A 43,650-nucleotide genomic window follows, 5' to 3' on the forward strand; every position below is an offset into this window, starting at 1 on the left:
TCGAGGGGGGCGCTGAGTCCGGCCTTGAGCTGGACTGACGTGTCATCGGCGAGGACTTCGTGCTCCCCTGCCTCGGTGGCGTCGAACACGGTGCGCACCAGCACGGCCGGGTCAAGCTTCGGGTCGGTGGCGTGCGCGGCCATCGCGGTGTCGACGTATGCGACGTGGACGCCGACGACGTGCACGCCGGCGGGGGCGAGTTCGAGGCGGAGGGAGTTGGTCGCGGACCAGAGGGCGGCTTTGGTGGCGCTGTAGATGCCGGCGACGGCGTACCAGCTCAGGGCCGAGTGGATGTCGATGATCGTCGCTTCGTCCTTCGTCGACAGGACCGGAGCGAACGCGCGGGCCACGAAGAGCGGACCGAGGAAGTTCGTCTCGACGTTCCGGCGGATCTCCTCGTCCGTGTGGGTGAGGATCCCGGCACTGGGAACCGACGCGCCGGCGTTGTTGATCAACACGGTCACGTCCGGTGCCGCCTCGACCGCTGCCTGGATGGAGGCCGAGTCGGTGACGTCCAGGGCGAGCGGAACGATGCGTTCGTCGTTCCAAGTGCGGGGGGTGCGGGCGGAGGCATAAACCTTTGCAGCTCCCCGGGCGAGGGCTTCGTGCACGAACTGGGTGCCGATTCCGCCGTTGGCTCCGGTGATGAGGACTACTGCTCCGTTGAGTGATGGCATGGCTGTTTTCTTCTTTCTGAGGGGTGTGGGTTGGGTGAGGTCGGTGGCGGACGGCTCGCGGCAGACGATTAGGCGTCTGCCAGGGCGGGGTAGTCGGTGTACCCGGCCGCGCCGCCGCCGTACAGGGTGCCCGGGTCCAGCTCGTTCAGCGGTGCGCCGGTACGCAGGCGCTCAACAATGTCGGGGTTCGCCAGGGCGAATCGGCCCAGCGGCGCGATGTCCGCGAGCCCGGCGTCGATGTCGTCGGCGATCTGCTCGCGTTCGCGCCCATACCGGACGACGAGGAGGGCAGCAGGCCACGTGTCGCGGAAGGACCGAAGCAGTTCGTCGTCACCGAGGTGGTGTACGTGCAGGTACGCAAGTTTCAGGGTGGCGAGTTCGCCGACCAGGTGGCGGTACTGTGTCCGGACGTCCGCGGGGTCCCCTTCGTTGATTCCACCCAGCGGGAACGCCGGTGAAATGCGGATGCCGGTCCGGTGCGCCCCGATCTCCTCGGCCACCGCGCGGGCGACCGCGACGACGAACCGGGACCGATTCTCCACCGATCCGCCGTATTCGTCCGTGCGGTGGTTCGAGTTCGGCGAGAGGAACTGGTGGAGCAGGTACCCGTTCGCGCTGTGGATCTCCACGCCGTCCGCTCCCGCTGCGACAGCGGAGGCTGCGGCGTGGCGGAACCCGGCGATGGTGGCCTGGATGTCTTCGGCAGTCAGCTCACGCGGCACCGGGGTCTTCTGCGGGCCCGTTGGAGTGAACATGTTCTGCTCGGCCGAGATCGCCGACGGGCCAACGGGCTGACGGTGGTGCGGGGTGTTATCCGGGTGCGACATCCGGCCGACGTGCATCAGTTGGATGAACAGGGCTCCGCCGCCTGCGTGCACCGCGTCGGCGATCTTTCGCCATCCCTCGATGTGTTCAGGAGTGTAGATGCCTGGGGTGTTCAGGTAGCCCTGTCCGTCGTCGGACGGCTGTGTGCCCTCGGTGATGATCAGCCCGAGCGAGGCGCGTTGGCCGTAGTACTTCGCGGCCAGTTCCCCTGGGGTACCGTCCTGGTTTGCACGGCTCCGGGTCAGCGGTGCCAGCGCGAGCCGGTGCGGCAGCTCCACATTGCCGAGAATGAATGGCTGCCAGAGGGAGGAAGTCATGCGTGCGATCCTTTGCGTCGTGGGTATTAGCGCCACCACTGTGCAGGGCGGAACACTGGGGGTTCTGCCCTTGCGTGGGAGAATGAACGAAGGAACATTTGAACCCACACAGTAGTGACTACACTCATAACTGACTGCAGTCAGAATCTATTCCGGAGGATCCATCATCATGTCTCTCGCCTCCCAGCCGGTCGGACGGCGCGAGCGGAACAAGCAGCAGAAGCTGGACCGCATCACGGCCGCGGCCAGCGAACTACTGGCCGATCACGGCATCGAGGACGTCACGACCCAGCAGATCGCCGACAAGGCGGACATCGGCACCGGGACCCTGTTCCTTTACGCGAAGACCAAAGGCGAACTCCTCCTCCTCGTGCAGAACGCCCACTACGCCGAAGCGCTTCAGCTAGGTCGGGCTGATGCAGAAACCACCCCGGATGTCCTCGATGCGGTGCTGGCAATCGTACGGCCGATCGTGGAATGCAACCGCGTCCAGGTTGACAACGGTCGCACCTACCTGCGGGAGATGGTCTTCGGCGACCCCACGGAGCCCCGACACGCTGAAGCCCTCTCCATCGTCGCGCAGACCGAGGAGGCCATCGCTACGGTCCTGGGCAGGCACGGGCTGGTCAGCGCTGGTGATGCCGCAACGACGGCACACGTCGTCACCGCCGTCATGTTCCTCAGCATGGCGGCGAGCGTTAACGCCGCCTTGAGCATCGACGAGATTGTGCAGGACATCCGGACTCAGGTGGGCGTGCTGCTGTCTCGCTGACGCCGTCGGTAAGAACTTTTTCGGGCGCATGCTGGCGTAAGCGCCCTCGGCGGAGCGGCGTTCCGACGCCGGCCCGGGCGGACGGCGCGAACATGGCAAACATACTGAACTGGGCATCCTCGTTGTGGACTCAAACTGATGCCAGTGCGGCCCCGGCTGACCACGGTCATGGACGATCACTCACGGGCAATCTGCGGATATACGGTCTTCCTCGGAGCGCCGTCCGCCATGAACTTCTGGCACTCCGCCAGGCAATCTGGCCCCGATCGGGCGGAAGCCCGCCAAACGAAGCGGCCTTGCACCGGCCTCCGCAGCCTAGAGCCCGGACCGATTCCCCGACCGACCGGGGGACGACGGCGATTCCGCGACGTTGCAATTCTGTGCCTTTTGCCCAGGAAGAACGTGCGCGACCATGCGATCATGCGATCATGCGCGAACACACAATGCTGTACTAAGTTCGCGATTCCATTAGCCAACCGGCTGGTGCAGGCGCCGACGCCTCCCACGCGAAGACGACCGACCCCCCCTCACGGATGCGTCAACTGGCTTGCCGGTTAGCTGGGCCAACAGCTCCCGCACCCGCCCCGGTTCCTGATCCCGTAGCTGCCCAGCTGGCGAGTAGCCGCAGTCGCTCAGCACTGGGCGAGCCGGGCTCGGCGGTGTAGATCATAAGGACGCAGCCCGGGTCGGCAGTGATAATGAGTTCTTCGTAGGCGAGGGTTAATTCGCCGACGACGGGATGGTTGAATCGTTTTGTGCCGGACCCGTGGGTCCTAACGTCATGCGCGCCCCACAGGCGCCGGAATACGTCGCTGCGCGTGGAGAGCTCACCAACGAGGTCCTGGAGCCCTTTGTCATTGGGGTCACGGCCGGCTTCGGCCCGCATAATCGCCACGCACATCTCAGCGAAGAGCTCCCAGTCAGGATAAAAGTCCCGGGATGCAGGGTCGAGGAACTGGAACCGGGCCAGGTTCGGGGTGCGACCGCCGTCGCCGATGAGGGGCGCATAGAAGTCCCTGCCGAGCTCATTAGTAGCAAGGAGGTCCTGGTGCTGGTCGCGAACGAACGCAACGCCGTCGGTAATTGTGTTGAGTACCCAGTGCAGACTGGGCCGACTGACGGCGTTTTTCGTGGATCGTCGGCGGGGACGCCCGGATAGCGGAATACCGTCGGCTGCGCGGGCAAGGTCGAAGAGGTGGGTTCGTTCCGTGTCATCGAGAAGAAGGGCGCGGGCGATGGCGTCAAGCACGGACGAGGAGGCTCCGCCGATAGCACCACGTTCGAGCTTGGCGTAGTACTCGACGCTGACGTCGGCGAGTGCCGCCACTTCTGTGCGGCGAAGCCCGGCAACTCGCCTGTTCGGCCCGGCGGGAAATCCGGCCTGTTCGGGGGTGATCTTTGCGCGGCGCGACATCAGGAACTCGCGTACCTCGGCTCTATTGTCCATGCCACGAGAATACGTCCCTGCGAACTTCGTTGGGGTCCCCTGCTGGTACACCCCTTGACAGAGACTCCCGCGCTGGACGGTTTGCGTCTTGACTGGATAAGAACTGACCAGCGGTACGACCCGGGCAAAGTTTTCAACCTCATCCTCCCCCGCTGATCACCGCCTCACTCCCTAAGGACGTAATGACCACTATTGCCATCGTCGGCGCCGGCACAGGGCTCGGCGCAGCCATCGCCCGCCGCTTCGGAACCGAAGGCTTCGCCATTGCCCTGATCTCCCGCAACCAGAACAAGCTCGACCTGCTCGCAGAAGAACTGGCCGCGGAAGGCTTATCCGCCCGCGGCTACGCCGCCAGTGTCCGGGACCCGGAAGCCCTCACCGCGGCGCTGGAGCAGGCCGCACAAGAGCTAGGCACGATCGAGGTCCTGGAATACAGTCCGCTGCCGCAGAAGGAATTCCTGCGCCCCGTGTTGGAAACCACGGTGAAGGATCTGGCCGCAGCGGTGGAGTTCTCCATTTACGGACCCGTCACGGCCGTGCACCAGGTCCTTAGCGGCATGCGCACGTTGGGACGCGGAACCGTCCTGTTCGTCAATGGCGGTTCAGCCGTCCGCCCGAACCCGTTGGTTGCCGGGACGTCCATCGCCTTCGCCGGTGAAACCGCGCTGGCGACGATGCTCCACGACACCCTCGGCGCCGAGAACATTCACGTCGGACAGCTGATCATCCCCGGCGCCATCGACCCCGGACACCCGCATAACGATCCCGGCGCCCTCGCGCAGCGGCTGTGGGAGCACCACACCCGACGCGACACGTTCCGCGATCACGCCGAACCGTTCCCGACCAGCAAGTAACCGCGCAACCCCGTCGAGGGCAAGGAGAAAAATGACCACCCTTAGCACCGCTCCGGCTCCGACCCCGGAATCGACTGAGAAGCCGAAACGGCTGCCGCTCGCCACTCTGTCGGCGCTTGCCGTCATCGGCTTCGTCCTCGTCGCGATGGAGACCATGCCGGCCGGCCTGCTGCCCGTTATCGCCACCAGCATGGGGACCAGCGAAGGCACCGTCGGACTGTTCGTGAGCGCCTACGCCCTGGGTACGGTGCTCATCACGATCCCCGCCATCACCTTTACCCGGGGCATGCGCCGCAAGCCATTGCTCCTCGGCGCGATCCTCGGACTCATCCTGGCCAACACCACCACCGCCCTCTCCAGCGACGTGACCCTGTCGCTGGTATCGCGTTTCGTCGCCGGCGCGTTCTCTGGAATCATCTGGGGGATGCTGGCCGCCTACGGCCGGAAGATCAGCCCGCCCTCCCGTGCAGGCCTGTCGCTGGCGATCGTCTCTGTCGGGGCACCCGTCGGATTCGCTCTCGGCACACCACTGGGGGCCTGGCTCGGAACGACCTTCGACTGGCGCTGGGCCTTCGCCGGACTCACCGCGGTCGCCGTGATCGCCGGTGTCTTCATCGCTGGTGTCGCGCCCGACGCCGAGGGGCAGCCCGGAACCTCCCGGCTTCCCCTGGTCCGGGTCTTCCGCATCCCCGGCGTAGCCGTGATCCTGGCCGTCATCTTCACGTGGATGCTGGCCCACAACACCATCTACACCTACATCGCCCCGTACCTGAGGATTACCGGCAGCAGCCTCACCGCCGACGTCGAACTCTTCATCTTCGGTGTCGCCTCGATCGCCAGCATCATCATCACCGGCGCGCTCCTGGACCGCCACCCCCGCCCGTTGCTGCATGGAAGCGTCACCTTGTTCATCGCGGCCGCGGTGGTGCTGCTGGTCGGCCACACATCGGCCCCGGCGATCATCGCCGCGACCGTGCTGTGGGGGATTACGTTCGGCGGGGCGGCCGCCCAGCTCCAAGCCGCCCTCACCACCACCGGCGGCGCGGACTCCGACGTGGCGAACTCGTTCCTGCCGGTGGCGTTCAACCTCGCTATCTTCACCGCCGGCATCCTCGGCGCCGCGCTGCTGACGAATTTCAGCGGCCTGGTCCTTACGGTCGTGATGATCGTAGCCGGCCTGGCCGCACTCATGCTGACCATCTACGGACGCCGCACCGCATTCCCCTCCCGCCTCTAACAACACCGGCAAACCCCGCGGCAGACTTTTCCTGCATGTGATCCGCGGTGACCGAGGCGGGGCCGACGGGGGTGGGGTGGTAGTCGATGACGCCATGGGCGAGGATGTCGCGGATCGTCCACCCCTCGCGGGCGACATCAAGGGCGCGAACGGAGCGCGGATCGAATGGGGTTGGGCTTGCAGCAGCCAGCTGCGCGGGCGTCAATGGTTCGTCGAGCTGACTGACCTCAGGGGTCAGGTTCAGCATCGATCCCAGGTAGGGGACACGGCCCTGAACCCGTCATCCACATGACTTCATGGGCCACAGGCCGCGACAAGCGTCAGAGGGACCCGAGCAGGGTCAATGTACACACGTTAAAGCAAAAACCCCTCTGACGAGGGGAAATGCTGTGCCCGAGGTGGGACTCGAACTGCATTCCCTCCCCCGCAAACACTGGACTCACGCGGAAACATGCGGAATCCGGCCCGGTCCGAGCCACATACGACCCCATCCGAAGCCCAAAGTGTGGACAACGTACGCACCCGCTTTTTGATCACAATGGTACGCACGGTCCAGTGCAACTGCATTCCCTCTGCACAGATAACCCCCGGGGCCGAGCTCTCAGGCCAGGCCGGCGTCGCCGTGTCAGGTTCACCGCGTGGCTGGACCTGAAGGCGCTGCGCCGTAGAGGTCCCCGATGATGGCCTTGGCGATAGTCGATGCCGGGTCCCGTCCATCCGGTGACGGGGCAAGGTTGGTCCACACCACCAAGGTCACATTGTTCTGCGGATCTCTGCCCATGAAGGTGTTGTAGCCGGGGAGTTCGCCGGTGTGTCCGTAGAGCGGGCCGAACTGGGCCAATGCCATGCCATACCGCGCCGCGCCTGGGTTGTCCGGATCGATCGGCGCAAGGCTGTCCATGCGCTTCTTTTGAAGGTCCGGGTTGAGCAGCTTGCCGTCGGTGAGGCCCTCCGCCAAGGTCATGAGGTCGCCCGCCGTGGAGACGCCCTGCCCGGCAGCCCACGTCCAAGAAGGGTTGGCATTTGTATAGTCATTCGGTTTCAAAGAGCCGTCCTGCGCCTTAGCTATCAAGTCAGCCGGAAGTCTGGCCGTGGACAGGGTGAGGAGGTTGTCCATGTACATGTAACCGCGGGAGAAAGGCTCGGGAAGGACCGAAGAGTCAGACGCCGGAAACGATGTTTGTTTCAGTCCGAGTGGTCCCAGGATCCGATCGCGCACGATCTGCCCGAAGTCCTTACCATCCAGTTTCTCGGCTATGAGCCCCAGCAGAACCGTGTTGGTGTTCGAATAGTGAAAGCCTTCGCCGGGGCCGAAATAAGCGGGCAGCGGCAGGGCGATGGCCACCAGTTGTTCAGGCGTCCAAACTCGGTGCGGCGTGGTATCTAGCGCCTTGCTGAGCTCGTACGACTCCGAGTAGTTGTAGATTCCGCTCCGCATGGTCAGGAGTTGCTCAATGGTGATGTTGTCGCCGTTCGGTACATCAGAGCGGTACTTCGAAACGGGATCCTCAAGCTTGAGTTTGCCTTCCTGCACGAGCTGCAGAATGACGGTCCCAGTCCACGTCTTTGTGACGGAGCCGATGCGGATGTGGTCGTCGAGCGAGACGGGTGTTGACCCTCCGGCGCTCGTCACGCCGTAGGTGAGGCTGACGTCGCCTTGAGGGGTGCGGAGCATCATGGCCGCTCCCGGTACGAGTAGCTCCTTGGCGAGAGTCCGGAAAGTGTCCTGGACCTTGGCTTTGTCCAGCCCTCCCAGAGTCGCGGCTCCTGTCTTTCCTCCCTCCGTCGTGCCGGTAGTTGAAGCGGCCACCGACGGCGGCGCAGTGGACGACGCGGGGGCCTGCGTGGGCGTGGACGTACATCCGGAGAGCGCCAACGCAGTCGCGGTTGCGATGCCGAGCGCGATGAGGAGGCGGGAGGGGACACGCCAATTGTGATTGTGCCTGCTACTGGTCACGGTTGACTCCCCGGCGACGCTGATAGTTGCGCTCAACCTACCCCAGCGGCGTCGCGAGATCTACCCCTTTCCCGGACCTTGTGCCATGAGGCAACAGACGAGCATCACCCAACCCTTGGTACCCAAAGCCATGCCATAGGGCGAGGCCTGAGGAGGAACAGGATGAACAATCAGCGACGCGCAGATATGAAACTTACCACCGGTTGCTCTCAGGTCATGTCGCCCAAGCCAAGGACAGCCATGAACGGGTACCGAAGCACAAACGGATTCCCTCCCACGCAAACACGGGACTCCCCCGGAAACATGCGGAATCCGGCCCGATCCGGCCCACGTACGGCCCGGTCCGAAGGCCGAAGTGTCGACGATGTACACACTCGAAAATGGCCAGATCCAAGGAATTGAACGAAGCCCGGCCCAAGCGCGTTCGATCGCTTGAAGAGCCAACTGATACCGAAATTGCCGGGTTCGATCTCACAACGGTCGACCCGCATCCCGTCGAGCTCGGCCGGCGGCCGTTTGAGATAGCCAACGTCGGATCCAATGATCCGACGTTGGAACCTGTGGTCGGGGTCTTCTCCCCCTCGCTGCTTGTGCGGGCATCCTCGACGCCTCCGCCTGAATATCCGGCTACCTCCTGTCGGCACGCCCGGAGCCGGGCTTTTGGGCTGTCGGATGCCGGGCCGTCAGGGTCTCCGGGGGTGATGCGGAGAGGACGCTTGTTGCTCTGCGCCTACGGCGCCTCTAGCACGCAGCTGGGCCTGCAATCTTGCGCAGGAGGCTGGCAAGGTGCTGAATGCCCGGGCTTTCGGTCATGGTCCTGCGGTGCACCATCCCCACACGACGAGCCGGCACGGGGTGGACCACCGGTACAGTGACCACATCCGGGGGCAGGGCGGGCCTGCCGAGACGAGGCACGAGCGCCACCACGGCCCCTTGTTCCACCAGCGCGATGTGGGTTGCGAAGTCCGGATCGTAGACCTGGATATCCGGGACACGGCCCAGATCGGCAAACATCCGCAATAGGGCCTCGTTGCAGATAGCGCCGTGCGGGGTGCTGATCCAGCGCTCATCGACCATATCGGCAGCCTCCACTTCCGCCCTTCCTGCCAGGGGATGGTTGCGGTGAACCAGAAGATCCGCGATGTCATCGCACAGCCACTCGAGCATCACGTGCTCTGGAATCACAAGCGGCACGGAGTTCCAGTCGTGGACGATGCCGAGGTCGGCTTCCCCGCCGGCTACACGTGCCACCGCTTCACGTGGGTCCTCAGCCAGCACAGTGACGTCCAGATCAGTTCCGGAGGAAGCGAGCATGCCCAGCATCGGCCCCACCAGCCCCCGGCACGCAGTGGAGAAGGACACCACCTTCAAACGGCCATACGGTTTGGCGGGATCGGACAGGAGCGTGGACTGGAGTTCTTCCAGTTCGGCGAGAATGCGGCGCCCGTAAGCGGCCAAGGCAAGTCCGCGTTCAGTCAGCAGCACCCCTCGGCCATGCCGCTCCAGGACCGAGAAGCCAGTCTGCTTTTCCAGCTTCTTGATCTGCTGCGATACCGCCGACGGGCTGAAACCCATCACCTCTGATGCTGCAATGACGGAACCATGGTGCTCAATCGCTGCCAGCGCACGGAGCGCTCCGATATCTATCATGAAGCAAACGTACATGCTATCCGGTGTGAATCAACGCTGGTGCTTCATTCTCCTCTCTGTCAGGGTGAGGAGCGTGAACCTTCGCCATTCCTTGCTTGCCACCCTCGTCGCTGTCTTGTGGGGCCTAAACTTCGCGGCCATCGACTTGGGCCTCCACACCAACGGACGCGACGTTCCGCCGTTGCTGTTCGTGGCCATGCGCTTTGTCCTGGTGGTCTTCCCCTGGATCTTCTTCGTGCGCAAGCCTGATGTCAGCTGGGCAGCAATTATCGGCGTCGGACTCTTCATGAGCGCCGGCCAGTTCGGACTGCTGTACCTGGCCATGGCGCTGGGCATGCCGGCTGGTCTGGCATCCCTGGTGCTACAGGCGCAGGTTCTGCTTACGGTGCTGTTGGCCGCCGTGTTCCTGGGCGAGCGGCCCAGCGGGCGTCAGTTGGCCGGCGTCGTACTTGGCGTCGCCGGCCTGGCGGTAGTGGCGGTGGGCCGTAGCGCCGTTGCCCCGCTACTTCCGTTCGTCATTGTGCTGGCCGTGGGGCTTTCCTGGGCTGTGGGGAACGTGGTTGCACGCAAAGCCAGGGCGGCGTCGGGCCTGGGGCTGGTGGTCTGGTCGGGTGCGGTGGTCCCGCTCCCGCTCGCCGGACTTTCACTGATCATCGATGGCCCCGATGCCATCACCGCAACGATCGGAGACCTCCAGCCCGCCACTGTCCTGAGCGCGCTATACACTGCGGTTTTCGCTTCGCTGGTGGGCTACGGGATCTGGAACCGGCTGCTCGCGAAATATTCGCCGTCGGCCGTGGTCCCGTTCACGCTGCTAGTCCCGGTCGTGGGGATGAGCGCCGCGTGGCTGGCCCTGCAGGAAGTGCCCTCGGCCACCGAAGTGGCTGGCGGAGTGCTCCTGCTGGGAGGAGTGGCAACGGCGGTGCTCACCGGAAGCGGCGGGCGCATTCAACGACAGGGCCCCGCTTTGCCGCCAGTTTTGGGGCCGGCTTCAGCCAGTGGATTGCGGGTCGCAGACGCCGCCGAACAAAACCTACAGCGACTGCAGGGATCAGCCAGTGGAAAACCGTCCGAGAACTGACATATCGCAGTTCAGGGGGCTAGCTCAACCATCGGGTGAGTCTCCAGTTCTCGTTGGTTGCGTCTGCCTAGACGGAGCAGCATGGAAGCCGCCCATCCCGAATGTACTCCGTCCCGCTTCCTTGGAATCGGGACAACCAGTAGACGATTCTCACTGTGGTGTTGAAGCTGGGGGATCTCCAGGGGACGGCGCCGGAGCTGGGAGCGCATGTTGGATCTTCTGTATCTGCTGAGCCTGATGCGTATGCGGACGAAAAATTTCATCAGCGATTCCGAGCAGCTCTCCGCTACCTCTGCGCCTAATGCCGTTCCGGCGATCCCTTCGCGACGACCAGTACCAAATGCCCGCCAAACCAGCTGGCACACCGAGTACCGCCAACGCCCCAATCAAGAAGTCCATGGTGGCAACCATGGCTGCCATGGAATGCGCCCGCACTCCTGCAGACGGCTCCCCGGACGCGTTCAGGAATGATTGAGGTGCAACAGTGCGGCCGCGTCGCGGGCGGCCTCCATTCCGCTTTCGATCGCTCCGTCAATGAAGCCGCCCCAGCCATTCGCGATATCAGAGCCGGCGAACAGTATGCGCCCGTGGGCCTGCTGCATGATGGCCAGATGCCGGGATAGGAACCCTGTTGCGTGCATCGGCCAGGTCTCACCGGAGAGAGGATCGGCCACCCAGTCATGGCTGGCGACGTCAATAACTTCGGCATCGGGGAGAAGTCGCTGAAGCTGGCGCTGGACAGCGGTGGCATCTTCGACGTCGATCTTCGCAGAGTCCGGGCCGAACCCTACAACGATCGTGTCGCCGTCGACTTCGTATTCGGCCTGGAAGAAATTCAGCGGCCAGTCCGCTCCGCCGAGGGCTACGAAGGGGGTGTGCAGTCCACGGAGCCGGATCCAAACCTTCGCTCCCCTTGACACCTGCCCCCTGGTGATTCCTTCCTGCTTCGCGGGAGGAAGCTCCGGATCAAACGCCACCTGGTGAAGGGCATGAATCGGAACTGTCACAATCGCACTGGCACCGCGGAGTGACCTTCCATCTGTACTGGTGACCGTCACGGTTCCGGCTTCGTCACGGACGTCCCCCACGACAAAGCCGTACTCGACGCAGGCTGACGAGTCGTCAAGAATGGCCTGCGCCAGAGCTGCAGTACCTCCGACGATCTTGTAAGTAGCGCAGGCTTCAAAGCTGACTGCCCAATCGCCGTTGGTCAGGGCCACCCACCTCAGAGCCTGCGTCAGGGCTGCGTGCTCCAGTGGGCCGTTGAAGTTGAGGGCCCAAAATGATTCGAGAATTTCGCGCTGGCCGCCTTCGGGGAATTGAGAGCGGATCCGGTCGAGCACGGAAACGTCGTCGATGTCCTTAAAGTGATCCGATGCCAGCGGGCGGAATGGTTCCGGAAAATATTTGCGGGAGTCTTGGACAAGGCGCTCGTTGGTTGCACCGATAAGGCCGAGTAGCGTGCCGGGGTCTCCCTCATGGCGGGCGCCATCTGCCCACCAAAACGCGCGCTGCGGTTCGGGGCTGGGGGTTGTCCCAAGGCCGTAGCGCTTGAGCTCGGCCCAAACGTAGGGTTGGGTCCAGTGAACCCAGGTGCCGCCGATTTCCAGATCTCTTCCGAGGCGGTGGTCCAGCCAGGTCCGTCCGCCGATCCGATCTCGTGCTTCCACGATGCGGACGGTGGCCCCCTGCCGCGTGAGTTCACGGGCGGCCGTGAGTCCTGCGAATCCCGCGCCGATCACTACGACGTCGACATTCGTGATGTCTGCTGCGTTGTTCACTTGTCAGTTCCTAGGAGTAGACGAAGAATTCGATGGCGGGCTCAAGAACGGTCCACTTTGTTCGGGCGCCCTTGTTCAGGGATGCAGCGCCGCCGGGAGTCAGGTCGTAGATGGTCCCGCCTTCGACTTCGATGATGATGTGACCTTCGATGATGGCGATCGTCTCGTCGGCTTCGATGAGCAGATCGAAGGGTTCTGGCGCCTCTTCCGGGGTTACGTGCCAGTAGCCGCACGCCAGCGCCTCACGGTCCCCCGCGCCAAATCTCCGGATCCACTGGACGGATCCCAGTTCAAAGGGTTCGTTCTTGGTTCGGTCCAAGGATGCGGCGGTGGTGAAGGCAGGGCTGCTGAGGGACATTTCCACTCCATGGGGTAGCGGTGCCAAGCTCTGGTGCTGGCACAAGGTGATGGCTGGATGGCCTGTTGTCGTTAGTGACTCGGATCACGTACCAAGCATCTAAGCAAGTGCTGAGTTTCATGTCAATACCCGCGCGCCAGCGCTCGTGGACTGACTAGACTCGATTCATGACCCAACCAGCTGCGTCGTCAAAATACGGAACAGGGAAGGAGGCGCTGCTCCGTGCCGCCGTGACAGTGGCGGCACAAAAGGGCCTTCGCGGCCTCACCTACAGATCCGTCGCAGAGTGCGCAGGCGTTAACAACACCTTGGTCGCCCACCACTTCGGCTCCCGTGACGCACTGATCGTGGCGGCGATGGAATGGGCGGCCGAACGCTCGATCGGAGCGTCCCAGCTTCGGGAAGCTGCCGCACTCGGACGCTCCTTCACCGATTCGCTTCTGGACCTGCTCCTGGAAGACCCGGAGTTGCAGGTGTTCCAGTACGAGATGATTCTCGAATCTCGCCGCCGCCCCGAACTCGCCGCTGGAGTACTGGCATTTTACGAAAACTACGTAGCGGCCCTGGCTGACGGGTTGACGGCATTTGGCATGAACGGGAACGTCCGGGTAGTGGCCCGCATGCTCTTCGCAGCACTGGATGGGCTAGTCCTCCAGTACCTCGCTGGAGTCGACAGGGCGCTGATCGCAGCCTCGCTGGAGGAGGTCCATGAAGTGCTCATGCGCAGCCGCGATGCCAGCCCGCATGCGGACCCGACTTCCGGCCCAGCCTGACCTATGACCCAGCGGGATGCGAGTTCGGCGCTCCCGTCAGGGATGCTGCAGGCTGAGCGACGGATTAGCGATGTCGTCAGAGTGACCGCTCCTCGAGCTTGGAAGTCCTGACAGAAGCTTGCCCACCTGAATGACAGCAGCCCGGATCTTCGCGGGATGGCCGAGCGTCAGGTACTGGAGCATGAGCCCGTCCAGGGCGGCGAAGATCGCCAGGGCGGCCTCTCCCCCGGTGTCGATGCCTCGTTGGCGGAGGGCCGCCTCGACGGTGCCGACATAGTTCTCGTAGAGGCGTTCCACTATGGCGAGGATTTCCGGCTTACGCCGCGCCTCCAGGAGCATTTCAAATTGGAACAGCTGCAGTTCCGGTTCTGCCGACACCGTGGCCATGAGGGCATCAGCGAACTTTCCATCGAAATCCGCGATGCGCGCCAGTCCTGTTTCGTCGATGGATCGTTGAACGGCCCATTCCATGGTTGCGGTGAGGAGTCCTTCAACAGAGCCGAAATGATGCGTGACCAGCGTGTGGTTCACCCCGGCGCGGGCGGCCACTGAGCGGTACGTCACTCCCCGAAGGCCTTTTTCCGCGACCACGTCAATCACGGCCGACAACAACGCGTCGCGGCCGTCTCCGTACGGCAATCTCCGTGATTCCTGGCTCATAACCCGAGTTTAGCCTCGTCGGCCGGCTTCGTGGGGGCCATTGACAGTCGAAACTATACAGATGTAGAGTTTGGAGTGTGGCCGGAATCACAGCCCGAGCCGCACTCTCCCAAACAGCTTCGGCCATTGCTCGCTACCGCGCACCGTCGCACGAATGCAGAGCCCCCTAATCCCCTTCGCATCGGCCTTTGCGCCATTTGCACTTCCGAAAGAGCAACTCATGGATCAAGAAACAGATCGGACCCCCGCGGTACTCGATACGAAGGACCCCGAGGGCGCCGCAACCGCAGCAAGATTGCGGCCCAACAAGCTCGGTGTTCTGGCAGTGGCGTTCTTTGCCATCGCTGCGGCTGCCCCGATGGCCGCCGTTGTAGGCGCGAGTCCGGTGCTGTTTTCCGCCAGCGGCCCTGGGGCGCCCGTGATTTACACAATTGCTGCCCTGTTGGTGGCTCTCTTCTCCGTTGGATACCTTCGGATGAGCCAGCACATCACCAACGCCGGTGGCTTCGTCGCGTACATAGCGAAGGGACTCGGCACCAAGTGGGCCACCGGTGGCGCGGGGATCGCCATCCTGACCTATCTCAGCCTGCAGGTAGGCCTCTGGTCCCAGTTCGGCGTGTTTGCCCAGCAGCTCGTGGAGCGCATGACCGGACTTGGACTTCCTGTGTACGTGTGGATCGTCATCGTGATGGCTGTGACGACCGGACTGACCATGAAGGGCGTGGACGCGAGCCTGAAAGTGCTGGGCATCCTCATCCTCGGTGAAACGCTCGTTGTCGCGGCCCTGATTGTGTCCCTCATTGCCCAGAAGGGCCTGGGAATCTTCACTTTCGCAGGTTTCACCGCCTCCAACGTGTTCGGGCCGGGCCTGGGTATCTCCCTGCTGTTCGCCTTCGCCTGCTTCACAAGCTTCGAAGCGACAGTCGTCTTCGCCGAAGAGGCGGTAAACCCGCGGCGCACCATTCCCCGCGCGGCCTACCTGGTCATCGCCTTCGTGGGCCTCTTCTACACCCTTTCGACGTGGGCCATCAGTGGCGCCGTCGGCATCGACCGCATCCAGGCAGAGGCCACGGACAATCCCGCAGGCATGATCTTCGACCTGGCCGATGCCAGCGCCGGAGCATGGCTCAGCGTCTCGATGCAGGTCCTGGTCGTCACGAGCTTCATCGCCATGCTGCTGGGTCTGTCCAACATGTTTGCCCGGTACCTCTTCGCACTGGGCCGCGCCGGCGCCCTGCCCGCCAAACTGTCCTCTGTCTCCAAGAGCGGAGCGCCGTCCTTCGCAGGGCTCGCCAATGCCCTCGTCGTGCTGGTCATCATCAGCGCCTTCCTCCTGACCGGAGCCGACCCGATCACGACGGTGTTCGCATGGTTTGTCGCCCTGGGCACGGCCGGCTTCATCAGCATCCTCCTGCTGACCTCAGCCGCGATCATCGTTTTCTTCCAAAGAAGCCGCATCCGGGACAACCTCTGGGTCACCCTCATCGCCCCCTCGCTGTCCTTCTTGGCCTTCATCCTCATCGGATACCTGACCCTGGACAACTACGACGCCCTCCTCGGCGGTGCCGGCGGAATCGCCCGGTGGCTCCTGCTCGGCATCCCGGTCTTCCTCGTAGCAGGACTGATCCGCGGGACGCAGAAACCCTCCATCGACTACGCCGCAGAAATCGTCTGACCCTCCTCACAGAACACCCCGAAATAGCCCCCATGAACAGCAGAAGGAACAACATCATGACCACCGCCGAATTTCAGGACTACATTCCCGAAGACCAGTGGCCCCCCGTCTCGACCATGCTCGACGGCTTCGGGGACCAGACCCTCCCCGCCTCCCCGGCACTATCCGGCACCACGCTCCGACTCCCGGCAGAGGACGGATCTACCGCCAAGTACACATTCAACGACGCCTTTTCCCTCACTTGGACCATCGTCGAAAACGACGGCGAACGGAGCATTCGGACGGCCGCCTACAAGGCCATCGAGGCGCGTCCCGGGATCTTCATCATCGACTTCGTCTGGGGCAAAGGCTTCGACGCCGAGAACGTCACGATCGTCCTGGACCGCAACACCGGGGCCGTCACGACCGCTGTTTCAAGCTTCGTCGTCCGGGATGGCAAGACTCGGAGCACCACCGAATTCAGCTACGCGAACACGTTTGGTTCGACGGCGCAACACCAGCGCTCCTCTGGCCTGGTCGGCAAGCGGATCTTCTACCGCTACAGCGACATCGAAACCTACGAACACATCTACCTGAATCCAGGCACGTTCACCTGGAACTGCATCCGGGGTGGCGAGGCAGGACTTGCCGATACGGACCGTTGCATGACATGGGACGTCGCCGAGGACCTCTTCATTTTCTTCTGGACAGAAAAAGTCATGACCGTTGAGGCCGTGCTGCTGGTCGATCTTCGTGAGCAGCGCTCCATCGGCCGGATGTTCGGCTGGGACGACCCCGCCGCCGAACCGGTGATCCTGCCCTTCAACTCCCGCCTCAGTGTCCTGAACACCACCGAATACCCTCAGGACACCCACAAGCACTAACCCCCGGCGCACCGCCATACTGCAGAGCCGAACGGGACTGCACACTAGCTACTCATTGAGGAGTAACAATGGAAACCTACGACGCCCTTCTGGCCTCGATCACCCCGGTCTCCGGCGAAACCCGGACCATTCTTGACCCCGCCACTGGCACCCCCGTCGGCGAAGCACCCGTACATACCATTGAGGACCTCGAGAGGGCGGTTGCGGCGGCCCAGGCGACGCAGCCGGCCTGGGCCGCGCTCGGGCACGACGCCCGCAGCGCCGCGCTGCTCAAGTCAGCGGACGCCGTCGAACGATCCGCCGAGGAACTCGCCCGGTTGCTCTCCCGGGAGCAGGGCAAGCCGCTCAACGGCCCCAACGCACGGTTCGAAGTCGGCGCCTGCGTCGCCTGGCTCCGTGCCACCGCCGCCACCGCGCTGGACCCGGAAACTGTGGTGGACGACGGCGAAACCTACGCCGAACTGCACTACAAGCCCATCGGCGTCGTGGGGGCGATCGGTCCGTGGAACTGGCCCATGATGATCACCATCTGGCAAATAGCCCCCGCCTTGCGGATGGGCAACGCCGTGGTGGTCAAACCCTCCAAAAACACCCCCCTGAGCGTTCTGGCTCTCATCCACGTAATGAATCAGGAACTCCCGGTAGGTCTGCTGACGGCAATCAGCGGGGACCGAGAGGTGGGTGCCCGCCTGGCCGAACACCCCGCCATCGGCAAGATCATGTTCACCGGCTCTACCGACACGGGCAAGGCCATCATCAGGTCCTCCGCCGACACCGTCAAACGCCTCACCCTGGAGCTCGGCGGCAACGACGCCGGCATCGTCCTGCCCGACGCCGACCCCAAGGCGATCGCCGAAGACCTCTTCTGGGGGGCCTTCATTAACACCGGCCAGACCTGCGCGGCGCTCAAGCGACTCTACGTGCACGAGGACATCTATGACGACGTCTGCGAAGAACTCACCAAGTTCGCCGCCGCCATGCCGATGGGTAACGGCCTGGACGAGAACAACGTCCTCGGGCCGCTGCAGAACAGGGCTCAGTACGAGATCGTCGCCTCCCTGGTCCAGGCGGCCAAGGACTCCGGTGCCCGGATCCTGCTGGGCGGCAACCCGGACCCGGACCAGCCCGGCCACTTCTACCCCGCCACGCTCGTGGCCGACATCGACAACGACAACCCGCTGGTGGCCGAGGAACAGTTCGGCCCCGCCCTGCCGATCATCCGCTACGCCACCGTGGACGAGGCAGTCGCCAAAGCCAACGCGCTCGACTTCGGACTCGGCGCCTCCGTGTGGTCCTCCGACCTCCCCGAAGCCCGCAAGGTGGCGGCCCGGCTCGAAGCCGGAACCGTCTGGATCAACAGGCACGGCGCCGTCGACCCGCGCATCCCCTTCGGCGGAGCCAAACAATCAGGTTACGGGCTGGAATTCGGTGTCGAAGGCCTCAAAGCCCTCGGCGTGCCCCAGGTCATCAACGGCTGAAGAATGCCTGTCCAGACACTGTTCCCGGCCTACAGTCAGCCCGGGAAACAGTGTCTGGTGTCATGAGAGGTTTGTCGGCGGACTTCCGATCCGGCCCCTACAGAAGGACTGAAAATTGAACACTGGTCCCGTAGCCATCGTTACCGGGGGAGGAACAGGCATCGGTGCAGCAACAGCCAAGGCCCTTAGATCCGAAGGATGGGACGTCGTGATTTGCGGCCGCCGGCTCGAAGCTCTCCATGGAGTTGCTGAATCCACGGGCGCGATTCCCTTCGCCGCGGACGCTTCGTCAGATGACGACATCCACCGAATAGTTGCACGCACCCTCGACCGATTTGGATCCATCAATGGCCTTGTGCTGAACGCGGGAATTCTCCGACCCGGCCCCGCCGGGGAGCTGACAGATCGAGACTGGGACGACATGGTCAGGACGAACCTGACCGGACCATTCCGTCTGGTCCGCGCCGCGTTGCCGCACCTCGTGGCGGCGAGAGGCGCCATCGTGGGGGTCGCTTCCGCCGCCGCGCTGAGGGCAACCGGCGGCATCGCCGGGTACAACTCCACAAAGGCGGGTCTTGTCATGCTGATGCAGTCCGTGGCCGTGGACTACGGGCCGTTGGGTGTTCGGGCCAATGCTGTGTGTCCAGGATGGACCCGGACGGAAATGGCAGATCTTGAGATGGATGAATATGGGATCGAACTCGGGCTGGAACGTCAAGATGCTTATGCTGCGGCCACCTCGTTCGTGCCGAGCCGCAGGCCGGCGGAGGCCTCCGAAGTGGGCCGAGTCGTGGCCTGGCTGCTTTCAGACCAAGCGTCGTACATCAATGCCGCAGTGTTGCCCGTCGACGGCGGAATGATTGCCGTTGATCCAGGTTCACTCGGCCTGAACCCCCGTGTCAGCATCGCGAACGCCCAGCGCCCCCAGATCCAGGACAGCCTCTAGCCGCACTTGGAGGCATGCGCCGACTTCATCACGCCTACTGAAAGACATTCCCATGACAGTTTCACCCATGACCTCCGCCGCCATCAGCTCGGCCAGGGAGACGGCGCTGATCGCCAGCGTGCCCACTGGCCTGCTCATCGACGGACTGTGGCGTGACGCGTCCGACGGCGGCACGTTCGACGTCCACGATCCCGCCACCGGCGCGGTGCTCGCCACCCTGGCGTCCGCCACCAGCGAAGACGCACTCGCGGCGCTCGACGCCGCGGACAAGGTGCAGGCTTCCTGGGCCCGGACCGCCCCGCGTGAACGGGCCGAAATCCTGCGCCGCGCCTTTGACCTCGTGACCGAGCGCGCCGCGGACTTCGCGCTGCTGATGACCCTGGAAATGGGCAAACCCCTGGCCGACGCCCGCGGCGAAGTCACCTACGGCGCCGAATTCCTGCGCTGGTTCTCCGAAGAAACCGTCCGCGACTACGGCCGCTACCTCACCACCCCCGAAGGCAAGAACAAAATCCTGGTCCAGCACAAGCCCGTGGGCCCGTGCCTGCTGATCACCCCCTGGAACTTCCCCCTCGCCATGGCCACCCGCAAGGTCGCCCCGGCCATAGCCGCTGGCTGCACCATGGTCCTCAAACCGGCCAAGCTCACCCCCCTGACCGCACAGCTGTTCGCCCAGACCATGCTCGACGCCGGTCTGCCCGCCGGCGTCCTGAACGTCGTGGCCTCCGCCAGCGCCGCCGGAATCTCCGGGCCGCTGCTGGCCGATACCCGACTGCGGAAGGTCTCCTTCACCGGCTCCACCCCGGTGGGCAAGCGCCTCATGACCGATGCCGCCCAGAATGTCCTGCGGACCTCCATGGAGCTCGGCGGCAACGCACCGTTTATCGTGTTCGAGGATGCGGACCTGGACAAGGCCGTCGACGGCGCCATGGCCGCGAAGATGCGGAACATGGGAGAGGCCTGCACCGCGGCCAACCGCTTCCTTGTCCAGGAATCCGTCGCACAGGAGTTCACCCGAAAGTTCGCCGCGGCCATGAGCGCCCTGGCCACAGGCCGAGGCACCGAACCGGAGACCCAGGTGGGCCCGCTCATCGACGCCGGCGCCCGCGACGACGTCCACGCCCTCGTGTCCGCCGCCGTCGACGCCGGCGCCACCGCCCTCACCGGCGGCGCCCCCGCGGACGGTCCCGGCTACTTCTACCCGCCCACCGTGCTCGCCAACGTGCCCAACGACGCCGAAATCCTGCGCCAGGAAATCTTTGGCCCCGTCGCCCCGGTTACCACCTTCGCCACCGAACAGGACGCCATCCGGCTCGCCAACGCCAGCGAATACGGCCTCGCCTCGTACGTCTACAGCCGCGACTTTAACCGACTGCTGCGCGTCGCGGAGCAGATCGAATTCGGCATGGTCGGCTTCAACGCCGGCGTCATCTCCAACGCCGCCGCGCCCTTCGGTGGCGTCAAGCAGTCCGGGCTAGGCCGCGAAGGCGGCTCCGAAGGGATCGCCGAATACACCACCACCCAGTACATCGGCATCGCCGACCCGTGGACCGACCGCACCGAACTCGTGGACCCATGAACACGTCTCAGCGGAAGTATGCACGGAGGGAGCCACACAGGAGCAACGGGAGGACCTCACTCCGGTGTGGACAATGTGCTCACCGCCTTTCGCCTGACAAGGGGGCCCCGACCCCTCCCCCAGGCCGCCGGTAAACAAGGAGTCCGGAGAAACAAATCTTCAAGAAATCCCGGCAGGTCATGTCGTCAGCGGCACCCCGCGGCATGAACAGGTACAAGACCAACCAGGGCCACCAGAACAAGTCAGAAAAGGAGGCCCGAATGAGCCCACATCCCAGCAGGCGGAGGGCCCACCAGCCAGGGACCTGAACCGCCACCCACACAACTTCACAGGCCACCGCGGCAGCCAGGCACCAGCCGCGACAAGCGTCAGAGGGACCCGAGCAGGGTCAATGTACACACGTTCCGAAGCCCGGGACAGCGCGCGCCGCATCACCGCCGGAGCGCCGACCCTGGCCGAGCGGATCTCGGCCCGCGAACCAGAGACAGCCTTCTAGGGAGAACCATGACTGACCAGATGCTTCTCGATACGAAAGCGCGGATCGAAGCCGACCCGCAAGCCCGGTTCGCGGTCTCCCTGGACCGGCTGGCCTACGCCAAGGACAACCACCCCCTCGGCACCGACCTCGTCCGCACCTTCGTGCGCCGGAACCCGCCACACATCCTGGACGGCCAGCTCAAGGACGATGTCGCGCTGCTGCGCCGCGGCATCCGGGCCCTCACCGGCCGGGACTAGGTCCTCGGCGTCCGCTACGGCGAGCCGGCCGTGGCCGTCCGGACGTCGGCGGCGCGGTGTTCGACTGGATCACCGACGCTGAAGCCCGTGCCGTGGTGGCGCATCAGCGGGCGAAGAGGGCCTCGCTGACCGTGGTGGCGCTGGTGTACCCGTGTCGGGTGCCCGTGACCTGCACGGTGATCTTTTTGTCCCGGTCGGCCGTCCGGACTTTGTAGGTCGAGGCGGTGGCTCCGGAGACCGCGACGCCGTTGCGCAGCCAGCGGTACGTGAACTTCGTTTCGCGCGTCCAGGTTCCGGGCTTCGCGGTGAGCACTTTCCCGGCTTTGGCTGTGCCAGTGATCGTCGGTACCCCGGGTTTGATGTTGGCGGGCCCAATTTTCGCCGCGGCCTTAATCGTCTGGGTCTTCAGGGGCTTGCCGTCCAGCGTGAAAGCTACCTTGACGGAAATGTCCGTTCCGAAGTCCGCAGGCGCCAGATGGTACTGCGTGCTGGTGGCGCCCGTGATCGGGACCCCGTCGCGGAACCATTGCCGGGACCAGGTGAGTCCCGGGCGGTAATCGGCCCAGACGCCGAATCCCACGCCGATGAATGCACCTACCCGGAAGTTTCCGCCTATAACGGGCCGGACCTTCTGTGCTGGGTCAGGAACTGTCACGGGGTTCGGAGCGGTGACCTTGACCCGGGCCATGGCGTAGCCGGGGGCTGAGGCGGTCACGAGGACGGTGACCGTGGCCCCGACGTCGTTCGCGTCCGGGCTGTAGGTCGGGCCGGTGCCGGACACTTTTCCGTCCGGTGACAGCCAGTTGTAGGTGACGGTCAGGGTTTCGGATGGCGCGGACCAGGTGCCGGGCGTCACGGACATGGCCCGCCCGGTCAGGGCGTCGCCGGTCAGGACCGGTTTGGCGACGTTCGTCAGCTGTTTCAGCTCGAGGCCTGCGGCCGCCGGTACGGCTACCGCGTTGGAGTGGGCATCGTATTTATCGGTGTCGGTGAACAGCACCAGGGTGTGGCCCTGGTCCTCGGCCGTGATGGTGTAGGTCAGGGGGGTTGCGTCGGGAATCGCGACACCGTCTCGCAGCCACTGGTAGGCGTGCGGGTACCGGTTCGGGCCCAGAATGCTGTCCTGCCAAGGTACATCGTCGGTGCCAGTCAGGATTTCCCCGAGACCGGTTCCGCCGGTAACCACGGCGCCGGGAGTCGCCGGGGAGAATGAGCCGGATCCGGCGTGTCCGATGACGGTGACCGGATCGTAGTCGGCGGCGAAGGCGTTGACCCGGACGCTGAGCGCCCCCGTCGGTCCCCAGCCTGTGCGGTCGAACGTTCGGCCGGTGGCGCCCGGGATGCGCTCGCCGTCGCGCAGCCACTGGTAGTTGAACTGGACGTCCCGGGCAAGACCCCAGTCGATCCATCTGCCCGTGCGGGCAACCATGATGGGGCTCGGCAGGGCCGGGTACGTGGTCGCGGGCTCGACCGTAAAGGTCGTGGCCGGATGGAGTGACTTGATGGGGCCGGAGGCATTCGAAACGGGCGCGCCCTTGAGGGACCACATCGTAGTCGTCGCGTAGCCGGGCGCCGTCGCTGTGGTCGTGACCCGGACGTACTTGCCGGCGTCCGCCCTGGTAAGCGTGTACGTGGCACCCGTAGCGCCGAGGATGGGAACGTCGTTGCGGACCCATTGGTGCGTGAATGTTGCGTCGGCCGGTTCCCAGGCGCCGTCGAAGACGGTGAGCGTGTTGCCGACCAGCAGTGTGCCGGCGGCGACCGGGCGAGGGCCAGTGGCGGCCTCATTGATCAACACCGGGTAGGCGGAGCCGTCAGCTGCGGTGCAGTATTTGACCCAGTCAACCACCGGGCCGCACCCCCCGGTATCGGCCTGCGCAGGAGCGGCCAGCCCGGCAAGCAACAGGGCGAGTGTCCCGACGGCGGCGAGACAGACAGTCTTCTTGTTCAATTCTTCCCCCAGTCTTCGCGCCGGTCCCCCGGCCCCGCAGATGATCGCAATGTCTGGCAGCCCCCTCGCGGACGCTGCCCTCTGAATAGCACCGGCCGGTCAGCGCACGGTGTAGGAGCCGCTCGTCTTGGTGACGGTGGTGTAGCCGAGGCGGGAGCCCGTGACCCGGACCGTGATCCTGGCGCCTTTGTCGGCGGTCCGGACCTTGTAGGTCGGCTCCGTGGCTCCGGAGATCGTGACGCCGTTGCGCAGCCAGCGGTACGTGAAGGCGGTGCCCCAGGTCCAGGTGCCCCGCTTCACGGTCAGGACGTTCCCGGCCGTGACGGTGCCGGCTATCGTCGGCGAGGCCGCAACCAGTGCCGCAGCGGCGACCTTCGCCGGGGTGTTGACCGTCTGGGTTGTCAGGATCTTGCCTTCGATCGTGGAGGTGACTCTGGCGGAGATTTTCTTGCCGAAGTCTGCCCCCACCAGGGTGTAGTCGCTGCCGGTCGCCCCGGCGATCGGGGCGCCGTCGCGCAGCCACTGGCGGGACTCTTTCACCACCCTCATGTCATAGCGGGTCCAGACGCCGGCGTTGACGGTTAGTGTCTCCCTCACGGTCGCTGTGCCGCTGATGGCCGGGGCTTTGGTCTGATCCGGGTCATGCATGCTCAAGGGCTTGGGTGCGATGACTTTAATGCGGGTCGGGGCATAGCCTGGGGCCGAGACCGTCACGAAGACGGAGACGATCTGGTTAAGTTGGAACCTGCCCGGGGCGTAGCTCGGGCCGGCGTCCCACATCCTTCCGTCCGGCAGCATCCAGTCGTAGGTGAACGTCAGTTTCTCGGCCGGTTCGGACCAGGTGCCGGCCGTCACGGTCATCGGCGTGCCGGTCATGAAGGACCCGGTCAGGACGAGCTTGGTGACGTTCCTCAGCGGCTTCAGCTCGACACCTGTGCCCGCGGCAGCCGGCACGGCGACCGCGTTGGAGTAGGAGGTGCCGTAAGACCAACGCCTCGTGCTGTGTGTCTCCACGACCAGTGTGTGCCCCTGGTCCTCGGCAGTGATGCTGCGGGTCATCCCGGTGGCTCCGGGAATGAGGACACCGTCCCGCAGCCAGGTGTAGGTGTGCCCGATCGGTTCACCCGGCCCGGTGAAGCCCTGCCAGGGAATCTCGTCGACGGCGGTGAGGACGTCCCCGAGCCCGGTGTTGCCGGTGACCACCGTGCCCGGGGTGGGGTTGAATTCGGACACGCCTCTCGGGAGCGAGGTCCGCGTGGCCGGTGTGAACCCGGGAGCGTGGCCGGTGATCCTGACGCTGAGCAGCCCCGTCGAACCCCATCCCGTGGTGTCGAACATTTTCGCGGTGGCACCCGGGATGGGCTCACCGTCGCGAAGCCACTGGTACTGGAAGTAGATGACCGGCGCTCCCGAAAACGACCCGGGCATGGCGATCACGAGGCGGCTGGGATCGTCGAGGCTGGTGCCTTCACCGACCAACTGGAACGAGACGCCCGATGCCTGAATGGAGGGAACGGCGGCGCCGGCATTCGTGACGGGGACGGTTTTGGTGGACTGTAGGGTCGTCTTGGCGTAGCCCGAGGCTGTCGCCGTGGTCTTGACCCGGATGCCCTTGCCGAGGTCCGCCTCGGTGAGCAGGTAGGTCGGGCCGGTGGCGCCGAGGACCGGCACGTCGTTGCGCAGCCACTGGTGCGTGAAGGTGGCGTCCGCGGGATCCCAGGTGCCGTCGACAACGGTCACGGTGCTGCCGACCTGGAGGGCTCCGCTGATGCCGGGCCGCGGGCCTGCGGCGGCGGTGTCGACCAGCAGGGCGTAGCCCGCTCCGTTCTCGGCCGTACAGAATTTGACGGAGTCGACGACGGGACCGCAGGGGTCCGCCGTCAATGAGGCGTGAGCCGGCACGGCGAGGCCCGCAAGCGAGAGCGCGGCGAGTGCCCCGGCGATGCCGAGACGGACGGCGAGTGTTTTCAATTGTTCCCCCAAGTCTTCGGGCCGGTCCCCCGGCCCCACAGATGATCGTAATACCTGGCGTGGCTGTTGTCGCCATGTTTCCGCTTGTCAGGGCTCCGGGACGACATCGTAGTAGGTCACCCGCCACAGATCGGCGGCCAGGGCCGCCGGGGTCCAGGAGAGCTGGTGCACGGCACCACGTCCGGTGGCGGCGGTGACCCGCCAGAGGCCGGTGTCGCACAGCACGGCGATGATCCGCTCATCGCGGGCGTTGAAATACTGCAGGACGGTGCCGGGCTCCGCCGGAAGTCGCCACCGCATCCTCGGCCAGCTCGGCTCCGGAATGGCACCACATCCAGGAAGACCCGCCGGCCCTGACAGCGGCCGAACGCGCCAATGCGGCCTACCGGGACCGGCGCGACACGGTTCAGGAAGCCTTGGCCGGCGGCGGGACACGAGCGGCCCAGTTCAAGCGCGGCATGGTCGACGGCGTGCTTACCTCGAGCTCGTGGAGCCGATCAAGCAGCTGAAACGCGACGGCCGGCTCGATGAAGCCCTAGTCCTCTACTACAAAGCCATCGAGGCCGCCGAAAAGGGCCGCGGGGGCCGTGAGCCGGCGCCCCGGTACACCGAGCAGGCCGCCGTCGTCCACCGAAGGCTCTCCCAGAAGGACGAGGAGATCGCCGTGCTGAAGCGGTGGCTGGCCAAATGCCCCAAGGCGCGCCGTGACGGGAGCGGTCGCAGAGTGCCTCGCCAAACTGGAACCCGCTTCCTGACACGTCAGGTAGCCTACTCGCGACAGTCGGCTACTTGTCGGGCACGAGGCCCGTTGTCACACGACCTGGACTGTCGACGCCGAGGTTTTCGACTTGGTGCTGTAGCCGGTCTTGGTGCCGGTGACGGTAACCGTGATGGTCTTGCCTGCCTGGGACGTCGTGAGCTTGTAGGTCGCGGCGGTCGCGCCGGTGATGGCGGCTCCGTTGGCCTTCCACTGATACGTCAGGGTCACCGGCGCAGGTCCCCACGTACCCGCGACGGCAGTCAGGGTGGAGCCCGCCTTCGCCGTGCCCGTGATCGTCGGCACCGGCGCCGGCCCGAGCGAGCCCGCGGCAATCGCTGCCGTGGCCGCGGAGGTCTTCGACTTTGTCGTGTAGCCAGCCTTCGTACCGGTGACTGCGACCGTGAGAGTCCTGCCGAGCTGAGCCGCGGCGACTTTATAAGTGGCGGCTGTCGCGCCCGTGATGGCGATGCCGTTGGCCTTCCACTGATAGGCCAGGGCCACCGGTGCCGGTCCCCAGGTTCCCGGGACAGCCGTCACCGTCGAACCGACTTTCGCCATGCCCGTGATTGTCGGCACCGGAGCCGGTCCGAGCGTGCCCGCAGCGACGGCAGCCGTGGCCGTGGAGGTCTTCGTGTTCATGGTGTAGCCGACCTTCATTCCGGTAACACTGACGGTGAGTGTCTTGCCCATCTGGGCCGCGGCGGGCTTGAAGGTGGCGGCGGTCGCCCCTGTGACGGCGACGCCGTTGGCTATCCACTGATACGCCAAAGTCACCGAGGCCGGTCCCCAGGTGCCCGGGACCGCGGTTAGCGTGGATCCGACTTTCGCCGTGCCCGTGATTGTCGGCACCGGAGTTGGCCCGAGGACCAATGGCTTGAGGAATAGGGCCATGTTGATGCCGGTCAGGTTCTGACCAGTGGCAAGGGTCACCGGGGTTGCCGTCTCTATGGAGGTCGCGTTCTTGTACCACTGCGGAGGGATGGTGCGTGTTCCCTGGAAGAACAGGTTGTAGCTGCCTGCCACCAGTTGGGAGATTTTGTAGGTTCCGTCGGCGCCTACGGGAATGCCCGGGATGCTCGTTATCCGGGTCCCGGTCGGGAACACATACACGTTGGCGCCGGTCAGATCGCCGCCGGGGGGCGCGGTAATTTTCCCGCTGATGGTGGCGCCCGTCTTGACTGTGACGTTGATGCCGGTGAGGTTCCGGCCTTCGGAAATGGTCACGGCGGTGGCCGTCTCAAATGAGCTCGCATTGACGTACCACTGAGGAGCCGCGCTGGTGTCCCCCGGAGTGACCTGCAGTTTGTAGCTTCCGGCGGACAGTTCAGGCACCTTGTACGTCCCGTCGGCGCCCACGTCCGAAAAACCTCCGTAGACGCCAGAGCCGGTCACCGGCGCCACCGCTACATTCAGATGCGTCAGGTCGACGCCGGGCGGAGCATCGATCTTTCCGCTGATGCTGGCAGCCTTTTTGAGGGTGACGTTGATGCCAGTGACGGCCTGGCCGGCGGTGACGGTCACGGCGGTTGCGGTCTCGGAGGAGGTCGAGTTGCTGTACCACTGCCATAGGGCGTTGCTGTCGACCCCGCCGAATTGAAGTTTGTAACGGCCCGCCACCAGGCCGGTAATCTTGTAGGTCCCGTCGGCGCCAACGAAGGAAAACCCCGTCTGCGTGCCGGATGCGGCCATTTGGGAATAGACAATCACTTTGGTCAAGTTGACGCCGGGCGGCGCAGTGACCTTTCCGCTGATGCGGGAATCCTTCTTTAGGGTGACGTTGATGCCGGTGACAGCCTGGGCCGCCGTCACGGTCACCGGGATGGCAGTCTCGAAAGTGGTCGCGTTGCTGTACCACTGCGTCAGTGTGCCGCTGTCGTAGCCAGAAACAGCACCGAAGCTCAGTTTGTAGGAGCCTGCTGGCAGGTAAGACACGGTGTACGTTCCGTCGGCACTAACCACGCCGCTGCCCGCGTAGCCGTTGGAACTGGTCATCGCCATCACGCTCAATGAGGTCATTGTGACGCCGGCGGGAGCGGTGATCCTCCCGCTGATGCTGGCGGTCGACGTGTCAACGACGGCTGCTGCGGGGTGGCCCCCAACGAACAAAAGCGATAAACAGACCAAGACTGAAATGGCCAGCCGCATACGCAGCTTACTGGCAATGCGAAGCATGTTCCCCCCATAGATTCTTCTGCGCCGGACCAGCCCGCTCGCCTACGCCGCGAGTCTAACCACAGATCCACCATATGACGTTGTGTTTTTCCTTAAACGCGCGCCAGATACCGCAACAGGGTCGAGTGTGTCGTGATATGCCGCCTGTGCCCCGACTCAGTAGGCGTCGCCGATCGCCGATGGCCGCCGCACCCCCGGCATGATGTCTCTCGCAAGATCGCTGCGGCCGTGGTTGAATCGGTCCGTCAGCGGCAACGGCCGCTAACGAGGTGGACAATGCCGCTGGTGGCCATGCTTGATGGGGAACGGGTCGATGCCACGAAGCACACGCGTGAGTCCTGGCTGACGCTGGAGTCCGCGGATGAGCGCAAATAACTGGTCATGCCCTTGTGCGGTGTCCGGGCCGAAGCCAAGGCCCGCGGTGACACCAGGTTCTTCGCGCACCTGTCCACCGCCGGCTGTGATGTCGAGCATGGCGGTGAGACGCCGCAGCACTTGGCCATGCAGGAGGCCCTGGCCGTGGGCATCGACCGGCTGCCGGGGTGGCGCGCCATCATCGAGCACCCGCATCCTTCCCGTGAGTGGATCGTCGACGTCCTCGCCGAGTCCGATGACGGGGCACGGAAGGTGGCGTTCGAAGTCCAGCTGTCCTCCCAGACGCCGGACCTGTACGCGGCCCGAAGCCAGCGGTACTTCGAGGGCGGCATCTTCCCCGTGAGGCTCGTGCCCCGGCCGCTGGAGTGGAGCGCCACCACCGTGCCGGCGGCCGTGACAGGTTTCCGCAAAACCTCGGACATCCCGGACGTCGTCGAACAGCTGCTCCGGATCGACGTCAGTCAGGACTTCGTCGCGCAGGCCAAGAGCATGGACGCGTTCATCTGCTGCCACTCCTGCACGGCCCGAACTGGCCGCAAGGATCTCCGGCCCTGCAGGTGGCCGCCCGGAAAGCCGACTAGGAACGTCGCATCGCCCAGCTGAAAGCCGACGAGGCCAGACGCGCCGCGTTCGAGCTCGCCGTCCAGCAGACGCACGAATACAGCGCCCCGGCGTCCTCCGCCTTCGGCCCGAACCGGGTGCCGCCCGCATCCGACATCTTCATCTGGGCGACACTGAACGCGTGCTGGAAATGCGAAAAGCCCATGCTCGTGTGGACCGCTGGCAGCCCCGGGCCGGGCAAACGGTGAACCCGGGTCCCGAACATCCAGGTCAGGGACGAGGTCGGCCCGAAGCGCTTCGAGAACCGGCCGGAGATCCACCGCGTCGTCGACCGGTGGATCAGAGAAACGAAGGCCGACGTGCCCAATGCCGTCATCAAGCTTCGTCGCACCAAGGCCTCCGGCAAGGAATACGGTGCGTTCTGCTGCCCTGCCGCGACGCGGTTGTCGGCCAGGTCTTTCTGCACCGGCTTCGCCCCGAAAAGTGGTCGCTCATCAGCGGACCGCAGATCGCTGCCGCTGCGGCCCGGCCAGCCCAGAGCATCCCCGGGCAACGCAAACCGGCCCGGCAGCGGGTCACCCCCCTCCTCCGCCCCGGACGGTGCCGGTCCTCGACGAGTCACCGCGGATGCTGGCACCGCAGCAAACCTGGGCGGAACTTCACTCCTCGGACGGCATTGCCGACGCGCGCCCAAAGATTCCTGGTCACCCGACCATGAACAACCCAGTCCTCAGTTAGCAATCGACCATGACCCTATCTACGGGCAGCCGGACCCCTGCCGCCCCGGCCGGCTCCGACATCGAGCACTTCGGGGAGCTGGTGCGGCCCGGGAAGTACGGGCACCGGCCGACCCGTGAGATGTACGCGTTGGTCAAAGGCAACGTATCCGACTCCGTCGAAGGTGTCCGGAGCGCCCTTGGGGTGCTCAAGGCCGCCGGACTCGAGCAACGACTGCGCCAGGTGATAGCCGTCCACGGGGTCCAGGGCGACCTGCCGGGCATGATTGGTGAGCAGGTGCGGCAGCAGCGATTCGGAGACGGTGGATTTTCCGGCACCGGGCGCGCCGGCTATTCCGAGCAGGCACCGTCCGCGCCGCTGGAGCAGCGCTTCAGCCCGGGCGAGGAGCTGCTGCTGGCCTGATTCGTCCCAGCGCAGGTATGGAGGGGTGTTCATCGCTTCCTTCTTTCGGCTCTTGCCTGGACCAGGACCAATGGCCGGGCATCTGGAGCAGGAGCGTTCTAACCCTCGCACTCGATGCAGTACGAGTGGCCGTCCTTTTCACGGGCGAGCTGGGACCGGTGCCGGACCAGGAAGCAGGAGTAGCAGGTGAACTCGTCCTCGGCCTGGGGAATCACCTGAACAATGAGTTCCTCGGAGACAAACTCCCCACCGGGGGCCATGGCCTCATCCAGAGCATCGGATTCGTCCAGCGCACGGACGACACTTTGGGCGTCCGGAGCGTTCGCGGACTGCAGCGCCTCCAGGGACCGGTCCTGTGATTCCTTGACGTCAGAACGTACTTCGTCGTAATCGGTTGCCACTTGGGTCTTCTCTTTTCGGGCGTTTTTAGCTGACGGCACGGAAACGTACACCATAGCCCCGCTATTCCCGTGTCGCGGAACCGGCACGCCCCGTCGGGGAGCCGATGGCCTGCGCGTCGCCGCGGTCTTCATCCTTGCGGTTCCTTGACCCAGCCCAGCGCCGCGGTGAGCCGGCCGACTTCGGGTCTCCTTGTGGACATCGCGAAGGGCGTCGCAGGTGTGGGAGGCCCACAGCGGAAAGGTCCCAATGAGCCACAGCATCCCGTATAAGCGGTGTGGACAATGTACACGCCACCTTTAGACGGACGACCTTGGACACGCGAAAGTGATCCGCATTGAGTGGTGAGCCTATGATCTGGCCTCCGTGGGGAACTGCCGTCACCAAGGTCCTGCTGGACTAATTGTCCAACCGACCGGGGGCGCCGCAGCATCGGCGTCACTGATTCTTTTGGGGATCAGCCGTTCCCGTCATCCCTACAATCGCACTTGTGATCGAACCATAGCCCCGAGGCCGTGCAGTTGCCGCTTGGCTCTCCAGCCTTCGGTCTGGAACTCGACGTCGAACGCATGTGGCCCGAAAGGCCGGCCACGGTAGGCTGCGCATAGCCGAACAGCCGACCTCCCGGCCCAGAGGACCCACAGAAGGACAGGCAATGCCCACAGCTAAGCAATGGTTCTGGATTGGAACCGGCGTGGCTGCCCTGTTCGTGGGCGCGGTCAGCCAGGCGGTGTCAGCGAACATCCGCCCCGCCGGGTCTGTTGAGCCTGCGACTGTCCTCGTGGAGTTCCTGGCGCCCGGCAATGCGGTGCGCGCCACGGTGAACTGGACGACACCCGAGGGCTCACAGACGTACCGCGGTGAACTGCCGCTCATGAACACCAAAGGCAGCCAGGGCATCGCCTACCGGCTGCCGGCCGGGTCGGCCGTGTCTATGAGCGTCACCAATGCAGGAAGCACGGCAGTACCAATCTGGGCTTCGCTGGAATCGTCGCCTGCCGTATCGAGGTGGATGCGTACCCGGTGGTCAGCAAGGACGAACACAGGTACAACTCCTCGTGACCTGCTCGACTCTCGCTAAGCCGCCGCTCGGTTAGGCGACCCGCAGTATATGCAGGCTGCCGTGACTGTTGCCGGGCACCCGTATGAGGTTGCTGTTTTGTTCAGGCGTCCCGGCGCTTCACGCTCACGAGCGCCCCAGCCAGGGCCGCCGCCGCCCAGGCTAGGACAACGAGGCCTCCCTGGGCCTGGGTCAGATGGTCCTGCGCGGTGCGGATTGCCACCATGTCGGTGCCGGCGGACGTGGGCAGGTAGAGCCCAAGGTCCCTGAACGAGCCGTTCACGCTGGAAAGTATCGCCACGATGATCGGAAGGACGATGAGCACTCCGAGCGTGGCCACGATGCCGCCGGCGCTGTTGCGCAGCAGTGTCCCGATACCCAGGCCGAGGACGGCGACCAGGGCGAGGTAGGCCCCGGTGCTGAAGATGGCCCGGATAACCCCGTCAGCGATGAGTGGATAGCTGAGCCCGTGGGGCTCCAGGAGCGGCTGGGCGATGGCGTAGGAGGTGAGGGCCGCGGCGACTCCAACGATGAAGGAGGTGCCGGCGACCACGAGCGTCTTGGCCAGGACAGCGGTGATCCGGCGGGGCACCGCGGTGAGGGTTGTGATGATCATGCGGGTGCCGTATTCGGAGCCGATCTGCATGACGGCCAGGGAGGCGATCAGGAACTGGCCGATGACAATGCCGTTGGATGCCACGCCGCGGGCCATCACGCCGAACTCCTCCACCGTGCCCAGTTGGGCTTCGCTGCCCGCTGGGTCCGCGCCGTAGGCGATGTAGCCAGAGGCCATGTCGACCACGGACAGGGTGCTGAGCAGGCTGATTCCGACCATGCCCAGAAACGCGATGGTGAGGATGATGAAGCTGGAGCGCAGGGACGTCAGCTTGATCCATTCGGCGTGCACGGCCCGAAGGAAGGTGAGCCCTATCCCGTTGTCCTGGCGGACGGCGGCCGCAGCGCGACGGCTGGTGGGTACGGCGGTGGTCATCGGGTCACCTCTCCTGCCCCGGCCAGTGCGCCGGAGCGGTATTCAACATCATCTCGGGTCAATTCCATGTACGCCTCTTCGAGCGAGGCCCGGACCGGCGTCAGCTCGTGGATCAGAGCGTCATGCTCCCGGGCAATCCAGGCGATCCGGCGTGGCTCGGCGCCCGCGACTTCCAGCAGCCCCGATTCCAGTTCGCGGAAGGTGATCCCGGCGGAGGCCAGGCCAGCCTGCAGCTGATGCGCCTGGTCGCTGCGGACCAGTGTCCGGTCCTGCCCTTGGGCGAGGATCTCCGCGACAGGAGCATCGGCGATAATCCGGCCACGGCCGATAACGATCAGATGGTCGGCAGTCTGTGCCATCTCACTCATCAGGTGCGAGGACAGGAACACGGCCCGGCCCTCGGAGGCGAGATGGCGGGAAAGGGTGCGCACCCACTGGACGCCTTCGGGGTCGAGCCCGTTCACTGGCTCGTCGAAGATCACGGTTCTAGGGTCGCCCAGCAGAGCAGCGGCGATACCGAGCCGTTGGCCCATGCCGAGGGAGAAGCCCTTGACGCGCTTCCGGGCGGTATCGGTGATTCCAGTCATCGCCATGACCTCATCGACCCGGCTGCGCCGGATGCCGTGCGTGGCGGCCAGGACGGACAGGTGCTTGACGGCGCTGCGGGCCGGGTGGAGAGCCTTGGCGTCCAGGAGTGCGCCGACCTCTTTCAACGGTGCCGCGTGCTCCGCGTACGGGCGGCCGTTGACGAGGACCCCGCCTGAGGTTGGTCGGTCCAACCCCAAGATCAGGCGCATGGTCGTGGATTTGCCGGCGCCGTTAGGGCCCAGGAAGCCGGTGACCTGCCCAGGCTGGACAGTAAACGTCACGCCGTCCACGGCGGTCCGCTTCCCGTATGTCTTCGTTAGACCGTATGCCTCAATCATGGTCCAGCTTTCTTCTCGGCGAATGTCTGTCCGTCAATGCATGAGGATCAGCCCACAAACTCACCGCCCCCACCGCCATTATTCATGAGTAGGTGCAGGTCAGGCAGGAATTCATGCGCCGTTTACCTGAAAATCTTCAGCGGGGACGACGATTTGGTCTTCGACCGCACACAACCGGTCGGAACGGCCAGCCGGCCGGCTCTCAGCAGCGATCCCGCACGACCGAGAGGCCGAGAGGCCGACAGGCCGACATGACACTGCGACTCCCCCACACCCTGCCAACACTCCCCACGGCCACCGGCCGATTCATCCTCAGCCCGTTCACGGACGCCCATGTCGAACCGCTGGCGGCCATCCTGGCCAACGACGCCATCTGGGCCCAGGGGTTCGGCGACAGCGACCACTGGCCCGGGAACCACGATGAGCTGGTCGCCTTGGTCCGCCGTCGGCACGAGGGCCTGCGGATCTTGGCCATCGACTACACCGGCCTTCCCCGCGGCCCGCTGTTCGTCGACACGACAGGCGGCACCGAATCCCACGCCCGCACCGAACGGGTCAAGATCGGCCGGACCGTCATCAGCCCGGCATTCTTGGGTATGCACGCCAACCACGAGGTCAAGACCGCGTTGCTGGGCTGGTTGTTCTCCCGGGGTGCCGGACGCATCGAGTGCGACGTGGACCCCCGCAACCACTGCTCCCTTACCTCCCTGAACCGGTTCGGTTTCACGGTGGAGGGCACCGGTCGGCGGTCCTCCCGGCGTGTCGACGGCACCTGGCGGGACATTGTCATCCTGTCCCTGCTGACCGAGGAATGGCCGGCAGTCCGTGAACGGTCCCTGCAAGCCCTGGCCGGGCTCGGACACGGCGGGCTGCTCGCTGCCTGACCGGTGAGAGAGCTTCCCGGCTCCGCACACATGAGGTTTTAGAGCGTTCGCTTACGTCACCGTCCGGCCTTCACACTGGACCGGGACTCACGGATCGAAGATTGCACCGGGCTTCTAAATCCTGCCTGTTATGGGGCTTTCTGCGCACGCTGTGGAGCTAAGACCTCGCCCACGAAACGAGAACACCGGGTCGGCCTATGCCGGTCCGGTTTCTCTATGCCTTCATTCAGCGGCAGCCTGCCCTGCCGTGTGCTCCCGGACGAGGCGCACCGCACCACCGGCCAAAAGGTCTTCGAGATCGAAACAGAACGGGTCCTGCGGATCAGGGTGAAGCTGGATGGCAGCGTCGGGGTCGCCCAGGAAGCCGTGGACAGGCTCCCACGTCACGGCCGGGAACACCAGGATCATGCCGCGCATTGGCGTCGTCACGTACTGCTGCCGCGTGAGTCTCACGGATGCTGCCGAAGTCGAAGGCCGCCCACTGCCTGGTTTCTCGCCCGTCGGTGACGACCCGTTCGGTCTGCCACAGCTTGCCGTCGGCGGCGACCGCAATCCCATAGGCGCCTCCGACGGGCCAGCCGGTTCCGACCTGGTCCTCGGCCTTCCGGAAGCCGGCCCACAACGTGGATGGGTAGCTTTCGGCGACCAGCGGAAGCGTGGGGACCTCATGGGCTGCGAGGAAAGCGACGGAGTCCTGGATAGCGGTCACGAGTCGGTCGAGGGCCATATGGGACGCAGCGATGGAGAGGTCAATGGCCTGCTGGCGCATTGCGTCCTCGTTCCGCGCGGCGGCGAGCCGCTCGTTCAGGTTGTCCCTAGATACCATGCCGCCCCCGTCGTATTGAGCGCCAGCGTACCAGTGGGCAGTCAGCCTGCGGATGTGCAGTTCACGGTCTGACCTGCGGGAACGTAGGATCCATCCTGGACGCAGAAATCTCCGCGCCGGCAACTTCTTTGGGGGACAATTGAAAATCAGCATAACGCTGGGGGCAACACTGCTCACGGCTGCACTCGTGGCCGGCCCGATCTGCGGAGCGTCCGCGGCGCCCGCGCCGGTCGCCGCCAAGTCCGCGTCCGCGGAATCCCTGGATCTCTTCCCGGCAAGTAAGCGCCAGATGATCATCGATACCTTCGACGCGATCAACAGGTTTCGGGCAACCAAACACCTGAAGGCCCTGAAGTTCAACGTCAAAATCGCCACCATCTCGCAAAAGTGGAGCAACAGGATGGCAGCGACAGGACGCTTTGACCACAACAGCGACTACACGACCGGTGCGCCGGCCGGATACTTCTCGGCATCCGAAAACATCGCCCTCGGCTATTACCGCGGCCAGGACCTCGTCAACGGATGGATCAGTTCGCCCGGACACAACGCGAACATGTCACAGCCAGACGCCACCTTCATGGGCATCGGCATCAGCGCCAAGGGCACCTACGCAACCGCGAACCACTTCGGCTACCCGGCCGGCGCCGTCCCGGCTGGGTCGTACAACAGCCCGCGCGACTACTTCGACGGCCGATCCGCACTCCCGACCAGCCCCGGCATCGCGGCCCCCGACCCAACGGTCGACTGGGAAAAGTTGACCTACACGATCCCGGCCAAGACCGGGGTCATCTACCTCGTTGATGGGGCGGTGAGGGCCGCCGGCACTTACCCGTTCCGCAGCATCATGGTTGCCATCGGCGTCAAAACAGCGGCCGGCCGTACCCTGAAGACGTGGTCCTATGACCTCTCGTCCCTGGCCGTGACCCCCGCCGCCCCCAAATTCAACCAGGCCAAGGGCACCTACACGATCCCGGCAACGGGCAATGTCACATACCTCGTCAACGGCGCCGTGAAGCCGCCCGGCACCTACTCCCGGAGCACCAGGATCACCATCACGGCCAAGGCGGCCCCCGGCAGCATCCTGACCGGCACCTCGAGCTGGAGCCTCGACTTCCGCAAGGCCGTGACCGCGGCAAAGCCGGCCATGAACAGCACCACCAACCGGTACAGCATCCCGGCGAAGGCGGGAGTCGGCTACTTCGTCGACGGGAAGCCGGTCCCGGCCGGGACCTACAAGGCCGCCAACGGCAAGACGGTGAACTTCACCGCGAAGGCCGCCTCGTCCGCGTACCGGTTCACCGGCACGGCCGCCTGGTCATTCCGGTTCTGACACGCGACTGCAACGCCAACGGGAACCGTCAGCACCCGCTCCGCACACATGAGGTCTATGAGCAAACAACCAGTAGTGTCCCCTGAAGACTTCGAGATCATGACCGGGAGGACCCCGCCGACTGGCCCGAGCGATTCCTGCCGAGCTCCTTCGCCAAGGTCGCAACCCACGGTGAGGCCCTCTGGACGAAAATCACCGAGGACGACGGCGAGACCATCCAGGCCACGATGGCCAACAGCCCGTTCGGTGGCTTCGTGGCCTTCGGTGACCCGGTCGCGTACAAGCGAGAAAAACGTCCGCCATATCCTCCCGCCCACGCACGACTAAGCCTCCAAGTGGAAACAATGAGGGCCCGCACGAATTGGGCGGTTTCTACGGTCCTTCGCCGTCGCCCGTTGGTTCGGGGGCGGCGGACAGGAAATTGGATGCTGGCCTTTCCGAGTCGAGCGAAAAGTACACGGGCCCTTCGTTTCGAAGGATGTCCACGTAGTAGTGCAGCTCGCTCATGGGGACAGCAATGGTGCCGGAAGTCGATGCGGCGTTGCAGGTCGGCATCGCGGGCATGCCGCCGGCGCGAATGCCGTGACCGGCGCCTATGTGAGTGCGGGATCGTCGCACGGACTTCGCGGCAGCCAACCTACTGGGGCGAGCGCTCCCGGCGCCGGTGCCCGATGACGCGGCGGACCGAGGGGACCCGGCTGATTCACGTTCAGCGGCGCCAACACGACGATCCGGGATCAAGCAGCCAGCAACAACTAAGGAAAGGAACGAACATGACTGAAGAAATGTCCACGGTGCTCGTCGTCGGCGCCAGCGGCAGCATTGGACAGCTCGCCGTCACTCAGGCACTCGAGGCGGGCTTTGAGACCAGAGCCCTGGTACGTGCCGAATCCCGGACGGACCGGATTCCCGACGGCGCCGAGATCGTCGTTGGCGACCTCACGGACGCCGAAACCCTCCGGGGCGTCATCCAGGGTGTCACCGGCATCGTCTTCGCCCACGGCAGCCCCGGCGGCGCGAAGGAAGCCGAAGCGGTGGACTACGGCGCCGTGCGCAACGTCCTGAGCGTCCTGGCAGCTCCGGCACGCATCGCCCTGATGACCGCGATCGGGGTCACGAAGCACACGCCCGGTCACGACTGGAAGCGCCGCGGTGAACGGCTCGTCCGGGCCAGCGGTCTGCCGTACACGATCGTCCGTCCCGGCTGGTTCGACTACAACGATGCCCGCCAACACCGGCTCATTATGCTGCAAGGCGACACGCGGTGGGCAAGCGATCCCTCTGATGGTGTGGTCTCCCGCGCCCAAATCGCCCAAGTCCTCGTCACGTCGCTCACTTCGGATGCTGCCGACCACAAGACGCTGGAGCTCGTCGCAGAGACCGGGCCAGCGCAGACCGACCTGAACCCGCTGTTCGGCAACTTGCAAACGGACCGGGCGGCTGCGCTCGATGCCGTCCTTGACCGCGACAACATGCCACTCGACCACGAACCGGCCGGAGTCGTCGCCGAACTCGAAGCCGTCCGCGGACGCTTCTGAGCCGACGATTCGCTGTGCTACCGCTGCCGTGGATCGGCGAAGTGCACTCGCTCGAAGGCGACCATCGCGGCGAGGACCGCGGTCACGGAGGCGAAGGCTGCCGGCGCCGAGACTACATTCTTACCAGCGCTCGCGCGGTAAGCGTCCGGGAATCGTGTTTTGGGCCTATCCAGTCCTCTTACCAGGGCTGCGGTTGGCAGCCGTAGGGGCGCCGGTTGGTGGCGACCCTGTAGTACCCAGGTACCGGTTGCACGTCTTGGGGAGTGTCCCCTGGGCCGACGTACGGGAAGCGGGCAATCCGTAGCGTGAAGAGCAACGCAGGGTGCACACACGGTGACAGCCCGCAAATTCACACGGAATCGAGACCGCTCATGGCTTCCCGCTCAAGACGTCTTTTTCACGCCGCTCTCCCGGCGGGATTGTCGCTGCTCGTTGTGGCTGCGCTGGCTTTCGCCGGCGCAGAGGTGGCTGATGCCGAAAGCCATATCGCGCCGCCAGCGCAGGACCCGCATAACCTCCCGGTGAACAGGCCCTCTTCCTCCGGCAAAATCGCTGTCGCCGTCGTTCTGGGTTCGTCCGGCACCGTAGGGAGTGACGTTCTGGCTCCCTACGAGGTGTTTGCCAGCTCCCCGAATTTCTCCGTCTACACAATCGCAGCGCAGTCCTCCCCTGCCCCCGTTGACGGGGGTCCGGCCATAGTGCCCACCTACACGTTCGACGACGTTCGATCGGGCAAGGCCCGCCAGCCGGACGTCGTCGTTGTCCCGGCCGTCGGCACCCCGGAGGGGCCGGAGGAAACCGCCATGCGGGACTGGATCGTGGACCAATCAGGTCGCGGGGCCCGCGTCCTGGGCGTCTGTAACGGATCGAACGTCCTGGCCGGAGCCGGCCTCTTGACCGGCCGCACGGCCACAAGCCACTGGTCACGTCTGATTTCCCTGAAGAAGAGCCATCCCGAGGTCCAATGGACGGGAGGTCTGCGCTACGTTCAGGACGGCATGATCACCACCACAGCCGGCGTTACCTCCGGCATCCCGGGCGCGTTGAAAGTCATGGAAGACCTGGCCGGCGCCGGCGAAGCCGAACGAGTCGGCCGGCTTATGAACTACCCGGATTGGTCCATTGCCGCGTCAGCATCGATACCCGTCCAGTCCTTCGCCGTCTCGGACGTTCCCGTCGGACTCAACGCCCTCGTCCCGTGGTTCCGGCCGACCATCGGCGTCGGGCTGGTCAACGGGGTTGGCGAGATAGACGTCGCCAGCGCCTTCGAGGTTTACAACATGTCCTTCGCAGCCCGCGCCGTGGCTGTCGCCGACACGGAGACGGTCACCACCAAGCACGGGATGGTCCTCCTGACCGCCCCGGAAACGCAGGCGCCTCCGGTGGACAGGGTCATCGCCCCCGGCGCGGCTCGGGGCCAGGACATTGACCCGCAGTTGAGGGACTGGGCCGCATCGCGCAACGTGCCCATCGAGGCCCTTGCCGGCGCTGGCGGCGTGCTCGGCTTCGACGGGGCCCTGGAGTATTTTGCGCGGCATACCGACCGTGCCACCGCCCTGTCGGCAGCCAAAATGATCGACTATCCCACGGCGCATCTGAACCTTCCGGACAGTGGAACCTATCTCCGCGTTCCGGTCCTGATCGTGCTCGGCCTGCTGCTCGCAATTCTCGCCGGTGCCCTGCCGGCGATCCATGGAATCGTCGTCCGGCGTCGGGCAGAGGGGCAGATGAATGACTCGTGACATCTCTCGGATTTCCGCCCGCACCCACCCGATTCCATGGATCGGACCGACCATGCCGTCCCGAAGTTCCGGCCGACATACTTCTACTTTGCCAAGCACTTCGCTGTGATGGTCGCGCTGATGTACGCGGGAATGTTCGTGCTGGACCCCGTCTACGACCTGGGAGCGACCGTTGCCGGAGTCGACGACCCGTGGAGCCGGCTGCCCGTACTCTCGAACATCATCATGGCGCTCAACATGAGCGTTCCGATGGTCCTGTACATGCGCCATCAGCGTCACAGCTGGCGGGCGATCGGAGAGATGTCGGCAGCCATGCTTCTTCCCGCAGCCCTCACCATGGGCCCCTACCTTCTGGGGACTATGACTGCCGGGACAATGATGTCTCTCAGCCACGGAACAGTGCTCCCGCTGATGGCGGTCGCCATGCTTCTGCGCTTTCGCGAATATGCTCAGCATAAGCGGGAGCATAGATTGCCCGGCACCGGACAAGAGAGTGGTTTGCAATGCCGCTAAATCAGCTTTCCGCAACACTCGCCTGCGCGCTTCTGACCGGCCTGACGATCTTCCAGAGCGCGCTTATTGCCGGGGCCCCGTTCGGGAGGATGGCCTGGGGCGGAAAACACCGTGTCCTGCCGAGCAACCTCAGGATCGGGAGCGCCGTTTCCATCGGCGTGTACGCTTTTTTCGCCTACGCCGCACTGGCCAAAGCCGCCGTTGTCCCGCTCTTGGTCAACGAATCTTTTACCTCCATCACCATCTGGGTGATGACTGCATACTTCGCGCTCGGCGTCGTGATGAACGGGATCTCCCGCAGCAGGCCCGAACGCCTCGTCATGACTCCTGTCGCGGCTGCCCTCGCCTTTCTTTACCTGGTCCTGGCACTCCACTGATCTTCGACACGGGCCGCAGGACGGGCCACGCCTGCCTCAGCCCGAGCGATACCCGGCATCTACCCATATGAACACCGAAGGACTCTTATGAACCCCACAAAGGTAGCGGCCGGAGCATGACCAAGACGGGAGACGCTCAGCGCCTGGCGGCGTTGCCGGAAGCGGTCCTGACGGCACCGATGTCGCCGGAAAAACCGCATCGGCGACGGGGGTGGCGCCCCGGTCCGCGTATCACAGACCTGATGGTCGCTGCCTTGTACGCAGCGCCGGCCCTGGCGGCAACCGCTAGCGTTCACGAGACCAAAGGCCCGGAGTCCGTTCTCTTGTTGCTCGCGGTGGTGGCTTCCGGCGCTGCGTTGCTCTTCCGCCGGCGCGCTCCGATGTTGTCGTTGGCTGCAACGGCCGGCATCATGTTCATCACGTTCTCGGTTCCGGAGAGCTTCGCAGCGGTGGCGACAGCCATGGCGCTGTACGCCGTCGCCGTCTACAGGTCGGCCCGGCATGCCGTCTTTGCCCTGCTGGGAACCAGCAGCATCCTGCTTCTCGCCGCGGTCCTCCTCCCCGGGTCGATGGTCGACCCGGGCCAGGCCGGCCAGGCAATTGCCGTGCTCGTGATCGCGGCACTGATCGGCTTGAACGTCCGCTCGCGCCGAGACTACGTAGCCGCCCTCGTGGACCGTGCCGACCGGCTGACGCGAGAACGGGAGCACCTGGCCAGCATCGCCGCCGCGGCCGAGCGCAACGCGATCGCCCGGGAGATGCACGACATCGTCTCGCACGGGTTGGCAGTGATGATTTCCCTGGCCCACGGTTCTGCAGAGATCGCCCCCACTGATCCTGCCCGCGCCGTAGACGCCATGCGCCAGGTCGCCGAGACCGGCCGGACAGCGGTGGCAGACATGCGCCGGATGCTCGGAGTTCTCAACGCACGTAAAAACGTTGACTCACCCGGAGTAGTAGCGCCCGCGCCACAGGTGGAGGACATCCAGGCGCTGGTGGCGCTCTTCCGTTCCACCGGCCTTCCGGTGGTCCTGCAATCTGCCGGTGCTCCACCGGCCGACCCAGGGATCCAGCTGGCGATATACCGGGTCATCCAGGAAGGGCTCACCAACGCGCTGAAGTACGCAAGAGCAGCAACAACGGTCACGATTGTTCTGCAGTTCAGCCCGCAAGCGATCATTGCGTCGGTAACCGACGACGGCCAACACCAAGAACTTTCTACAGACCATCCCGGGCGGGGCATCGTGGGCATGCGTGAGCGCGTCGCACTGTATGGCGGCACGATACAGGCGGGTCCTCTGGCCAGCGGTGGATGGTCCGTGAACGCCCAGTTCCCGCCGCGGGAGGTATCCCCGTGGAACCGGTAACCATCCCGTCCGAGCGCCCGATCCGGGTGCTGCTCGTTGATGACCAAACGCTTGTCCGAACGGGATTCCGGATGGTACTCGATGCCCACCCCGCGGTCGACGTCGTTGGCGAAGCCGCTGACGGCAGGACCGGACTCGACATGTGTCGTACCCTGGCGCCGGACGTGGTGCTGATGGATGTGCGGATGCCGGGCATGGACGGCATCGCCGCGACCGAGCTAATCGCCGAGAACTGCCCGCAGTCGCGGGTCATTGTCCTCACCACCTTCGATCTCGACGAGTACGCCTTCGCGGCGCTCCGGGCCGGTGCCAGCGGTTTCCTGCTCAAAGACGTCGGACCACCCGAGCTGCTCGCGTCCATCAAAGCCGTCGCCGGAGGAGACGCCGCCATCTCCTCCAGGGTCAGCCGCCGGATGCTGGAACTCTTCAGCCAAAGGCTTCCCTCCGGTCCCTTCTCCGGGGGTGACGAAGCCCTCGCGGCCCTGACACCCAGGGAACGGGAAATCCTCTCGGCCATCGCCGGCGGACTTACCAACACCGAGATCGGTGAACGACTGGTCGTGGCCGAATCAACAGTGAAAACCCATGTGGGCCGCATCCTGATGAAGCTCGGGCTGCGCGACCGTGTGCACGCCGTCATCTTCGCTTACGAACACGGCGTGACCGGCCACCGCCGGCCGGGCTGAGTATCCAATGACCTCAAGACACCGTCCCGCAGAACGTTTCCCGGCGGACAAATCAGCACCGACCTGCGACTACTCATCTCACGCCGCACAGACTTGGTCTGCGACCGAACCCGCGCAATCAACAGACTCTGCTCCAATCCCCTTGCCTAGCGGCTCAGCATGCACTCGGAGACGCAGGCTGTAACTTAACGCGCGAATGTACACCTGCGCGGGTTGGCTGCTCCCCGAGGGCTGCAGGGCTGTCCACACCCGGTATCTCTTCACCCATTCCCACTACCTGAACAGGAGAGCACAATGAAATCCATGAACACATCAAGGACCTATGTGCTGGTGCATGGTTCATTCGTCGGGGCCTGGTGCTGGTCGCGAGTCGTCCCTCTGCTGGAAGCTGCCGGGCATGAGGTTTACGCGCCGAC

The 43,650-nt window shown here is 64.8% G+C and carries 41 protein-coding genes (1 of these 41 running past the window's edge); 23 read left to right on the plus strand and 18 right to left on the minus strand.

All coding sequences use genetic code 11. The annotated features are described in order from the left end of the window. Positions 1-677, minus strand: partial view of an SDR family oxidoreductase gene (locus AC1DDO_RS04685; protein WP_476971538.1) — the 5' portion only. Its footprint begins 37 nt before the window's first position; the window shows 677 of its 714 coding nt (coding positions 1-677); the start codon lies at positions 675-677; its stop codon lies beyond the left edge, outside the window. Positions 678-745: 68 nt separating this feature from the next. Beyond that, positions 746-1,819, minus strand: a complete 1,074-nt coding sequence (locus tag AC1DDO_RS04690) for an alkene reductase (RefSeq protein ID WP_476971539.1) — start codon at positions 1,817-1,819, stop codon at positions 746-748. Positions 1,820-1,988: 169 nt separating this feature from the next. Here AC1DDO_RS04690 and AC1DDO_RS04695 point away from each other — a divergent pair, with 169 nt between their 5' ends. After that, positions 1,989-2,591 carry a TetR/AcrR family transcriptional regulator gene (locus tag AC1DDO_RS04695; RefSeq protein ID WP_476868727.1) on the plus strand — a complete coding sequence of 201 codons (603 nt, stop codon included), beginning with the start codon at positions 1,989-1,991 and terminating at the stop codon, positions 2,589-2,591. A 538-nt stretch (positions 2,592-3,129) separates the two neighbouring features. Here AC1DDO_RS04695 and AC1DDO_RS04700 read toward each other — a convergent pair. Continuing rightward, positions 3,130-4,038, minus strand: coding sequence for a helix-turn-helix transcriptional regulator (locus AC1DDO_RS04700; RefSeq protein WP_476971540.1), 909 nt, complete (start codon positions 4,036-4,038; stop codon positions 3,130-3,132). A 182-nt stretch (positions 4,039-4,220) separates the two neighbouring features. Here AC1DDO_RS04700 and AC1DDO_RS04705 point away from each other — a divergent pair, with 182 nt between their 5' ends. Together AC1DDO_RS04705 and AC1DDO_RS04710 are read left to right on the plus strand one after the other, a co-directional pair. Then, entirely contained in the window at positions 4,221-4,892 is a 672-nt protein-coding gene (locus AC1DDO_RS04705) for an SDR family NAD(P)-dependent oxidoreductase (protein WP_476971541.1), read from the plus strand. A gap of 31 nt (positions 4,893-4,923) precedes the next feature. Then, positions 4,924-6,129 (plus strand): MFS transporter, encoded by a 1,206-nt coding sequence (locus AC1DDO_RS04710; RefSeq protein ID WP_476971542.1) that lies wholly within the window; start codon positions 4,924-4,926, stop codon positions 6,127-6,129. A gap of 631 nt (positions 6,130-6,760) precedes the next feature. Here AC1DDO_RS04710 and AC1DDO_RS04715 read toward each other — a convergent pair. Together AC1DDO_RS04715 and AC1DDO_RS04720 are read right to left on the minus strand one after the other, a co-directional pair. Further along, positions 6,761-8,005 carry a serine hydrolase domain-containing protein gene (locus tag AC1DDO_RS04715; protein WP_476971562.1) on the minus strand — a complete coding sequence of 415 codons (1,245 nt, stop codon included), beginning with the start codon at positions 8,003-8,005 and terminating at the stop codon, positions 6,761-6,763. A gap of 822 nt (positions 8,006-8,827) precedes the next feature. Beyond that, positions 8,828-9,736, minus strand: a complete 909-nt coding sequence (locus tag AC1DDO_RS04720; protein WP_476971543.1) for a LysR family transcriptional regulator — start codon at positions 9,734-9,736, stop codon at positions 8,828-8,830. Positions 9,737-9,809: 73 nt separating this feature from the next. Between AC1DDO_RS04720 and AC1DDO_RS04725 the strand changes: the two genes are divergently transcribed. Then, entirely contained in the window at positions 9,810-10,817 is a 1,008-nt protein-coding gene (locus AC1DDO_RS04725; RefSeq protein WP_476971544.1) for an EamA family transporter, read from the plus strand. A 461-nt stretch (positions 10,818-11,278) separates the two neighbouring features. Here AC1DDO_RS04725 and AC1DDO_RS04730 read toward each other — a convergent pair whose 3' ends face one another. Further along, entirely contained in the window at positions 11,279-12,598 is a 1,320-nt protein-coding gene (locus tag AC1DDO_RS04730) for a flavin monoamine oxidase family protein (protein ID WP_476971545.1), read from the minus strand. A gap of 10 nt (positions 12,599-12,608) precedes the next feature. Further along, entirely contained in the window at positions 12,609-12,956 is a 348-nt protein-coding gene (locus tag AC1DDO_RS04735; RefSeq protein WP_476868766.1) for a cupin domain-containing protein, read from the minus strand. A gap of 167 nt (positions 12,957-13,123) precedes the next feature. Between AC1DDO_RS04735 and AC1DDO_RS04740 the strand changes: the two genes are divergently transcribed. Continuing rightward, positions 13,124-13,729, plus strand: coding sequence for a TetR/AcrR family transcriptional regulator (locus AC1DDO_RS04740; protein WP_476971546.1), 606 nt, complete (start codon positions 13,124-13,126; stop codon positions 13,727-13,729). A 36-nt stretch (positions 13,730-13,765) separates the two neighbouring features. Here AC1DDO_RS04740 and AC1DDO_RS04745 read toward each other — a convergent pair whose 3' ends face one another. Next, positions 13,766-14,389: a TetR/AcrR family transcriptional regulator gene (locus AC1DDO_RS04745; RefSeq protein WP_476971547.1), complete on the minus strand. Its 624-nt coding sequence runs from the start codon at positions 14,387-14,389 to the stop codon at positions 13,766-13,768. Between the two features lie 220 nt (positions 14,390-14,609). Here AC1DDO_RS04745 and AC1DDO_RS04750 point away from each other — a divergent pair, with 220 nt between their 5' ends. The 6 genes from AC1DDO_RS04750 (at position 14,610) to AC1DDO_RS04775 (ending at position 21,665) form a co-directional block, all read left to right on the plus strand. Next, the gene (locus AC1DDO_RS04750) at positions 14,610-16,064 is read left to right on the plus strand and encodes an APC family permease (RefSeq protein ID WP_476971548.1); all 1,455 of its coding nucleotides are present in this window, start codon (positions 14,610-14,612) and stop codon (positions 16,062-16,064) included. A gap of 56 nt (positions 16,065-16,120) precedes the next feature. Continuing rightward, on the plus strand, positions 16,121-16,927 hold the full coding sequence (locus AC1DDO_RS04755; protein WP_476868770.1) for a MoaF C-terminal domain-containing protein: 807 nt from the start codon (positions 16,121-16,123) through the stop codon (positions 16,925-16,927). 68 nt (positions 16,928-16,995) lie between these two features. Next, positions 16,996-18,405, plus strand: coding sequence for an aldehyde dehydrogenase family protein (locus tag AC1DDO_RS04760; protein ID WP_476868771.1), 1,410 nt, complete (start codon positions 16,996-16,998; stop codon positions 18,403-18,405). A gap of 115 nt (positions 18,406-18,520) precedes the next feature. Beyond that, complete coding sequence (locus AC1DDO_RS04765; protein WP_476868772.1) at positions 18,521-19,351, plus strand: SDR family NAD(P)-dependent oxidoreductase; 831 nt, start codon at positions 18,521-18,523, stop codon at positions 19,349-19,351. Positions 19,352-19,403: 52 nt separating this feature from the next. Further along, on the plus strand, positions 19,404-20,930 hold the full coding sequence (locus AC1DDO_RS04770; RefSeq protein WP_476868773.1) for an NAD-dependent succinate-semialdehyde dehydrogenase: 1,527 nt from the start codon (positions 19,404-19,406) through the stop codon (positions 20,928-20,930). Between the two features lie 504 nt (positions 20,931-21,434). Continuing rightward, positions 21,435-21,665, plus strand: a complete 231-nt coding sequence (locus tag AC1DDO_RS04775; protein WP_476868774.1) for a hypothetical protein — start codon at positions 21,435-21,437, stop codon at positions 21,663-21,665. Between the two features lie 103 nt (positions 21,666-21,768). Here AC1DDO_RS04775 and AC1DDO_RS04780 read toward each other — a convergent pair whose 3' ends face one another. From AC1DDO_RS04780 to AC1DDO_RS04795, 4 genes are all read right to left on the minus strand, one after another. Continuing rightward, positions 21,769-23,616, minus strand: a complete 1,848-nt coding sequence (locus AC1DDO_RS04780; RefSeq protein WP_476868775.1) for a hypothetical protein — start codon at positions 23,614-23,616, stop codon at positions 21,769-21,771. A gap of 99 nt (positions 23,617-23,715) precedes the next feature. Then, on the minus strand, positions 23,716-25,587 hold the full coding sequence (locus tag AC1DDO_RS04785) for a hypothetical protein (RefSeq protein ID WP_476868776.1): 1,872 nt from the start codon (positions 25,585-25,587) through the stop codon (positions 23,716-23,718). A gap of 87 nt (positions 25,588-25,674) precedes the next feature. Continuing rightward, positions 25,675-25,887, minus strand: a complete 213-nt coding sequence (locus AC1DDO_RS04790; RefSeq protein WP_476868777.1) for a hypothetical protein — start codon at positions 25,885-25,887, stop codon at positions 25,675-25,677. Between the two features lie 511 nt (positions 25,888-26,398). Next, positions 26,399-28,339 (minus strand): hypothetical protein, encoded by a 1,941-nt coding sequence (locus tag AC1DDO_RS04795; protein WP_476868778.1) that lies wholly within the window; start codon positions 28,337-28,339, stop codon positions 26,399-26,401. Between the two features lie 561 nt (positions 28,340-28,900). On the opposite strand from AC1DDO_RS04795, the gene AC1DDO_RS04800 reads away from it, so the two are divergent. Continuing rightward, the gene (locus AC1DDO_RS04800; RefSeq protein WP_476868779.1) at positions 28,901-29,497 is read left to right on the plus strand and encodes a competence protein CoiA family protein; all 597 of its coding nucleotides are present in this window, start codon (positions 28,901-28,903) and stop codon (positions 29,495-29,497) included. On the opposite strand, the gene AC1DDO_RS04805 is transcribed toward AC1DDO_RS04800, so the two are convergent. Next, positions 29,472-29,921: a hypothetical protein gene (locus AC1DDO_RS04805; RefSeq protein ID WP_476868780.1), complete on the minus strand. Its 450-nt coding sequence runs from the start codon at positions 29,919-29,921 to the stop codon at positions 29,472-29,474. The genes AC1DDO_RS04800 and AC1DDO_RS04805 overlap by 26 nt on opposite strands. A gap of 281 nt (positions 29,922-30,202) precedes the next feature. Here AC1DDO_RS04805 and AC1DDO_RS04810 point away from each other — a divergent pair, with 281 nt between their 5' ends. Then, positions 30,203-30,595 carry a hypothetical protein gene (locus tag AC1DDO_RS04810; RefSeq protein ID WP_476971549.1) on the plus strand — a complete coding sequence of 131 codons (393 nt, stop codon included), beginning with the start codon at positions 30,203-30,205 and terminating at the stop codon, positions 30,593-30,595. Between the two features lie 98 nt (positions 30,596-30,693). Here AC1DDO_RS04810 and AC1DDO_RS04815 read toward each other — a convergent pair whose 3' ends face one another. Then, the gene (locus AC1DDO_RS04815) at positions 30,694-30,996 is read right to left on the minus strand and encodes a DUF4193 domain-containing protein (RefSeq protein ID WP_476868782.1); all 303 of its coding nucleotides are present in this window, start codon (positions 30,994-30,996) and stop codon (positions 30,694-30,696) included. Positions 30,997-31,649: 653 nt separating this feature from the next. Here AC1DDO_RS04815 and AC1DDO_RS04820 point away from each other — a divergent pair. Continuing rightward, entirely contained in the window at positions 31,650-32,075 is a 426-nt protein-coding gene (locus AC1DDO_RS04820) for a hypothetical protein (protein WP_476868783.1), read from the plus strand. An 82-nt stretch (positions 32,076-32,157) separates the two neighbouring features. Here the strand turns inward: AC1DDO_RS04820 and AC1DDO_RS04825 are convergent, their stop codons facing one another. Continuing rightward, entirely contained in the window at positions 32,158-33,045 is an 888-nt protein-coding gene (locus AC1DDO_RS04825; protein ID WP_476971550.1) for an ABC transporter permease, read from the minus strand. Then, positions 33,042-33,971 carry an ABC transporter ATP-binding protein gene (locus AC1DDO_RS04830; RefSeq protein ID WP_476971551.1) on the minus strand — a complete coding sequence of 310 codons (930 nt, stop codon included), beginning with the start codon at positions 33,969-33,971 and terminating at the stop codon, positions 33,042-33,044. The genes AC1DDO_RS04825 and AC1DDO_RS04830 overlap by 4 nt, the downstream gene beginning before the upstream one ends. Before the next feature lie 251 nt (positions 33,972-34,222). Between AC1DDO_RS04830 and AC1DDO_RS04835 the strand changes: the two genes are divergently transcribed. Then, entirely contained in the window at positions 34,223-34,855 is a 633-nt protein-coding gene (locus AC1DDO_RS04835; RefSeq protein ID WP_476971552.1) for a GNAT family N-acetyltransferase, read from the plus strand. A gap of 222 nt (positions 34,856-35,077) precedes the next feature. Here the strand turns inward: AC1DDO_RS04835 and AC1DDO_RS04840 are convergent, their stop codons facing one another. Beyond that, complete coding sequence (locus AC1DDO_RS04840) at positions 35,078-35,308, minus strand: hypothetical protein (RefSeq protein ID WP_476971553.1); 231 nt, start codon at positions 35,306-35,308, stop codon at positions 35,078-35,080. Between AC1DDO_RS04840 and AC1DDO_RS04845 the strand changes: the two genes are divergently transcribed. Then, a complete protein-coding gene (locus AC1DDO_RS04845) occupies positions 35,298-35,753 on the plus strand; it encodes a hypothetical protein (protein ID WP_476971554.1) in 456 nt (151 codons plus the stop codon). The genes AC1DDO_RS04840 and AC1DDO_RS04845 overlap by 11 nt on opposite strands. 67 nt (positions 35,754-35,820) lie before the next feature. Then, positions 35,821-37,011 carry a CAP domain-containing protein gene (locus tag AC1DDO_RS04850; RefSeq protein ID WP_476971555.1) on the plus strand — a complete coding sequence of 397 codons (1,191 nt, stop codon included), beginning with the start codon at positions 35,821-35,823 and terminating at the stop codon, positions 37,009-37,011. Positions 37,012-37,383: 372 nt separating this feature from the next. Here AC1DDO_RS04850 and AC1DDO_RS04855 read toward each other — a convergent pair whose 3' ends face one another. Continuing rightward, positions 37,384-37,518: a hypothetical protein gene (locus AC1DDO_RS04855; RefSeq protein ID WP_476971556.1), complete on the minus strand. Its 135-nt coding sequence runs from the start codon at positions 37,516-37,518 to the stop codon at positions 37,384-37,386. 266 nt (positions 37,519-37,784) lie between these two features. Here AC1DDO_RS04855 and AC1DDO_RS04860 point away from each other — a divergent pair, with 266 nt between their 5' ends. The 6 genes from AC1DDO_RS04860 (at position 37,785) to AC1DDO_RS04885 (ending at position 43,234) form a co-directional block, all read left to right on the plus strand. Further along, positions 37,785-38,549: an SDR family oxidoreductase gene (locus AC1DDO_RS04860; RefSeq protein WP_476971557.1), complete on the plus strand. Its 765-nt coding sequence runs from the start codon at positions 37,785-37,787 to the stop codon at positions 38,547-38,549. A gap of 521 nt (positions 38,550-39,070) precedes the next feature. Next, complete coding sequence (locus AC1DDO_RS04865) at positions 39,071-40,291, plus strand: DJ-1/PfpI family protein (protein ID WP_476869846.1); 1,221 nt, start codon at positions 39,071-39,073, stop codon at positions 40,289-40,291. A gap of 36 nt (positions 40,292-40,327) precedes the next feature. Further along, positions 40,328-40,804 (plus strand): hypothetical protein, encoded by a 477-nt coding sequence (locus tag AC1DDO_RS04870; RefSeq protein WP_476869847.1) that lies wholly within the window; start codon positions 40,328-40,330, stop codon positions 40,802-40,804. Then, positions 40,795-41,181, plus strand: coding sequence for a hypothetical protein (locus tag AC1DDO_RS04875; RefSeq protein WP_476869848.1), 387 nt, complete (start codon positions 40,795-40,797; stop codon positions 41,179-41,181). Before AC1DDO_RS04870 ends, AC1DDO_RS04875 begins: the two co-directional genes overlap by 10 nt. A gap of 179 nt (positions 41,182-41,360) precedes the next feature. Then, entirely contained in the window at positions 41,361-42,548 is a 1,188-nt protein-coding gene (locus AC1DDO_RS04880; protein WP_476869851.1) for a sensor histidine kinase, read from the plus strand. Continuing rightward, a complete protein-coding gene (locus tag AC1DDO_RS04885; RefSeq protein WP_476869849.1) occupies positions 42,536-43,234 on the plus strand; it encodes a response regulator in 699 nt (232 codons plus the stop codon). Before AC1DDO_RS04880 ends, AC1DDO_RS04885 begins: the two co-directional genes overlap by 13 nt. The last annotated feature ends 416 nt before the right edge of the window (positions 43,235-43,650 follow it).

Source organism: Arthrobacter sp. 10N43, from assembly GCF_056394525.1.

What these genes read in the sequence shown, in the direction of transcription:
- AC1DDO_RS04770 (WP_476868773.1), top strand. Translation starts at nt 19,404, where the DNA reads ATGACAGTTTCACCCATGACCTCCGCCGCCATCAGCTCGGCCAGGGAG.
- AC1DDO_RS04880 (WP_476869851.1), top strand. Translation starts at nt 41,361, where the DNA reads ATGTCGCCGGAAAAACCGCATCGGCGACGGGGGTGGCGCCCCGGTCCG.
- AC1DDO_RS04810 (WP_476971549.1), top strand. Translation starts at nt 30,203, where the DNA reads ATGACCCTATCTACGGGCAGCCGGACCCCTGCCGCCCCGGCCGGCTCC.
- AC1DDO_RS04695 (WP_476868727.1), top strand. Translation starts at nt 1,989, where the DNA reads ATGTCTCTCGCCTCCCAGCCGGTCGGACGGCGCGAGCGGAACAAGCAG.
- AC1DDO_RS04875 (WP_476869848.1), top strand. Translation starts at nt 40,795, where the DNA reads ATGCCGCTAAATCAGCTTTCCGCAACACTCGCCTGCGCGCTTCTGACC.
- AC1DDO_RS04860 (WP_476971557.1), top strand. Translation starts at nt 37,785, where the DNA reads ATGACTGAAGAAATGTCCACGGTGCTCGTCGTCGGCGCCAGCGGCAGC.
- AC1DDO_RS04795 (WP_476868778.1), bottom strand. Translation starts at nt 28,339, where the DNA reads ATGACCAGTTCCAACGGCTACGCGGGCAGCGGCGTGGTTAGTGCCGAC.
- AC1DDO_RS04870 (WP_476869847.1), top strand. Translation starts at nt 40,328, where the DNA reads ATGGATCGGACCGACCATGCCGTCCCGAAGTTCCGGCCGACATACTTC.
- AC1DDO_RS04745 (WP_476971547.1), bottom strand. Translation starts at nt 14,389, where the DNA reads ATGAGCCAGGAATCACGGAGATTGCCGTACGGAGACGGCCGCGACGCG.
- AC1DDO_RS04705 (WP_476971541.1), top strand. Translation starts at nt 4,221, where the DNA reads ATGACCACTATTGCCATCGTCGGCGCCGGCACAGGGCTCGGCGCAGCC.
- AC1DDO_RS04855 (WP_476971556.1), bottom strand. Translation starts at nt 37,518, where the DNA reads ATGAGCGAGCTGCACTACTACGTGGACATCCTTCGAAACGAAGGGCCC.
- AC1DDO_RS04820 (WP_476868783.1), top strand. Translation starts at nt 31,650, where the DNA reads ATGCCCACAGCTAAGCAATGGTTCTGGATTGGAACCGGCGTGGCTGCC.
- AC1DDO_RS04800 (WP_476868779.1), top strand. Translation starts at nt 28,901, where the DNA reads ATGCCCTTGTGCGGTGTCCGGGCCGAAGCCAAGGCCCGCGGTGACACC.
- AC1DDO_RS04750 (WP_476971548.1), top strand. Translation starts at nt 14,610, where the DNA reads ATGGATCAAGAAACAGATCGGACCCCCGCGGTACTCGATACGAAGGAC.
- AC1DDO_RS04760 (WP_476868771.1), top strand. Translation starts at nt 16,996, where the DNA reads ATGGAAACCTACGACGCCCTTCTGGCCTCGATCACCCCGGTCTCCGGC.
- AC1DDO_RS04735 (WP_476868766.1), bottom strand. Translation starts at nt 12,956, where the DNA reads ATGTCCCTCAGCAGCCCTGCCTTCACCACCGCCGCATCCTTGGACCGA.
- AC1DDO_RS04755 (WP_476868770.1), top strand. Translation starts at nt 16,121, where the DNA reads ATGACCACCGCCGAATTTCAGGACTACATTCCCGAAGACCAGTGGCCC.
- AC1DDO_RS04830 (WP_476971551.1), bottom strand. Translation starts at nt 33,971, where the DNA reads ATGATTGAGGCATACGGTCTAACGAAGACATACGGGAAGCGGACCGCC.
- AC1DDO_RS04700 (WP_476971540.1), bottom strand. Translation starts at nt 4,038, where the DNA reads ATGGACAATAGAGCCGAGGTACGCGAGTTCCTGATGTCGCGCCGCGCA.
- AC1DDO_RS04690 (WP_476971539.1), bottom strand. Translation starts at nt 1,819, where the DNA reads ATGACTTCCTCCCTCTGGCAGCCATTCATTCTCGGCAATGTGGAGCTG.
- AC1DDO_RS04740 (WP_476971546.1), top strand. Translation starts at nt 13,124, where the DNA reads ATGACCCAACCAGCTGCGTCGTCAAAATACGGAACAGGGAAGGAGGCG.
- AC1DDO_RS04775 (WP_476868774.1), top strand. Translation starts at nt 21,435, where the DNA reads ATGACTGACCAGATGCTTCTCGATACGAAAGCGCGGATCGAAGCCGAC.
- AC1DDO_RS04710 (WP_476971542.1), top strand. Translation starts at nt 4,924, where the DNA reads ATGACCACCCTTAGCACCGCTCCGGCTCCGACCCCGGAATCGACTGAG.
- AC1DDO_RS04835 (WP_476971552.1), top strand. Translation starts at nt 34,223, where the DNA reads ATGACACTGCGACTCCCCCACACCCTGCCAACACTCCCCACGGCCACC.
- AC1DDO_RS04720 (WP_476971543.1), bottom strand. Translation starts at nt 9,736, where the DNA reads ATGATAGATATCGGAGCGCTCCGTGCGCTGGCAGCGATTGAGCACCAT.
- AC1DDO_RS04790 (WP_476868777.1), bottom strand. Translation starts at nt 25,887, where the DNA reads ATGCGGTGGCGACTTCCGGCGGAGCCCGGCACCGTCCTGCAGTATTTC.
- AC1DDO_RS04825 (WP_476971550.1), bottom strand. Translation starts at nt 33,045, where the DNA reads ATGACCACCGCCGTACCCACCAGCCGTCGCGCTGCGGCCGCCGTCCGC.